The sequence below is a fragment of the Pseudomonas sp. 01L34 genome, assembly GCF_056400265.1.
In genome coordinates this window covers 1-55,483 of record NZ_JBFTSX010000005.1, presented here as the reverse complement: position 1 = coordinate 55,483, position 55,483 = coordinate 1, and the positions used below count along the sequence as shown (strand labels likewise).

Sequence of the window (55,483 nt, the reverse complement as noted above, 5' to 3'; positions counted from 1 at the left end):
CCGCGTCTGGCGCATCGCTCGCCAGGCTTTTATCATCCGCGCCACGATTTGATTGCACAGAGCCCATCATGAACGATCAACAACGCCTGGAACTTGAAGCCGCCGCCTTTCGCCGGCTGGTTGCCCACCTGGACAGCCGCAAGGACGTGCAGAACATCGACCTGATGAACCTCTCGGGTTTCTGCCGCAACTGCCTGTCCAAGTGGTACAAGGCCGCCGCCGACGAACGCCAGATCGACGTCAGCCTCGATGAAGCCCGCGAAGTGGTTTACGGCATGCCGTACGCCGAGTGGAAAGCCCAATACCAGAAAGAAGCCAGCGCCGACCAACAAGCGGCGTTCGCCAAAGGAAAACCCAATGAGTGATTTGAACACCCTGCGCGCCAGCCTCAAGAGTGGCGAACACGTTTTCGCCGACACCCTGGCGTTCATTGCCGCCGGTTATGACTACCAGCCCCAGGCTTTCAACAACGGTGGCGTGGAAAACGCAGCCGGGCAGAACGAAGGCTCGTGCAAGACCCTGGGCCTGGCGCTGCTGGAAAGTCTGAGCGATGAAGAAGCGCTGTTGGCGTTTGGCGAGCATTATCGTTCGGTGGTAGCCACGCCCGAAGGCAGCGACCACGGCAATATCCGGGCGCTGATTGCCCATGGCTTGGCGGGTGTGAAGTTCGCTCAGCAGCCACTGACTCGTCGCTAAACCTGTGGCGAGGGAGCTTGCTCCCTCGCCTCAGATTATGCGTCGCCATCGATCGGTATCAGGGCACATCCCGACTTTTAAGATTGACCCGGCAACTTTATTTCGTTTGCCGGACACCTCTGCTCGCGGCTTAGATAAAAAGAAGCATCCCTTCTTCAGAGTCAGCCATCCATGCGCAGCGAAACCATCAGTCAGTCGATTTCCATTGTTCACCCCATCAGTCTCAGCCACGGCAAAAATGCCGAAGTCTGGGACACCGATGGCAAGCGCTACATCGACTTTGTCGGGGGAATCGGCGTACTGAACCTCGGCCATTGCCATCCGCGCATCGTCGAGGCCATTCGTGAACAAGCCACCCGCCTGACCCACTACGCGTTCAACGCGGCTCCCCATGTGCCTTACATCGAACTCATGGATCGCCTGGCCGCGTTTATTCCAGTGGATTACCCGGTCAGCGGCATGCTCACCAACAGCGGCGCGGAAGCGGCGGAAAACGCCCTGAAGATCGTCCGCGGCGCCACCGGCCGCACCGCGATCATTGCCTTTGACGGCGCCTTCCACGGCCGCACGCTGGCCACTCTCAACCTCAACGGCAAGGTCGCGCCTTACAAGCAGAAAGTCGGCGTGCTGCCGGGGCCGGTGTACCACCTGCCCTTCCCCAGCAAAGACAATGACGTGACCTGCGCCGAGGCCCTGAAGGCGATGGATCGGCTGTTCAGCGTCGAGATCGACGTGAATGACGTGGCCTGTTTTATCGTCGAACCGGTACAGGGCGAAGGCGGGTTTCTGGCGATGGATGTGGAATTCGCCCAGGCGCTGCGGCGTTTCTGTGATGACAAAGGCATTTTGCTGATTGCCGATGAAATCCAGTCCGGCTTCGGCCGCACCGGCCAGCGGTTTGCGTTTTCGCGACTGGGCATTGAGCCGGACCTGATCCTGCTGGGTAAAAGCATTGCCGGTGGCGTGCCGCTGGGTGCGGTTGTCGGGCGCAAGTCGCTAGTCGACAACTTGCCCAAGGGCGGATTGGGCGGCACCTACTCAGGCAATCCCATCGCCTGCGCCGCCGCGCTGGCGACCCTGGACGAAATGAGTGATGCACATCTGCATGCCTGGGGCACGCAGCAGGAAGAAGCGATTGTCAGCCGCTACGAAGCCTGGCGGGCACGCGGACTGTCACCGTATCTGGGCCGTTTGACCGGCGTGGGTGCGATGCGCGGCATCGAACTGATCAATGCCGACGGCACACCGGCTTCGGCGCAATTGACACAACTGCTGGCGCTGGCCCGAGACTCGGGCTTGCTGCTGATGCCCAGCGGCAAGTCGCGCCACATCATTCGGCTGCTCGCGCCATTGACCACTGAGGCCGCCGTGCTGGAAGAAGGGCTGGATATTCTTGAGGCGTGCCTGGCGAAATTGTCCTGAGGCAGAATCGTCTGCCCACAAAAAAACCGGCCAAGGCCGGTTTTTTTGTTTTCTACGGAATCAGAACGAAACGTTCTGCAGGCCGTCGAGGTAACGCTCGGTGTCCAGTGCCGCCATGCAGCCGGCGCCGGCCGAGGTGATGGCTTGACGATAAACGTGGTCGGCCACGTCACCGGCAGCAAAGATACCTTCGACGCTGGTGGCAGTGGCGTTGCCGTCACGGCCGCCCTGTACAACCAGGTAGCCGTCTTTCAACGTCAGCTGACCTTCGAACAACGACGTGTTCGGGGTGTGGCCGATGGCGATGAACACGCCGTCGACTTTGATTTCGTCGAAGCTGCCATCGTTGTTCTTCAGGCGAGCACCGGTCACGCCCATGTTGTCGCCCAACACTTCGTCCAGGGTCGCGTTCAGCTTCAGGATGATCTTGCCTTCGGCAACCCGGGCATTGAGCTTGTCGATCAGGATCTTCTCGGCGCGGAACGTTTCGCGACGGTGAATCAGGGTCACGGTGCTGGCGATGTTGGCCAGGTACAGCGCTTCTTCAACTGCGGTATTACCACCACCGACCACAGCCACTGGCTTGTTGCGATAGAAGAAACCGTCACAGGTCGCGCAGGCCGAAACGCCTTTGCCCATGAACGTTTCTTCCGACGGCAGGCCCAGGTAACGAGCGCTGGCACCGGTAGCAATGATCAGGGCGTCGCAGGTGTAAGTCGCGCTGTCGCCAATCAGGGTGTACGGCTTGGCAGCGAAGTCCACGGCATTGATGTGATCAAACACGATCTCGGTTTCAAAACGCTCGGCGTGCTCTTTCATCCGTTCCATCAGCGCCGGGCCGGTCAGGCCGTGGACGTCGCCCGGCCAGTTGTCGACTTCGGTGGTGGTGGTCAGTTGACCGCCAGCTTGCATGCCGGTGATCAGCAGTGGCTTGAGGTTGGCACGGGCCGCATAGACAGCGGCGCTGTAACCGGCAGGGCCGGAACCGAGAATAATCACTCGCGAATGACGGACTTCAGACATGACCTGCTCCTGTTGACCGGCCCGAAACACTGGGCGCGGAACGCCGGATTGCCGGCGGGAATAAAAAAGGACCGCTGAAAGCACTTGGGGAAGGCTTGGGCTCGACAGTCCTGTAAAAGAATGGGTGCAGCGTATCGAGGGGGCGAAGATTAAGGAAATACGGTTTAACAATCCAGCTCATAGGCGGTCTCTATTCCGTTGCAGTGAATGTATAGACGCCTTTGTTACAGTTAATGTCGATGCCGCTACCGCGCTTTCGCACCTCAGGCAAAGCCGGTAAGGTCGGCGCGTTTCCCTCTTGTTCGGAGCACGTTATGCCCGCCCCCGTTCTGTCCGGCCCGCAATACCTGCGCGAAGGCCTCAATCTGGTCCTGAGCCCAAGTCTGCGTCTGTTCGTGTTGCTGCCGCTGGCGATCAACCTGGTGCTGTTCGTCGGATTGATCTATCTGGCCGGTCATCAGTTCAGCCTATGGGTCGATACGCTGATGCCGTCCCTGCCCGATTGGCTGAGTTTCCTCAGCTATATCCTCTGGCCGCTATTCGTGGTGTTGGTGGTGTTGATGGTGTTCTTCACCTTCACAATGCTCGCCAACGTTATTGCCGCACCGTTCAACGGCTTCCTCGCGGAGAAAGTCGAAGTGGTGGTACGCGGCACCGACGATTTCCCGACCTTCAGCTGGGGCGAACTGATCGCCATGATCCCCCGTACCCTGACCCGGGAAATGCGCAAGCTCGGCTACTTCCTGCCAAGGGCCATCGGGCTGTTCATCCTCTCCTTCATCCCCGTGGTGAACATCATTGCCGCACCGCTGTGGCTGCTGTTCGGGGTGTGGATGATGGCGATCCAATACATCGACTACCCGGCGGACAACCACAAGCTGGGCTGGAACGAGATGCTCGCCTGGCTGCGCAAGAAGCGCTGGCAGAGCATGAGTTTTGGCGGGATCGTTTATCTGGTGCTGCTGATTCCGGTGGTGAACATTTTGATGATGCCGGCGGCCGTGGCTGGTGCGACGCTGTTCTGGGTGCGTGAGCGTGGCGCGGAGAATCTGGTGGCGGAACGCAGTTAATCGCGTCATATATCCATCATCCCACCGTCACAATGACGACATGGCCTCAGCCGACACTGAGGTCATGACGACAGCTCTGCATATCACTCTGATCACCGAAACCTTCCCCCCGGAAATCAACGGCGTGGCCAATACCCTTGGTCGCTTGTTCGACGGTTTGCGCGCGCGCGGGCATCAGGTCGAGTTGGTACGGCCACGTCAGGGCGGCGACCCGCTGATGGGCAGCAATGATGAGTTGCTGCTGTGTCGGGGCTGGCCGCTGCCGGGTTATCCCGGCCTGCAATGGGGCCAGTCGTCGATGCACAAGCTGCTGCGGCGCTGGAAGCGCCATCGCCCGGACGTGTTGTACATCGCCACCGAAGGACCGCTGGGGTTGTCGGCGTTACGCGCGGCACGGCGTTTGGGGATTTCGGTGGTCAGCGGCTTCCATACCAATTTTCAGCAGTATTCCAGCCAGTATGGGCTCGGGTTGCTGACGCGCTTGCTGACCCACTACCTGCGCTGGTTTCACAATCGCTCGACCCTGACCCTGGTGCCCAGCGCCAGCCAGCGACTGGAGCTGGAGCGGCGCAGTTTCGAGCGTCTGGCGTTACTCTCTCGAGGCGTCGACAGCCAGTTGTTTCATCCGGTCAAACGACTGAAACCGCTGCGTGAGCAATGGGGACTGGCCGAGGATGACATCGCCTTCATCCACGTAGGACGCCTGGCCCAGGAGAAGAATCTTGGCCTGCTCAAGCGCAGTTTCGACGCGCTGAAAACCACTTATCCACAGCGCAACATGAAATTGATTGTGGTCGGTGACGGTCCGCAACGATCGGCGCTGGAAAAGGAATTGCCCGAGGCGATTTTTTGCGGCTCACAACGCGGCGAAGCGCTGGCCAGTCACTATGCCTCGGGGGATGTGTTTCTGTTTCCGAGCCTGACCGAAACCTTCGGCAATGTGGTACTTGAGGCATTGGCCTCAGGGCTGGGGGTGGTGGCGTACGATCAGGCTGCGGCGGCTCAGCATATTCGCCATGGCTACAACGGCGTATTGGCCATGCCCGGGGATGAACAGGCGTTCTGCGATGCGGCACGTTGGCTGCTGGAGGAGCGCGAAACCTTGCGCTGCATGCGGCTCAATGCCCGCCAGCATGCAAGCCGTCAGGGCTGGGCGGCGATTATCGAGCAGTTCGAGGGGCAGTTGCGGGGGGCTTGCGCGCAGGAACAAGTTCTATCCGATGCGGCGTTGTTACCTTAAAAGCTTCGCGGGCAAGCCTCGCCCTTGGAGCGAGGCTTGCCCGCGATATAGGCCTTTCCTGACGCCGCTTAAACCAGCGTCATTAACGCATCACGGCTGAACGGCAGGATGTCCTGCTCACGACCGTCACGCACTTTCTGCGCCCAGTCCGGGTCCACCAACAGCGCACGACCCACCGCCACCAGGTCGAACTCATCGTTATTCAACCGCTCCAGCAGTTTTTCCAGGCTGGCCGGCTGTGCGATCTTGTCGGTGTTGACCATGAATTGCAGGAACTCGCCATCCAGGCCGACGCTGCCAACGGTGATGGTCGGCTTGCCGGTGAGCTTGCGGGTCCAGCCGGCCAGGTTCAGTTCGGAACCGTCGAACTCCGGCTCCCAGAAACGGCGTGTCGAGCAGTGGAAAATATCCACGCCGGCATCGGACAACGGCTTGAGAAATTCGCCCAACGCCTCTGGCGTCTGCACCAGACGCGCGGTGTAGTCCTGCTGCTTCCACTGGGAAAAACGGAAGATGATCGGGAATCCCTCGCCGACTGCTGCACGCACCGCCTGAATCAATTCGATGGCGAAGCGCGAACGGTTGGCCAGGCTGCCACCGTATTCGTCGGTGCGCTGGTTGCTGCCTTCCCAGAAGAACTGGTCCACCAGATAACCATGGGCACCGTGGATTTCCACGCCGTCCATGCCGATGCTCTGGGCGTCTTTGGCGGCTTGGGCGAACGCAGCGATCACCTCCTGGATATCCTGCTGGGTCATGCCGTGAACCACGACCTGTCCGTCTTTCAGTTTTTCCGACGGACCATAACCCGGCACGCTGGCATCCGGCTCGGTGCCGATACGGCGCACGCTGCCCACATGCCACAGCTGCGGAACGATCTTGCCGCCTTCGGCATGCACTGCATCGACGACTTTTTTCCAGCCGGCCAGTGCGGCTTCACCGTAGAAGTGCGGCACGTTCGGGTAACCGTTGGAGGCCTTGTGACCGACCGTGGTGCCTTCGGTGATGATCAGGCCAACTCCGGCGGCAGCGCGGCGACGGTAGTATTCAATCACTTTGGAGTTGGGCACGCCGCCCGGCGAAAACGAGCGGGTCATCGGTGCCATGACGACGCGGGTCGGCAGTTCGAGAGCGCCGAGGTGAAAAGGCTTGAACAGGGCTTTGACAGGCATTGGACGCTCCACGGGACATAGGCTTTATGACGGCGATAATATGGAGGGCGCCCTGCCTTGAACAGCACTATTGATTTGAGTGATTAAGGATTAGAAACGAAAAGATCGCAGCCTTCGGCAGCTTCTACAGAGGAATGTGAATACCTGTAGCTGCCGAAGGCTGCGATCTTTTGATCTTGATCTGCGCTTTTAACTCAGAGCTTTTTCAATCGCCTGGATAACAGAAGGATCATCCGGCGCCGTACGCGGCGAGAACCGCGCCAATACGCGACCGTCCTTGCCCAACAGGAATTTTTCGAAGTTCCAGGTGATGTCGCCCGGAAACTCCGCACCCTCGCCCGCCAGCAGGCGGTACAGCTGATGACGTTCGTGACCGTTGACTTCCAGCTTGCTGGACAACGGAAAGGTCACGCCATAGTTGAGGCTGCAGAACGCCTGGATTTCCTGCTCTGTGCCCGGTTCCTGCCCGGCAAACTGGTTGCACGGCAAGCCCAGCACGCTGAAACCCTTGCCCTTGTATTGCTGGTAGAGGTTTTCCAGAGCAGCGTACTGTGGGGTCAAGCCACATTTGGAGGCGACGTTGACCACCAGCACGACGTGCCCTTTGAAGGGCGCCAGAGGTAACTCCTGGCCATCCAAAGCTTTCAATGTAAGGTCGTGAAAAGCACTCATGACGGACTCCAAATTTCCCGTGTTCTTCTCGAAACAGCCACTTGGTCATGTCGCCAAGGACAGCCGCGGACTAAAAAGGCGCCCTCGGGCGCCTCTCCAGTTCTCGAAAGCTTAGCGCAGAAAATCAGTGGTGATGGCCACCTTCGCCATGGACGTGACCATGAGCGATTTCTTCCTGGCTGGCATCACGGATGGCAACGATCTTGACCTGGAAATTCAGGCGCTGACCGGCCAGCGGGTGGTTGCCGTCGACGGTGACATCGTCGCCGTCCAGATCGCGAATGGTGACGATCTGCATCTGGCCGTCCGGAGCGGAAGCGTGGAATTGCATGCCCACTTCCAGTTCGTCGACGCCTTCGAACATGCTGCGACTCAGGGTGCTGACCAGTTCGGCAGCGTATTCGCCGTAGGCATCTTCAGGTTCTACGGAGACTTTCAGTTCATCACCGACTGCTTTGCCTTCCAGCGCCTTTTCCAGGCCCGGGATGATGTTACCTGCGCCTTGCAGGTAGACCAGCGGCGCGCCGCCGGCGGAGCTGTCGATGACCTCACCAGCGTCGTTGGTCAGGGTATAGTCGATGGAGACAGCCTTATTGGCGGCGATCAGCATGGGGCGAGACCTTTTGCATAAGAAAGATGAATGTCCAAGTTTAGCGAAGCAATCGCCCGAAAGCGAACACAACCCAGACAAACGGGGTGCAATGAAAGCCTCGACCATTACAGGTTTTCATCAGGACGAGGACGGGCACTGGGTGGCCGAGCTGTCCTGCGGCCATACCCAACACCTGCGGCACCAGCCGCCGTGGCAATCCCGGGCCTGGGTGCTGGACCCTGCGCTGCGCAATGAAAAAATAGGCCAGCCCTTTGATTGCGGTTGGTGCGCACAAGGCTCGGTTAGCGATAACCTTGACCACTGAATATCGGTAGAACGCCAGCCATAGGCGTTCACCATTGCCATGCACCCTTAGAGAATCCGCATGCAAACTTTTTTTATCGCGCCCACCGATTTTGGTGTGGGTCTGACCTCCATCAGCCTCGGGCTGGTGCGTACCCTTGAGCGGGCCGGCCTCAAAGTCGGCTTTTTCAAACCGATTGCCCAACCGCACCCGGGCGACACCGGCCCTGAACGCTCCACCGAACTGGTGGCCCGCACCCACGGTTTGAAACCGCCTCAGCCGCTGGGCCTGGCCCATGTCGAGCGGATGCTCGGCGACGGTCAGCTGGACGAATTGCTCGAAGAAATCATCACCCTTTACCAGCAAGCCGCTATCGGCAAGGACGTGCTGATTGTCGAAGGCATGGTCCCGACCCGCAGCGCCAGCTACGCCGCGCGGGTCAACTTGCACTTGGCCAAGAGCCTCGACGCCGACGTGATTCTGGTTTCGGCGCCGGAAAACGAAGTGCTGACCGAATTGTCCGGCCGGGTGGAATTGCAGGCGCAATTGTTCGGCGGGCCGAAGGACCCGAAAGTGCTGGGCGTGATCCTCAACAAGGTCAAGACCGACGAAAGCATGGACGTCTTCGCCTCGCGCCTGAGAGAGCACTCGCCGTTGCTGCGCAGTGGCGACTTCCGTCTGCTCGGCTGCATCCCGTTTCAACCGGAGCTGAACGCGCCGCGCACCCGTGACGTGGCCGAGCTGATGGACGCTCAGGTGCTCAATGCCGGTGACTACGAAACCCGGCGCATGACCAAAATCATCATTTGCGCCCGCACCGTGCGCAACACCGTGGAGCTGCTCAAGCCCGGCGTGCTGGTGGTGACCCCCGGCGATCGCGACGACATCATCCTCGCGGTCAGCCTCGCGGCGATGAACGGCGTGCCCCTGGCCGGCCTGCTGCTGACCAGCGACACCCTGCCCGACCCACGCATCATGGAGCTGTGCCGTGGCGCCTTGCAGGCCGGTCTGCCGGTGTTGTCGGTAAGTACCGGTTCCTACGACACCGCCAACCAGTTGAACGGTTTGAACAAGGAAATCCCGATCGACGACCGCGAGCGCGCGGAGATCATCACCGATTTCGTCGCCAGCCACCTCGACGCCAACTGGCTGCACCAACGCTGCGGCACGCCGCGGGAAATGCGCCTGTCGCCCGCGGTGTTCCGCTATCAACTGATCCAGCGCGCCCAGGCCGCCAACAAGCGCATCGTGTTGCCCGAGGGCAGCGAGCCGTTGACCGTGCAGGCCGCCGCGATCTGCCAGGCCCGGGGCATTGCCCGTTGTGTATTGCTGGCCAAACCGGCAGACGTCGAGGCGGTCGCCCGCGCCCAAGGCATCGAGTTGCCACCGGGGCTGGAAATCCTCGACCCGGACCTGATTCGCGAGCGTTATGTCGAGCCGATGGTTGCGCTGCGCAAGACCAAAAGCCTCAACGCGCCGATGGCCGAGCAGCAACTGGAAGACACCGTGGTGATCGGCACCATGATGCTGGCGCTGGATGAAGTCGACGGGCTGGTGTCCGGGGTCATTCACTCCACCGCCAACACCATCCGCCCGGCCCTGCAACTGATCAAGACCGCGCCGGGTTGCACCCTGGTGTCGTCGGTGTTCTTCATGCTGTTCCCCGAAGAAGTGCTGGTCTACGGCGACTGCGTGATGAACCCGCACCCGAGCGCCAGCGAACTGGCCGAGATCGCCTTGCAAAGCGCCGATTCGGCAGCGGCGTTCGGCATCACTCCGCGAGTGGCGATGATCAGCTACTCCAGCGGTGAATCGGCCAGTGGCGAAGAAGTCGAGAAGGTTCGCGAGGCCACCTTGCTCGCCCACGAACAGCAACACTCACTGCTGATCGACGGCCCGTTGCAATACGACGCCGCCGCTAACGAAACCGTGGCCCGGCAACTGGCGCCGAACAGTCAGGTGGCCGGTCGTGCGACGGTGTTTGTGTTCCCCGACCTGAACACCGGCAATACCACCCACAAAGCCGTGCAACGCAGCGCCGACTGTGTCAGCCTCGGGCCAATGCTGCAAGGCCTGCGCAAACCGGTGAACGACCTGCCGCGTGGCGCGCAAGTCGACGACATCGTGTACACCATCGCGTTGACCGCGATTCAAGCGGCCAACCGACCTATGGATATTTAAATGCTGGATTTTCTACCTGCACCCGTGCGCGGCGTGATCGCCTCGCTGCTGTTGGCGCTGAATACGATTCTGCTCTGCTCGTTTCTGTTCTGTGTGGCGCTGTTCAAAGTGTTGCCGTTCGCCCTCACCCAACGTTTCGCGCGCTGGCTGATGAGTCATACCCACGAAGCGTGGATCAGTAACAACAAGGGCTGGATGAATCTGGTTTGCCGCACACGCTGGCACCTCAGCGGTTTGCAAGACCTGGACTATCGGCACTCCTATCTGATCACCAGCAACCACCAGAGCTGGGTCGACATCATGGTGTTGCAGTACGTGCTCAACCGTCGCATCCGCCCGCTGAAGTTCTTCCTCAAACAGGAACTGATCTGGGTGCCGGTGATTGGCCTGGCGTGGTGGGCGTTGGGTTTTCCGTTCATGAAGCGTTACTCCAAGGCCTATCTGGAAAAGCATCCGCAGAAGAAGGGCAAAGACCTGGAGACCACCCGCAAGACTTGCGACAAGTTCCGCAATAACCCGGTGGGGATTTTCAACTTCGTCGAAGGCACACGCTTTACCGAGGGCAAACACGCCCAGCAGAGTTCACCGTTCCGCTACCTGCTGAAGCCGAAAGCGGGCGGCATTGCCTTTGTGCTGGATGCCATGGGCGACCAGCTGGAAGCCATCGTCAACGTGACCATCCACTACCCGGCCGGGCGTCCAGGCTATTGGGATTTGCTCTGCGGTCATGTGAAAGACGTGGTGGTGCACTTTCAGGAGTTGAAGATTCCACCGCAGTTCGTTGGCAAGAACTACGACCAGGACGGGGTGTATCGCCTGGAGTTTCAGGGCTGGATCAATCAGTTGTGGAATGACAAGGATGCGCTGTTGGGACAAATGCACCGGGAGTATCCAGTGAATTCTTGAGGTGCCCGCGAAGGTGTCCTCCCGGACACAAAAAAGCCCGCAGATGATCACTCATCTGCGGGCTTTTTGTTTTCAGCTAATGCTTAGATCGCGCCACGCTTGCGCAGCAGATCCAGCACTTGCTTGACGCTTTCTTCCAGCGACAGCGACTGGGTGTCGATCACCAGATCGGCATCCAGCGGCACGTCGTACGGGAAGGATTCGCCCGGGATGTTGTCGCCACCCGCCGCGTACAGACCTTGCGGATCACGCTCGGCGCAGACCGTCGGCGAGGCCTGGACGTAGACCGTCAGCAGACGCTCCTTGCCGATCAGGTCCTTGGCCTGCTCACGACCTTCGGCACTCGGGGCAACAAACGCCGCCAGTGTCAGCAAGCCCGCTTCGTTGAACTGACGCGCAACGTGCGCCGCACGACGCCAATTCTCGGTACGCCCGGCACGATCATTCGGCAGACCTTTGTTCAGGTCGTGACGCAGGTTCTGGCCATCGAGTACAAAGACTGCGCGGCCCATGTCGAACAGCTTGCGTTCAACCGCATAGGCCAGAGTGCTTTTGCCAGCGCCCGACAGGCCGCTGAACAACACGGTGGCCGGTTGCTGACCGAAGCGCTGGGCGCGTTCTTCGGTGGCTACATGGGCCAGTTTGCCGTGGTGAGAGCTGCTGCCATGCGCCAGCGGCTGAGCGATGATCATGCCGGCCGCGACCGTGCCGTTGGTCAAACGGTCGATGACGATGAACGAACCCGTGGTGCGGTTGCTGTCGTAACCGTCCAGCGCAATGGCCGCGTCGAGGCTGATCTTGACCCGACCGATCTCGTTCAGCTGCAACGAGCTGGCAGGGCCTTCGGCCAAGGTGTTCACGTCCACGCGATTGACGATGCTGGTGATCGAGCCCGGCACGTAAGTCGTGGCGCGCTTGATGTCGTACTTCTTGCCCGGCAGCATCGGCTCTTCGGCCATCCACACCAGCATGGCGTCGAAGGCGTCGGTCACTTGCGGCTGGTTATCGGCGTGCACCAGCAAGTCGCCACGGGAAATGTCGATCTCGTCTTCCATGGTCAGCGTCACCGCTTGACCAGGGCCTGCATGCTCCAGCTCACCTTCGAAGGTGACAATGGATTTCACGCGGCTGCTCTTGCCCGACGGCAACACAACGACTTCGTCGCCCTTGTGCACGATGCCGCTGGCCAGGGTGCCGGCGAAACCACGGAAGTTCAGGTTCGGACGGTTGACGTACTGCACCGGGAAACGCAGGTCGGTGTAGTTGCGGTCGCTGGCGATTTCGACGGTTTCAAGGATTTCCATCAGCGACTGGCCGGTGTACCACGGCGAGCGCTCGGACTTGTTCACCACGTTGTCGCCCTTGAGCGCGGACATCGGCACGAACGCCATGGTGCTCGGCTTGAACGCGATGCCTTCGGCGAACTTCAGGTAATCGGCCTTGATCGACTCAAATACGCTTTCGTCGAAGCCGTTGAGGTCCATCTTGTTGATGGCGACCACGATGTGCTTGATGCCCAGCAACGAGGCGATAAAGCTGTGGCGACGGGTCTGGGTCTGCACGCCGTAACGGGCGTCGACCAGGATGATCGCCAGGTCACAGGTGGATGCACCGGTGGCCATGTTGCGGGTGTACTGCTCATGGCCGGGGGTATCGGCGATGATGAATTTGCGCTTGGCGGTAGAGAAATAGCGGTAGGCGACATCAATGGTGATGCCCTGCTCACGCTCGGCCTGCAAGCCGTCGACCAGCAACGCCAGGTCGATGTCTTCGCCGGTGGTGCCGACTTTTTTCGAGTCGCGGGTAATGGCTTCCAGGTGATCTTCGTAGATCATTTTGGAGTCGTGCAGCAGGCGCCCGATCAGGGTGCTCTTGCCGTCGTCGACGTTGCCACAAGTCAGAAAGCGCAGCATTTCCTTGCGTTCATGCTGGCCCAGGTAGGCGAGGATGTCCTCGCTGATCAAATCAGATGCGTGCGACATGACAACCCCTTAGAAATAACCCTGACGTTTCTTTTCTTCCATGGAACCGGCGCCATCGTGATCGATGACTCGGCCCTGGCGTTCGGAAGTTCGCGTCAGGAGCATTTCCTGAATGATGTCGGTCAGGCTGGTGGCCTCGGACTCGACAGCACCGGTCAACGGGTAGTCGCCCAGTGTACGGAAACGGACCTTCTTCTTGACGATGCGCGCCTTGTCTTCGTCGCTCAGGTGATTGAGCAGGCGTTCGTCGTCGATCATGATCCAGGTGCCGTTCATCTCGATGACATCACGTTCGGCTGCGAAATACAGCGGCACGATCGGGATGCCTTCCAGGTAGATGTACTGCCAGATGTCCAGTTCGGTCCAGTTCGACAACGGGAATACGCGGATCGATTCACCCTTGTTGACCTTGCCGTTGTAGACGTTCCACAGCTCCGGGCGCTGGTTTTTCGGGTCCCAGCGGTGCTTGCTGTCACGGAAGGAATACACGCGCTCTTTGGCACGGGACTTCTCTTCGTCACGACGGGCGCCACCGAATGCGGCGTCGAAGCCGTACTTGTCGAGGGCCTGCTTGAGGCCTTCGGTCTTCATGATGTCGGTGTGCTTGGCACTGCCGTGGGTCAGCGGGTTGATACCCTGCGCAACACCCTCGGGGTTGACGTGTACCAGCAGGTCCAGGCCGAGCTCTTCGACCATGCGGTCGCGGAACGCGTACATTTCCTTGAACTTCCACTGGGTGTCGACGTGCATCACCGGAAACGGAAGTTTGCCCGGGAAGAATGCCTTGCGCGCAAGGTGCAGCATCACGGCGGAGTCTTTACCGACGGAGTACAGCATCACCGGGTTATCGAACTCGGCGGCGACCTCGCGGATGATGTGGATGCTTTCGGCCTCCAGCTGTTTCAGATGCGTCAGTTTGTCGACCATGGCTACTCACGAAAACGATCTTATGGACGGCCTGCGGGCCGTGTTCGAGCGGGGAATCCTAGCACAGCGCCCTCTTCTAATCAGGACGGCGGCTAGATCGAAAGGGTATATGAATATACCCCCTCGTTTGGGCTCCAGCCCTGTAGTCAAATCGGGTTCGGGCAATCGATGAAGATGTGCTCGAGGGCGAAACGTCGCGCCAGGTAATCACCCAAAGCCTGCACACCGTAACGCTCGGTGGCATGGTGGCCGGCGGCGATGAAACTGATGTCGTTTTCCCGGGCGCTGTGGAACGTCTGCTCGGATGCCTCGCCGCTGAGGTACAGATCGACACCGGCCAACACCGCCTGGTCAATGTAACCCTGGCCGCCACCGGTGCACCAGCCGACCCGACGAATCATCTCGCTGCCTTCGATCAGTAACGGCTCGCGCCCCATGACTTCCTGTACCCGACGGGCGAAATCGCGGGGGGTCATCGGTTCGCTCAACGAGCCGACCAGGCCGACGATTTTCAAGTTGTCCGGATCCAGCGGGCCTTCGACGGTAATGTCCAATTGCCGGGCAAGCTGTACGTTGTTGCCGACTTCAGGGTGCAGGTCCAGCGGCAAGTGATAGGACAGCAGGCTGATGTCGTGCTTGAGCAGGGTTTTCAACCGGCGCTGCTTCATGCCGGTGATGCACGGGTTCTCGCCTTTCCAGAAATAGCCGTGATGCACCAGCACCAGATCGGCCTGGGCCTCCACCGCGGCGTCCAGCAACGCCTGGCTGGCGGTGACACCGCTGACGATGCGCATTACTTGCGGCCGGCCTTCGACCTGCAAGCCGTTGGGGCAGTAATCGGCAATCTTCGCACTTGCCAGGTAACGGTCGGCTTCTTCGACCAGGGTGCTCAGGGCGACGGCCATAAAAGACTCCTAAATATCCCGTTCAGAGGCGCGCGCGGCCTCGTATAATGCGCGACATTATGGGCGGTCTCATACCGCCTGCAACCTCTCAGGACGTGCTTAATGCTCAAGGCGCTGCGTTTTTCCGGCTGGCCGCTATTGGCCGGCGTGCTTGTCGCTCTACTGATTATTCAGCGTTACCCGCAGTGGGTCGGGCTGCCAAGCCTCGACGTCAATCTGCAACAAGCCCCGCAAACCCTTGGTGTGCAGCAGGGCCCGGTGTCCTATGCCGATGCGGTGACCACGGCTGCGCCGTCGGTGGTCAACCTTTACACCACCAAAGTGGTCAACAAACCCAGCCATCCGCTGTTTGAAGACCCGCAGTTCCGCCGCTTCTTCGGCGACAACTCGCCCAAGCAGAAGCGCATGGAGTCGAGCCTCGGTTCGGGCGTGATCATGAGCCCGGAAGGTTACCTGCTGACCAACAACCACGTGACCAGCGGTGCCGACCAGATCGTGGTGGCCCTCAAGGATGGTCGTGAAACCCTGGCCCGGGTCATCGGCAGCGACCCGGAAACCGACCTCGCGGTATTGAAGATTGACCTGAAAAACCTGCCGTCGATCACCGTCGGCCGTTCTGACAACCTGCGCATCGGTGACGTGGCCCTGGCCATCGGCAACCCGTTCGGCGTCGGCCAGACCGTGACCATGGGGATCATCAGTGCCACCGGGCGCAATCAGTTGGGCCTGAACAACTACGAAGACTTCATCCAGACCGACGCCGCGATCAACCCCGGCAACTCCGGCGGTGCACTGGTGGACGCCAACGGCAACCTGACCGGCATCAACACGGCAATCTTCTCCAAGTCCGGTGGCTCGCAAGGCATCGGCTTCGCGATCCCGGTCAAACTGGCGATGGAGGTGATGAAGTCGATCATCGAGCACGGCCAGGTGATTCGCGGCTGGCTCGGCATCGAAGTGCAACCGTTGAGTCAGGAACTGGCGGAATCGTTTGGCCTGTCGGGACGCCCGGGAATTGTGGTCGCGGGGATTTTCCGTGACGGCCCGGCGCAAAAGGCCGGCCTGCAATTGGGCGACGTGATCCTCAGCATCGACGGTGAACCGGCTGGCGATGGTCGCAAGTCAATGAACCAGGTGGCGCGCATCAAACCGACCGACAAGGTCACGATTCAGGTGATGCGCAACGGTAAAGAACTCAAGCTCACCGCAGAAATCGGTCTGCGTCCGCCGCCGGCGCCGATCCAGGAAAAAGAAGAAGAGTAAGCGGGACCCTGTGGGAACGAGCCGCACCGCTCGCTCCCACAGGAACAGTTTTGGTCTAGAGGTCGCCGAGGCCGTCGATCAGTGCCAGATTCTGCTCCGGCGTGCCGATGGAAATCCGCAGGAACTGGGCAATCCGCTCTTGCTTGAAGTGCCGAACAATCACGCCCTGTTCGCGCAACTTCGCCGCCAGCCCCGCAGCATCGTGCTTCGGATGACGGGCGAAAATGAAGTTCGCCGCCGACGGCAACACTTCAAACCCTTTCGCTTCCAGTTGCGCGACCACTTGCTCCCGACTCTCGATGACCAACCGGCAAGTCTTGTCGAAATACTCGCGATCTTCGAACGCCGCTGCAGCCCCCACAATCGCCAGACGATCCAGCGGGTAGGAGTTGAAGCTGTTCTTGATCCGCTCCAGTGCCTCGATCAGATCCGGGTGCCCCACGGCCAGACCAACCCGCAGGCCGGCCAGGGAACGGGACTTGGACAGGGTCTGCGTCACCAACAGGTTCGGATAACGGTCCACCAGCGTGATCGCCGTTTCACCGCCGAAGTCGACGTAAGCCTCATCCACCACGACCACCGAATCCGGGCTGGCCTTGAGGATTTGCTCAACAGCGTCCAGCGCCAACAGGCAACCGGTCGGCGCATTCGGGTTCGGGAAGATGATCCCGCCGTTCGGCTTGGCATAGTCCGCCGGATTGATCTGGAACTGCTCGTCCAGCGCAACCGCATCGAACTTGATGCCATACAACCCGCAGTAAACCGGGTAGAAGCTGTAGCTGATGTCCGGGAACAGCAGCGGCTTATCGTGTTGCAACAAACCATGAAAGATGTGCGCCAGGACTTCATCGGAACCGTTACCGAGGAACACCTGATTGCCCTGCACGCCGTAGTACTTGGCAACGGCTTGCTTGAGCAGGTCGCTGTTCGGGTCCGGGTACAGACGCAGGTTGTCGTTCAGTTCGGTTTGCATCGCCGCCAGGGCTTTTGGCGATGGACCGTACGGGTTTTCGTTGGTGTTGAGCTTCACCAGTTTGGCCAGTTTCGGCTGCTCGCCCGGCACATAAGGCACCAGATTCTTGACGAACGGGCTCCAGAATTTACTCATGTTCAGTTCCCCTGCTTGTCATCAAGAATGCGGTATTCAGCACTGCGGGCGTGAGCGCTCAGCGATTCGCCACGGGCCAATACGGAGGCGGTCTTGCCCAGTTCGGAGGCACCCTGCTCGGAGCAGAAGATGATCGACGAACGTTTCTGGAAGTCGTAAACACCCAGCGGCGAGGAGAAGCGCGCAGTGCCGGAGGTCGGCAATACGTGGTTCGGACCTGCGCAGTAGTCGCCCAGGGCTTCGGAAGTGTGGCGGCCCATGAAGATCGCGCCGGCGTGACGGATCTGCGGCAGCCAGGCCTGTGGATCGGCGACCGACAGTTCCAGGTGCTCTGGGGCAATGCGGTTGGCCACTTCGATGGCCTGTTCCATGTCGCGAACCTTGATCAGCGCACCACGGCCATTGATCGAGGTTTCGATGATCTCGGCGCGCTCCATGGTTGGCAGCAGTTTGGCGATGCTTGCCGCGACCTTGTCGAGGAACTCGGCGTCCGGGCTGACCAGAATCGCCTGGGCGTCTTCGTCGTGCTCGGCCTGGGAGAACAGGTCCATGGCGATCCAGTCCGGATCGGTCTGGCCGTCGCACACCACCAGAATCTCCGACGGACCGGCGATCATGTCGATGCCGACCTGGCCGAACACGTGGCGCTTGGCGGTGGCGACATAGATGTTGCCCGGGCCAACCACTTTGTCGACCTTCGGCACGCTTTCGGTGCCGTAAGCCAGCGCCGCAACTGCCTGCGCGCCGCCGATGGTGAACACCCGGTCGACGCCGGCGATGCAGGCTGCGGCCAGCACCAGTTCGTTGACTTCACCGCGCGGGGTCGGCACGACCATGACCACTTCGGTCACGCCCGCCACCTTGGCCGGAATCGCGTTCATCAGCACCGAGGACGGGTAGGACGCCTTGCCGCCCGGCACGTACAGACCGGCGCGATCCAGTGGCGTGACCTTCTGGCCCAGCACCGTGCCATCGGCTTCGGTGTAGCTCCAGGAGTCCTGTTTCTGCTTTTCGTGGTAGCTGCGCACACGGGTCGCGGCTTTTTCCAGGGCTTCGCGCTGAGGCACGGTGATGCGGGTCAATGCCAGTTCCAGGCGTTCGCGCGGCAGGATCAAGTCCGCCATGGACGCCACTTGCAGGCCATCGAACTTCTGGGTGAACTCGACCACCGCCGCATCGCCACGCTCGCGCACGGCCTTGATGATGTCCAGCACCCGCTGATTGACCGAGTCGTCAGACACACTTTCCCAGCTCAGCAGATGATCCAGATGATGTGCGAAATCCGGGTCAGCAGCGTTGAGTCGGCGAATTGCAGTCGGTGCGGTCATAGCGAGAGCCTCATAGGATTGGCAAAAACTCGGGCGCCCTAAGCTAGCCGTTGATCCGCTTGGGCACCCGAGAATTCTGGCTATGAGGCGGATAGACGGGCGCGACTCAAGGTCGCGCAGGTGAATCAGCCGCGGTGTCGAGACTCCACTGCCTTGCGCAGGGTGTCGATCAACGCCTGGATACGGGCATGCTGCATTTTCATCGACGCCTTGTTGACGATCAGACGGGAGCTGATGGCAGCGATGAAATCCTGTGGCTCCAGGCCATTGGCCCGCAGCGTGTTACCGGTGTCGACCACGTCGATGATCTTGTCCGCCAGGCCGATCAGCGGCGCCAGTTCCATCGAGCCGTAGAGCTTGATGATGTCGACCTGACGACCCTGTTCGGCATAGTAGCGCTTGGCGACGTTGACGAACTTGGTGGCAATGCGCAGACGGCCCTTGGGCTCGACTGCGCCGACTTTACCGGCCGTCATCAGTTTGCACTGGGCGATTTGCAGGTCCAGCGGTTCGTACAGACCCTGGCCGCCGTATTCCATCAGCACGTCTTTACCGGCGACGCCCAGATCGGCGGCACCATGCTCGACATAGGTCGGCACATCGGTGGCACGCACGATCAGCAAGCGCACATCGGCCTGGGTCGTGGGGATGATCAGCTTGCGGCTCTTGTCCGGATTCTCGGTCGGCACGATGCCCGCTTCAGCCAGAAGCGGCAGGGTGTCGTCAAGGATGCGGCCCTTGGACAGTGCGATAGTCAACATGGGAAACGTCAGTCCTTATCAAGGTACTCATGCCCGGTCGCAAACGGCGCCGGACACACATCGAGCCGGAAACCGGCTCGACTTCAACAAATCAACGGACGCGTCCCTGCGCCCATGCAGCAGAAACTAGCCCGGTACGCGGCGGATCTTGGCGCCGAGCATCTGCAGCTTCTCTTCGATGCACTCATAACCACGGTCGATGTGGTAGATGCGATCGATCAGGGTATCGCCTTCGGCGATCAGCGCCGAGATCACCAGGCTGGCCGAAGCACGCAGGTCGGTGGCCATGACTGGCGCGCCCTTGAGCTTTTCGATGCCGGTGACGATGGCGGTGTTGCCTTCAACCTGAATGTGCGCGCCCATGCGGTGCAGTTCGTAAACGTGCATGAAACGGTTTTCGAAGATCGTCTCGATCACAGCACCAGTTCCTTCGGCAATGGCGTTGAGGGAGATGAATTGCGCTTGCATGTCGGTCGGGAACGCCGGGTATGGAGCGGTCCGCACGTTGACGGCTTTCGGCCGCTTGCCGTGCATGTTCAGCTCGATCCAGTCTTCACCGGTGGTGATTTCGGCGCCGGATTCACGAAGTTTTTCCAGAACGGCTTCGAGTATGGTCGGATCGGTGTCCTTGACCTTCACACGCCCGCCGGTGACCGCTGCCGCCACCAGATAGGTGCCGGTCTCGATACGGTCAGGCATCACTTTGTAAGTGGTCGTGTGCAGACGCTCGACGCCATCGATGGTGATGGTGTCGGTGCCGGCGCCGGAAACCTTCGCGCCCATGGCGTTCAGGAAGTTCGCCAGGTCGACGACTTCAGGCTCGCGAGCGGCGTTGGCCAGAACGCTGCGGCCCTTGGCCAGAGCGGCCGCCATCATGATGTTCTCGGTACCGGTCACGCTGACGGTGTCGAAGAAGAAGTGCGCACCGCGCAGGCCGCCTTCAGGGGCCTTGGCCTTGATGTAGCCGCCTTCGACGTCGATGACCGCGCCCATGGCTTCAAGACCACGGATGTGCAGGTCAACCGGACGCGAACCGATGGCGCAACCGCCAGGCAGTGCAACTTCGGCTTCACCGAAACGGGCAACCATCGGGCCCAGCACCAGGATCGAGGCGCGCATGGTTTTAACCAGTTCGTACGGCGCGATCAGGGTCTTGATGGTGCGTGGGTCGATTTCGACGCTGAGCTTCTCGTCGATCACCGGCTCAATGCCCATGCGACCGAACAGCTCGATCATGGTGGTGATGTCGTGCAGGTGCGGCAGGTTGGCCACGGTCACCGGGCCATCGCACAGCAAGGTGGCAGCCAGGATCGGCAAGGCCGAGTTCTTTGCCCCGGAGATGCGGATCTCGCCATCAAGACGAGCGCCACCAGTAATAATCAATTTATCCATAAGAATCTCGACGCCCTTGGGCTCAGGTGCGCTCGGCCCAGGCCGCGCTGCTGAAAAATTTCATAGTGACCGCATGGATGCTGCCATCGACAATCCACGGGTTCAAATGGGCATAGACCTGCTGCTGACGCTTCACCGGGCTCAACGCCGCCAGTTCATCGCTAATCACGTTCAGCTGGAAATTGCAGCCTTCGCCTTCAACTTCCACCTTCGTGTTTGGCAGCTTTCCTTCAAGGAAGCTCTTCACTTCTACGGCCTGCATGCTCAACCTCAATCGGCGCCCTGTGCGCGCGGGTCGGACATCATACAAAAAAGCCCCGCGCCTGCGAACCCCGCGAAGCAGGACTCTGACGGGGGGCTTCTTTATAGATGCGGTTCAGGGGTGCGCCAACAGCTCGGTCAATTCGCTGACCTGAGCGATTTTGCGCATGTCTTCGGGCATCGCGCGAATGCTCACGGCCTTGCCGGCCACCTGGGCATCGCGCATGAAGCACAGCAGCAGCGACAAGCCGACACTGCTGGACTTCTCCACTGCGGAGCAATCGACCACCAGCGCAGGCGCCTTGCTGGACTTGATCAGTACCTGCCCCTGCTTGCGCAAGTTCGGGCCGGTCCGGTAATCCAGCACACCGCTGAGCAGCAGCTCGCCGGTTTCGCTCATGCGAATGGCCGACTCACTCATTGGGCTTTCTTCTCGACAGCTTTTTCGGTGTTTTCCTTGGCTTTGGCGACTTCCCCGGCCCAACCATTGATGGTCTTGTCCAGGTCGTTGCCATTGCGCTGCATCGCATCAGCGAACTGATCGCGGAATAGCTTGCCGATATTGATGCCGTTGATGATGACGTTACGCAGCTTCCATTCGCCGTTGATCTTTTCGAGTGTGTAAGACACGGGATAGATCGCGCCGCTGCTGCCTTTGACCGTCATGCCAACGCTGGTACGGTCTCCCGATTCATCCTTGGCAGGCTCAACAGTAATGCCCTGGTTGTTGTATTCGAGCAATGCGTTGCCATAAAACTGGAACAGACCTTTTTTGAAGTTTTCTTCAAACGTCTTCATTTGCTCGGGCGTTGCTTTGCGCGAGTATTTGACGGTCATGATGCTTTTGGAAATGCCCTCGGCATCCACCACAGGACCGACGATGGTGTTCAACGCCGTATAAAAGTCTTGTGGATCCTGTTTGTACTTCTCTTTATTGGCCGACAGGTCGGCGAGCATCCGGGTCGTGGTGTCCTGAACCAGATCGTGCGCCGACTGCGCCGCCATGGCGTTAGCCATCAACGGCAAGGCCGCGAGCAATATCAACAGGCCACGTCGCAAGATAGAGATCATTGAAAAGCTCCTCATTTGGCGTCTTTGCTAACGGTATTGAGCAGAAATTTACCGATCAGGTCCTCGAGCACCAGCGACGACTGCGTGTCGTGGATGGTTCCACCATCCTTGAGCAGGGCTTGTTCCCCACCCACACTGATACCGATGTATTTCTCACCCAACAGGCCAGCGGTCAGGATAGATGCAGTGGAGTCAGTCGGCAGGTTATCTACGCGCTTTTCCAGTTGCATGGTCACCCGACCGGTGAAGCTGTCGCGATCCAGATCGATCGCAGTGACCTTGCCAATGGTCACACCGGCCATGGTCACTTTAGCTCTGACAGTCAAACCGGCGATATTATCGAAATATGCATAAAGTTTATAAGTATCGGTGCTCGGGCTCGGGGACAGGCCACTGACCCGCAACGCAAGCAACAGCAAAGCCAGGATGCCAGCCAGCAAGAAAAGGCCGACACCGATTTCCAGGGTGCGGTTTTGCATCAGAAATCTCCAAACATCAAGGCGGTCAGAATAAAGTCCAGGCCGAGTACCGCCAAAGAGGCGTACACCACGGTCTTGGTAGTGGCACGACTGATCCCCTCGGAAGTGGGCTCGCAGTCATAGCCTTGGAATACGGCGATCCAGGTCACGACGAAGGCAAAAACGATGCTTTTGATAATGCCGTTGAGCACATCGTCGACAAACGTCACGCTGTTTTGCATGTTCGACCAGTAGGAGCCTTCATAGACACCCAGCCAGTCGACGGCCACCCACGAACCGCCCCAGATACCCACCACGCTGAAAATCATTGCCAGCACCGGCAGGGAAATGAAGCCGGCCCACAGGCGCGGAGCAATAATGTACTTGAGCGGGTCAACCCCGATCATTTCCAGACTGGACAGTTGCTCGGTGGATTTCATGTTGCCGATTTCGGCGGTCAGCGCCGAACCCGCACGCCCGGCGAACAGCAAGGCCGTGACGACCGGCCCCAGTTCACGCAGCAGTGTCAGCGCAACCATCTGCCCGACAGCCTGCTCCGAGCCATAGCTGGACAGGATATTGAAGCCCTGCAGCGCCAGCACCATACCGATGAACACCCCGGAGACCACGATGATCACCAGGGACATCACGCCAACCGAATGCAGTTGCTTGACCAGCAGGCCAAAACTGCCGCCGATGCCACCGCGACCGAGCAAGGCATGAAACAGGAACAGCGCCGAACGCCCGAATACCGCCAGCACATCGATGCCGGCGTGGCCGAAACGGCGCACTCTTTCTATTAATGAAATCTTGCGCATCAGCGCTTCCCCAGAAGATCTGCGCGGTAATCCGTCGCTGGAAAGTGGTATGCGACCGGGCCGTCGGGTTCGCCAGTCATGAACTGGCGAATCCGTGGTTCCTGCGAAGTCATCAATTCCTTGGGTGTGCCCTGCCCCAACACTTGCCCGTCACCCACCACAATGATGTAGTCGGCGATGCTCGCGGTCTCGGCCAGATCGTGGGAGACCACGATGCTGGTGATGCCCAGCGCATCGTTGAGCAGGCGGATCAGGCGCACCAGCACGCCCATGGCGATCGGGTCCTGGCCGACAAAAGGCTCGTCGTACATGAGAATTTGCGGATCGAGGGCAATCGCCCGGGCCAGCGCGACTCGACGTTTCATGCCGCCGGACAATTCGTCAGGCATCAGGTCAATGGCGCCACGCAAGCCCACGGCTTGCAATTTGAGCAGGACAATATCGCGAATCATCTCTTCCGGCAGTGTGGTATGAACACGCAGCGGAAAGGCGACGTTCTCGAATACATCGAGATCGGTAAACAGCGCGCCGCTCTGAAACAGCACGCCCATGTGCTTGCGCGCATCGAACAAATCGCTGCGCGACAATGTTGGCAGGTTCTGGCCATTGACCCAGACTTCGCCGCTGGTGGGGCGCAATTGGGCCCCCATCAACCGCAACAGCGTGGTCTTGCCACACCCGGAAGGCCCCATGATGCCGGTGACCTTGCCGCGTGGTATGCGGATATCGATGTTATTGAAAATGCTGCGCGCACCGCGCTTGAAGGTCAGTCCCTTCAGCTCGACCGCGTAGGCGTTATCGGCACTCATCTAAACTCCTTGCGATGCAGCCTCTCACTCGGACGCCTGGCTTTCTGACGAAAGCACATACCTTCCCGGGCAGGCCGAACTGGCGGCGAACTATATCACTGCAAATGCCAAGCGCCCAAGGCCCAAGCCGGGCACGTTCAGCAACATGACCACCTGAAATCATCTATTTAGAGGGTCTCGGTAACAAGGAATGACAAACCGCGACGAACTTGCGTGAGGGTTTTGATCATTACCGTTATAATCGCCGCCTTTTCATCAGGCTATACGATTTCTGACATGAGCCAATCCAGCGACCTGATTCAATCTGCACAACGCACCATCCGTCTCGAACTGGAAGCCGTGCAAGGCTTGTTACCCCATATCGACGCGGATTTCGTACGCGCTTGCGAGATGATTCTGGCCAGCAAAGGCCGCGTAGTCGTGGTCGGCATGGGCAAATCGGGGCACATCGGCAACAAGATTGCCGCCACCCTGGCCAGCACCGGCACCACGGCGTTCTTCGTGCATCCAGCCGAAGCCAGCCACGGCGACATGGGTATGATCACGCGTGACGACATCATCCTGGCACTGTCGAACTCCGGTTCCACCAATGAAATCGTTACCCTGCTGCCACTGATCAAGCGCCTGGGCATCAAATTGATCAGCGTCACCGGCAATCCCGACTCGGCACTGGCCAAGGCTGCCGAGGTCAACCTCAACGTTCACGTCGAGCACGAAGCCTGCCCGCTGAACCTGGCGCCAACCTCATCGACCACCGCCGCTCTGGTGATGGGCGATGCCCTGGCGGTGGCGCTGCTGGAAGCCCGCGGTTTTACCGCTGAAGATTTCGCTTTTTCCCACCCAGGCGGCGCACTTGGCCGACGCTTGCTTCTGAAAGTGGAAAACGTCATGCACGCCGGGCAAGAGCTGCCGCAGGTTCAGCGCGGCACCCTGCTCAAGGACGCATTGATGGAAATGACCCGCAAGGGCCTGGGCATGACCGTGATTCTGGAAGCCAACGGTAAACTTGCCGGGATCTTCACCGACGGCGATCTGCGTCGCACCCTGGACCGCAGCATCGACATCCACAGCGCCACCATCGAGCAGGTGATGACCGCCCACGGCAAGACCGCACGTGCCGAGATGCTTGCCGCCGAGGCGCTGAAAATCATGGAAGACCACAAGATCAACGCATTGGTCGTGGTCGACAGCGAAGACCGCCCGGTCGGCGCCTTGAACATGCACGATTTGCTGCGCGCTGGAGTAATGTAATGAGCACGGACCTGCTGCAACGCGGCAAACAGATCAAACTGGCGGTATTCGACGTCGACGGCGTGCTGACCGACGGGCGCCTGTACTTCCTCGAAGACGGCAGCGAATTCAAGACCTTCAACACGCTCGACGGCCAAGGCATCAAGATGTTGATGGCAGCCGGCGTGCAGACCGCTATCATCAGCGGACGCAAGACCCCGGTGGTCGAACGACGGGCCAAGAACCTCGGCATTCCACACCTGTACCAGGGTCGCGAAGACAAACTGGTGGTGCTCGACGAGCTCCTTGCCCAACTCAACCTGAACTATGAACAAGTGGCCTACCTCGGCGACGACCTGCCGGACCTGCCGGTGATTCGCCGCGTCGGTCTGGGCATGGCCGTGGCCAACGCCGCCAGCTTCGTGCGCGAACACGCCCACGGTATCACCCAGGCCCGTGGCGGCGAGGGTGCCGCGCGCGAATTCTGCGAATTGATCCTGCGCGCCCAGGGCCGCCTCGATGCGGCCAACGCCGCGTACCTGTGAGCCCATCATGCTGAGCAAAAAGATTCGCAACATCCTGATATTCGGTTGCATCGCGGCGCTATTCGCTGCGGTCGGCTATTGGAACATCAGCCCGGAACGCTTCCTCGACAAGCCAGTGGCGCATGTCGATGAAGCCATGATCGACTATTACGCAACCAACGCCCACAGCGTGCAGTACCTGCCGGACGGCAAACTGCAGTATGAAATGACGTCCGACAAGGTCGAACACCTGAAGGCGACGGAAGTGACGTTGCTGTCCAACCCTGACCTGAACATGTTTCGTGGCACCGAATTCCCTTGGCACGTCCAGAGCGAACGCGGCGAAGTCAACCCGGACGGCACCCAGGTCGAGCTGATCGACTCGGTACGTATCACGCGTTTCGACGAAAAAAACCGTAAAACCCTGATTACCACCACCCGTATGACAGTGTTCCCGCAGCAGCAATATGCGCAGACCGATCAACCCGTTAGAATCGACGGCGCCGGCGGTGTATCGACAGGCAACGGAATGAAAGCGTACTTGAAAGAAAGCAGGATACACCTGCTATCGAACGTAAGAGGACAGTATGAGGCTCGTTAAAACCCTCCCTATTTTGCTCAGTCTGAGCGCAGCACTGGGAAGCGTGAGCGCCTGGGCTCTGCCGACCGATCAAGCGCAGCCTATCCGCATCCAGGCCGACGACGCCCAACTGGACGACAAGAACGGTGTTGCCACCTATAAAGGTGATGTGATCATCACTCAGGGCTCGATGATCGTTAAGGGCAACACCGTGACCATCACCCGCACGCCAACAGGCGAGATCGATGTGGTGACCTCGGTGGGCAACCTCGCCTACTTCGAGCAACTGCAGACCGCTGGCGACACCAAGCCTGTTCAGGGTTGGGGCGTGACCATCCAATATCACGCCGCGCAAAACCGCGTCGTACTGATCGACAAGGCCAAAGTTGTCGACAAGGACAACAACGTCACCCAGGGCGAAAAAATCGTCTATGACACGATCAAGAAACTCGCCAGCGCCGGTCGCGCCACGGGCAGCAAGGTCACCGAGACACGTCCGCGTATCGACATGGTGATCCAGCCGAAGAAGAAAACCGACGAGAAAACCCAGTAATGGCAACTCTGAAAGCTCAGCATCTGGCCAAGAGCTACAAGAGCCGCCAGGTCGTGCGTGACGTCAGCCTGTCCATCGACAGCGGCCAGATCGTCGGCCTGCTTGGCCCCAACGGCGCCGGCAAAACCACCTGTTTTTACATGATCGTGGGTCTGGTACAGGCCGATCAGGGTCGCGTACTGATCGATGACCTGGACGTCAGCCACCAGCCGATGCACGGTCGCGCGAAGGCCGGTATCGGCTATCTTCCGCAAGAAGCGTCGATCTTCCGCAAGCTGTCGGTGACCGACAATATCATGGCCATCCTCGAGACCCGCAAGGAGCTCGACAAGGCCGGTCGCCGCAAAGAGCTGGAAAGCCTGCTGCAGGAATTTCACATCCACCACATTCGTGACAGCCTTGGCATGAGCCTGTCCGGTGGTGAACGCCGTCGGGTGGAAATCGCCCGGGCACTGGCCACCAACCCGAAATTCATCCTCCTCGACGAACCCTTCGCCGGCGTGGACCCGATCTCGGTGGGCGACATCAAGCAGATCATCCACCACCTCAAGGCCAAAGGCATTGGCGTGCTGATCACTGACCACAACGTCCGTGAAACCCTGGACATCTGCGAAACCGCCTACATCGTCAACGATGGCCAGCTGATCGCTGAAGGCGACTCCGCCACCATCCTGGCCAACGAACTGGTCAAGGAAGTGTATCTGGGCCATGAGTTCCGCCTGTAAGCGCTGAGGTGCCTGGCCAGTCGCCTTGGTGCTCATATCAATAAAAAATCAATAGTTTTTTATTGTTACAGCGCTCTAGGCAAACACTTCAGTTTCAGGCATATAATTTGCTTATGTTTGGCGCTTCGGCGCCCTGTAGTGGATGGCGCATGTGCGCCGGCGAATAAGGTGTTAAGCCCCTGCCATGAAACCATCGCTAGTCTTGAGAATGGGCCAGCAGCTGACGATGACACCGCAGCTGCAACAGGCCATCCGCCTGCTCCAATTGTCGACCCTGGACCTGCAACAGGAAATCCAGGAGGCCCTGGAGTCCAATCCGATGCTCGAACGCCAGGAAGAAGGCGACGACTTCGATAACGCAGACCCCTTGGCCGACAAAGCCGAACAGCAACCCAACACCGACATTCAGGAACCCTCCTACCAGGAAACCGCCCCGACGGTGGATAACCTTGAGGAAGGCGACTGGAACGAGCGCATTCCCAACGAATTGCCTGTCGATACCGCCTGGGAAGACGTCTACCAGACCAGCGCCAGCAGCCTGCCGAGCAACGATGACGACGAGTGGGATTTCACCACCCGTACTTCGGCCGGTGAAAGCCTGCAAAGCCATTTGCTCTGGCAACTGAACCTGGCACCGATGTCCGACACCGATCGCCTGATCGCCGTGACCCTGATCGACTGCATCAACAATCAGGGCTATCTGGACGAAACCCTCGAGGAAATCCTCGAGGCCTTCGATCCGGAACTGGACATCGAACTGGACGAAATCGAAGCCGTCCTGCACCGCATCCAGCAATTCGAGCCCGCCGGTATCGGCGCCCGCAACCTCGGTGAATGCCTGCTGCTGCAACTGCGCCAACTGCCCGCCAAGACCCCTTGGCTGACCGAGGCCAAGCGCCTGGTCACCGATTACATCGACCTGCTCGGCAGCCGCGACTACAGCCAGCTGATGCGCCGCATGAAGCTCAAGGAAGATGAACTGCGCCAGGTGATCGAACTGGTCCAGAGCCTCAACCCGCGCCCGGGGTCGCAAATCGAGTCCACCGAAGCCGAATACGTCGTTCCCGACGTGATCGTGCGCAAGGACAACGAGCGCTGGCTGGTGGAACTGAACCAGGAGTCGGTGCCGCGCCTGCGGGTCAACGCCCAATATGCCGGCTTCGTACGCCGCGCCGATACCAGCGCTGACAACACCTTCATGCGTAATCAGTTGCAGGAGGCTCGCTGGTTCATCAAGAGCCTGCAAAGCCGCAACGAAACCCTGATGAAAGTGGCCACCCAGATCGTCGAGCATCAACGCGGCTTCCTGGAGTACGGCGACGAGGCCATGAAACCGCTGGTGCTGCATGACATCGCTGAAGCGGTGGGCATGCACGAATCGACGATTTCACGGGTGACCACGCAAAAATTCATGCATACCCCACGGGGCATCTATGAACTGAAATACTTTTTTTCCAGCCACGTCAGCACCTCCGAAGGCGGTGAATGCTCGTCTACGGCGATCCGCGCGATCATCAAAAAACTGGTTGCCGCGGAAAATCAGAAAAAGCCGTTGAGTGACAGCAAGATCGCTGGTTTACTGGAGGCACAAGGCATTCAGGTGGCTCGCCGCACCGTCGCCAAGTACCGCGAATCCCTGGGAATCGCGCCTTCGAGCGAACGCAAGCGGTTGATGTAGAGCCACGCCACAGCGTTCCAGTGGTAGATCATCGGATCTACCGCTTTATGCACTGGCAACGAAGGAGAAGCTGTATGCAAGTCAACATCAGTGGACACCAACTGGAAGTGACCGAACCTCTTCGCACCTACATCGGCGAAAAACTCGAACGATTAGAGAGGCATTTCGACAAGATCACCAACGTGCAGGTCACGATGACGGTCGAGAAGCTCAAGCAGAAAATCGAAGCCACGCTGCATATTCCCGGCAATGAGGTGGTCGCTAACGCGGAACATACCGATATGTACGCAGCGATCGACGCACTGACCGACAAGCTGGATAAACAACTCAAAAAGCATAAGGAAAAGACCCAGAGCCTCCTCCAGGGCGCGACCGGTCGTTAACACTCCCAACCCATGATCCGACTTGAAAGCATCCTGACCCCCGGCCGTTCCCTGGTGAACGTGCCGGGCGGCAGTAAAAAGAAAGCCCTCGAGCAAATTGCCAACCTCATCCATCGCGAAGTGCCGGATCTGGCCATGCAGGATGTCTTCGAGAGTCTGGTCGCCCGTGAAAAACTCGGTTCCACCGGCTTTGGCAACGGTATCGCCATCCCCCACTGCCGTCTCAAGGGCTGCGGATCGCCCATCAGTGCCTTGATGCACCTGGATGCACCCATCGATTTCGACGCCATCGACGGCGCTCCGGTTGACCTGCTGTTTGTACTGCTGGTCCCCGAAGCCGCCACCGATGCGCACCTGGAGTTGCTGCGCCAGATCGCCAGCATGCTTGATCGCAAGGAAGTGCGTGAAAAACTGCGCAGCGCCCCGAGCAACGAAGCCTTGTATCAGGTTGTCCTGGACGAGCAAAACGGTCACTAATCATGCGCCTGATCATCGTCAGCGGCCGCTCCGGCTCAGGTAAAAGCACTGCCCTTGATGTTCTCGAGGACAACGGCTACTACTGCATCGACAACCTGCCGGCCGGTCTGTTGCCGGAACTGGCCGAACGCGCACTGATTCACACCGAACTGGCACAACCGCTGGTGGCCGTGTCCATCGATGCACGCAACTTGCCGAGCCACCTGTCACGGTTTCCCGAATTGCTGGAAGAAGTCCGCAGCCGGCATATCCAGTGCGATGTGCTGTATCTGGACGCCGATGAAGAGACCCTGCTCAAACGATTTTCGGAAACCCGCCGCCGTCACCCGCTGAGCAGTGCCAATCGCTCGCTGGCGGAGGCGATAGAGGATGAAACCAATCTGCTGGGGCCGATCGCCGACCTGGCCGACCTCAAGGTCAACACCACCAATCTGAACCTGTATCAGCTGCGCGATACCATCAAGCTGCGCCTGCTGAATCAGCCGGAGCCCGGTACTGCGTTTCTGGTGGAGTCTTTCGGGTTCAAGCGTGGCATGCCGGTGGACGCCGATCTGGTGTTCGACGTGCGCTGCCTGCCCAACCCCTACTGGAAGCCGGAGCTACGAGCTCAATCCGGGCTCGATCAACCGGTGGCCGACTACCTGGCGGCGCAGCCGGATGTCGAGGAAATGTTCCAGGACATTTCCTCCTACCTGCTCAAGTGGCTGCCCCGCTTTGCCGCCAGCAACCGCGCCTATGTCACCATTGCCATTGGCTGCACCGGCGGGCATCACCGCTCTGTCTACCTGACCGAACGTCTGGGCCAGGTCCTGCAACAATCCCTGAAGAACGTCCAGGTTCGCCACCGCGACCTCAGCTAAAGGATTCACATCGCGATGCCTGCTCTGGAAATCGAAATCATCAACAAGCTGGGCCTGCATGCCCGCGCGTCTGCAAAATTCGTTGGCGTCGCCGGGCAGTTCCCTTGCCAGATCAGAGCTGGCCGTACACCGGAAACGATGGTCGATGGCAAAAGCATCATGGCCATGATGATGCTCGCAGCCGGCAAGGGCACCAAAATCCACCTGAAAACCGAAGGTGAACAAGAGCAGGAAGCTATGGATGCACTGGTGGCGCTGATCAACAACTTCTTCGACGAAGGCGAATAAAGATCAATGGATTTCGGCTTTCGGTTGCGCCCACAGATGCGTAGGCGCTGACGAAGCTGCGATATTTTGATCCAAAAAAAAAGCGCCACCCAATCGGGTGGCGCATTTTTTTTGTGCAGCAACCGCAGCTTAACTACCTGCCACCGTCATCCGCTCGATCAACACCGAACCTGTGCGAATGTTGCTGCGCAATTCCAGGTCATTACCGACCGCAATGATCTGCTTGAACATGTCGCGCATGTTGCCGGCAATAGTCACTTCCTGGACCGCGAACTGGATTTCGCCGTTCTCGACCCAGAAACCCGCTGCGCCACGGGAGTAATCGCCAGTGACCATGTTCAGGCCCTGCCCCATCAATTCAGTGACCAGCAGGCCACGACCCATGCGGCGCAACAAGGCCGCCTGATCTTCGTCGCCATGGGTGACGAACAGGTTGTGCACGCCGCCCGCATTCGCGGTGCTCGGCATGCCCAGCTTACGGCCGGAATAGGTGCCAAGCACATAGGACACCAGCTCGCCGTTTTCCACGAACGGCTTGGCGTAGGTCGCCAGGCCATCGCCGTCGAAGGCAGAGCTGCCCAAAGCGCGCATCAAGTGCGGACGTTCATCGATGGTCAGCCATTCCGGGAACAGTTTCTGCCCCAGCGTGCCTTCGAGGAACGAAGACTTGCGATACAGACTGCCGCCGGAAATCGCCGAGAGGAAACTGCCGAACAAACCGCCGGCCAGTTCCGCAGAAAACAGCACCGGCACTTCGCAGGTCGGTACCGGGCGTGCGCCCAAGCGGCTCGCCGCCCGTTGCGCGGCACGCTGGCCGATGCTCTCCGGGCTGGCCAACAAATTGCCCTGCCGGTTCACGTCGTACCAGTAATCACGCTGCATCTGGCCATCGGCTTCGGCGATCATCACGCAGCTGAGGCTGTGACGGGTCGAGGCGTAACCGCCGATAAAACCGTGGCTGTTGCCGTACACACGGCAACCCTGATGAGTGCTGAGGGTGGTGCCGTCGGCGTTCTTGATCCGACTGTCGGCGGCAAACGCCGCCGCTTCACAGGCCAGGGCCTGCTCGATGGCTCGCTCCGGTGTGATACTCCATTGGTGGAACAGGTCGAAATCCTGCAGCTCCTTGGCCATCAGCGCGGCATCCGCCAAGCCTGCGGCTTCGTCTTCGGACGTGTGCTTGGCAATCGCCAGCGCAGCAGCGACGGTTTCGCGAATCGCTTCCGAACCGCTGGCCGAGGTGCTGGCCGAGCCTTTGCGCTGCCCTACGTACAAGGTGATGCCAAAGCCCTGGTCGCGGTTGAACTCAACGGTTTCGACTTCCCGCTGACGCACCGTGGTCGACAGACCCTGCTCCAGCGACACCGCCACTTCACAGGCACTGGCGCCTTGGCGCTTGGCTTCAGCAATGATCTGCTCGACTTGCTCTTGCAGTGCCGGCAACGCTTGTGGGCCGACGCTTTCAACTGCACTCATGCTGTTCTCCACTCAAATTCTGCTTTCGGTAACGGTCATCGAGCGACCGGGCCGGACAAGCGGCCCCCGACTGGTTATCATGGCGGCGTTTCTTTGCGGACGGCCACCATGGTTGATTCTTACGACGACTCCCTCGATACGGGAGAAAAAAGCAAATCCCAGGTCAAACGCGAGCTGCATGCTCTGGTTGACCTCGGCGAGCGCCTTACAACACTCAAGCCTGACCTGCTGGCAAAACTGCCGTTGACCGACGCTTTGCGCCGGGCTCTGGCCGATGCGCCCAAGCACACCGCGAACATCGCGCGTAAACGGCACCTTCAGTTTATCGGCAAGCTGATGCGCGATCAGGACACTGGCGCCATTCTCACCCTGCTCGATCAACTCGATGCCTCCACCCGGCAGTACAACGAACGTTTCCACGGCTTGGAACGCTGGCGCGATCGCTTGATCGCAGGCGACGACTCCGTCCTGGAGAAGTTCGTCGTCGATTACCCGGAGGCCGATCGTCAACAATTGCGCTCCCTGATCCGTCAGGCCCAGCACGAACTGGCGACCAACAAGCCACCGGCTTCGAGCCGTAAAATCTTCAAGTACATCCGTGAGCTGGACGAGACTCAACGCGGTTTGCGTTAAGTCCCGAATCGGGTGAGTTGCCTCGCAACTCACCCGAAGCTTCACGTTTTCAAGAGCCCCTTACGATCCTGTGCCACCCACGGTGATCGCATCGATTTTCAGCGTTGGCTGGCCGACACCCACCGGCACCGACTGCCCATCCTTGCCACACGTTCCCACACCGCTGTCCAGCGCCAGATCATTACCAACCATCGACACCCGGCTCATGGCTTCCGGCCCGTTGCCGATCAACGTCGCGCCTTTGACCGGGGCGGTAATCTTGCCGTCTTCGATCAGGTACGCCTCGCTGGTGGAGAACACGAACTTGCCACTGGTGATGTCCACCTGACCGCCGCCGAGGTTGGCGCAGTAGATGCCTTTTTTCACCGAGGCGATGATTTCCGCCGGGTCGCTTTCGCCACCGAGCATGTAAGTGTTGGTCATGCGCGGCATCGGCAGGTGCGCGTAGGATTCGCGACGACCGTTGCCGGTGCGGGCCACGCCCATCAGGCGCGCGTTGAGCTTGTCCTGCATATAACCCTTGAGCACGCCGTTTTCGATCAGCGTTGTGCACTCGGTCGGCGTGCCTTCGTCGTCGACACTCAACGAACCTCGGCGGCCGGCGAGGGTGCCGTCATCGACGATGGTGCAAAGCTTCGATGCAACCATCTCGCCCATGCGCCCGCTGTAGGCCGAACTGCCCTTGCGGTTGAAATCGCCTTCCAGACCGTGACCGACGGCTTCGTGCAGCAACACGCCGGACCAACCCGAACCCAACACCACCGGCAACGTACCGGCCGGCGCCGGGATGGCTTCCAGATTCACCAGTGCCTGACGCAACGCTTCACGGGCATAACCCATGGCGCGGTCTTCGCTGAGGAAATAGCGGTAGTCGGTACGACCGCCACCGCCATGGCCGCCGCGCTCACGACGACCGTTCTGCTCGACGATCACGCTGACGTTGAAACGCACCAACGGCCGCACATCTGCCGCCAGGCCGCCATCGGTGGAGGCGATCAGAATCCGTTCCCAGACCCCGGCCATGCTCACGGTGACTTGCTGGATACGCGGGTCGAGGGCCCGGGTCGCCACGTCGATGCGCTTGAGCAGCTCGACTTTCTCGGCGCGGGTCATCACTTCCAGCGGGTTGTCCGGTCCGTACAACTGAGCGACATCCTGGGTAGTGAACGCCTGCACGGTGCCATTCTGCCCGGCCCGGGAGATCGAACGGGCCGCACGGGCCGCTGCGCCCAGCGCTTCGAGGGTGATCGCATTGCTGTAGGCGAAACCGGTTTTTTCACCCGATTGCGCACGCACGCCTACACCCTGGTCGAGGTTGAAGCTGCCTTCCTTGACGATCCCGTCTTCCAGCGCCCAGGACTCGGAAATCTGCCCCTGGAAATACAGGTCGGCGGCATCGATGCCCGGGCCGGCCAGATCGCCGAGCACACCCTGCAGGCTCTCGATCGTTACGCCGCCGGGCGCCAGGAGGTGTTCACTGACAGAGGACAACAACTCGCTCATATGCTTTACGCCTTAAATTCGTCGTTCTGATGCAGGTCGCTGAGCGCCCTGCGAGAAAAAGCGCCGGTGAGTGGACACCGGCATCCGCGCCCTGATGGCCGCCTGTTCGCTGCTGTCGCGTTCGGCCAGCAGCACGGCCTCGCCCTGATCCTGTTGTGCCAGCACGCGCCCCCATGGATCGATTATCGCGGCATGACCAAAGGTTTCTCGCGGTCCCGGATGAGTGCCACCCTGGGCGGCCGCGAGCACGTAACATTGAGTCTCGATGGCCCGCGCGCGAATCAGCACGTCCCAATGGGCCGCGCCGGTCACCGCGGTAAAGGCCGACGGGGCGGTAATCAATTCCGCGCCGGCAGCACGCAATTCGCTGTACAGCTCCGGGAAGCGCAAGTCGTAACACACCGTCAGGCCGACTCGACCGACTGGCGTATCGGCAACCACCACGCCACTGCCATAAGCATAGTCATCGGATTCGCGATAACGCCCGCGATTGTCCGCCACGTCCACGTCGAACAGGTGCAGCTTGTCGTACCGCGCCACGGTCTCGCCCTGGTCATCCACCAGCAACGAGCACGCATGCGCTTTGGCCATCGGTTCATCCGCCGGCGGCAACGGCAACGTGCCGGCCACTATCCATAACTTGAGGTCGCGGGCGGTCTGTTTCAACCACGGCAGGATCGGGCCTTCGCCCAGCGCTTCGGCGCGGCCAATGTCGGCAATGTCGCGACGGCCCATGGCAGCGAAGTTTTCCGGCAGCACGGCAAGCCGCGCGCCACCGGACGCCGCCTGCTCAAGCAGACGACGGGCCTGGGACAGGTTGGCCAGCACGTCGCTCTGGCTGACCATTTGAATGACTGCTACAGACATGGCCATTTCCTTATCTGGAATCAACACATACCTGTAGGAGCCGCCTGCGGCAGCTCCTGCAGGGGACTTACGGCCATGCTACTCCATGGGCTTGGAAAGTGGCTTTTCAAAAAGGCTTGTCGAAGGTGATTTTCGGCTCTTTCCACGGACCTTTGACCGTGTATCTGACGCTGGCAAAGCGCGCCACGCGGTCACCGATCAGCTTATCGATCAGGAACAGCGCCCCACCGACGGCTGGCGCACCGACGATCAGCGCGGCAATCGGCAGATTGTTGGTCACCGGCAAGGTCACCAGCAACTTGGCATCGACCTGATCAGCCACCAGGTCCAGGGTGCCGTTGAGTTCCAGGTTGCTCGACGGGCCGGTCAGCCGGATCGGCTCACGGGTCACGTAGACCCCGTTGCTCGCGACCAACAGCCCTTTGACCCGGTCATAGCTCAAGCCTTTGCCGAACAGGTCGGAAAAGTCCAGGCGCAAGCGGCGGCCAATGGAGTTGAAGTTGAGCAGGCCAAATACCCGTAGAGCCTGGGCGCTGCCCTCGACTTCAACAAACTGACCTTTATTGAGCGACGCATCGAGGCTGCCAGAGAAGCGCTTGGTGGCCAGCCACGCCGGTGAGCCAGGCCAGCGACCGTCGACATCCATGTGAAACTCTTCACTGGTGACGCTCGGCGCAAAGCCCCAGCCCTTGAGCACGTCGGCGAGGTTCTTGCCACTGACCCGGCCCTTGTACCAACTGCTGGAATTGCCGGGCGCGCCTTCCCAACCGCCGCTGCCCTGCAGGTAGATGCCCTTGAGGCCCATATCCAGGGAGTTGAGGGCGATGCCCTTGCCGGTCGGGCGAACTTTCAATAGCCAGGCGCCCACCAGGTCCTGGCCCTGGAACAGTTGATTGATGGTGATATCCAGCGCCGGGATTTTCGTCGGGTCCACGGTGGCCAGCGGATCCGGCGAATTCTCGTCGGCCAGCACCGTCGGGTCTGGGGCCGGCAAACGTACGTACTGCAGATTGACCGCAATCGGTGTGGCTTTGGCATCGGGAATAGCGACGGTACCCTTGGCCTGCTGACTGTCGAGTTGCAGCGCCCAGGCGGCCGGCTTGCGCGTCAACTGCACCGACGCCTCATCAAGGGTGGTGCCGAAACCGCTGAGCTTGCCAACCTTGAAATCCGCGCCGCTGAGCAATTGCTTGGCGCTGCCGCCTGGATCCTGGCCAGCATACTTGCTGACAAGATCCTGCCAGGGAGACACATCCAGCTCGGACAGTACACCGCGTATGCGCAGGCCTTTGTTGCCGGGCAGCACAGCATCACCACCGCCGAGAAACAACTCACCGCGACCGTCGACGAAGTTGCCAGCCGGGGCCGCAAACGTGAAGTTCGCCAGCTCACCGTAGTTGACCCAGTAACGCCGCTCCGGTCCTTGCAGGGTCATGCGGAACACGGTGTCGCGGCCGACATCCGCCGCCACGCCGAACGGCGCCGGCAAATCCACCGCCACGCCTTTGAGATCGGAGCTGACTATCAATTGGCTGTCGGCGCCATCAAGGTTCAGTTGCAGCTGATAAGGGACCACACCAGACACCGGTAGCGGCTGAGTGACGTTTAGCCACTCGGTGAGTTTCTTGACCTCGACCTGACCCGCTGCGGTGACCCGAGTGTTGAGCTTGCCCGCACTGCCATCGGCAAAAATCTGCGCGGTCACGGGCTTGTCGAACGCTCGCGCGGTGATCTTCTGTCCGCTCAACCCCTTGGCGCTGTCGAAGCGGAAGTCGCCCTTGAGTTGTGTCAGTTCCAGGATGGGCTCGCGAAGTTTCAAGCGGGCCTTGTCGGTCTTGAAGTCGACGAGGATTTTCGGTTGCTCACCTTTGACCAGCGGTACATCCAGGTTGAGTTTGCCTTGCAGATCGCCCTCGCCCTCCCAGCCGGCGAACGTATCGGCGGTGCCGATCGGTGCTTCCTGCAGAATCTTCAGGCCATCGCCCAACCCGCCGGCGAACGCGCCATCGAGGAACAGGTGAGGATTCTGTCCGGCAGGCACATGGGGAATATTGACGTAGACGTCGTTGACCTGGGTGTCGAGCAATCGCCCCTTGTTCGCGAGAATCCGCACACCGCTGTCTTCAATGAATACATCGCCGCTGACCTTGCTGACATGCGGCCAACCCGGCTGAAACGCCAGCTCGGCATCGTGAACCTTGAAAAACAAGCTGATGCTGCGAGCCGTTTCCGGGGCGCCATGGTTCAGCGATCCCTGGTACTGGAAGAAACCTTCATCCACCGCACCTTTGAGAATCGCCGTACGCAGCCACTCGTCCAGCGCCGGGCTCAACACGGCCGGCAGGTACTTGGCGGTGTAGCGACCGTCGCCGTCGACCAGGCCGACCCGCAGGTCCATGTAGTCTTCCTGGGTGTGATCGAAATGCAGGCGAATCAGGAAGTCGCCGGCAATCTTGCCCTCTTCGCCCAGCACCTTCAGGTACGGCGCGATCAGGGTGAAACCTTCTTTATCGAGCTTCCAGTTCAACCGCGCATTGGCCTGAATGTACTGCCATGGCTTGGCGAAAATCGGGTCCAGGTGCAGGGAGAAATCCTTGCTGTCCATGCGCAACTCACCCTGCCCGAGATCGCCGCTGATGCTGCCACTGACGTTTCGCGCCGCCGGTGCGCCGTGATAGGCGTCGAAGCCGACCCGCTCCAGATTGGCGGCAAAGCTGAACTTGCTGTCATCGGTAGCCGCGGGGCGCAAGTCGATCAGCACGTTGCGCAATACCCCGGTGACCTTGAGCCGCTCGACGGCCGTAGCGACACCTTCCGGAAGCGGCCCCAAAGCGTTCAGTAACGGGGTGAGCGGCGTGAGGTCGATGCGGTCGGCTTGCAGATGCAAAAGCTCTGGCGTCTCGTCGGTCGCCGCGGTTTGTTGAAATTGCAGTTTCGATTCCCAGCGAGTTTCACCCAGGCTCATCGCCAGGGAATCCAGGGTCACCAGCACACCCGTGGAGCTGCGCTGGAAATAGCCGTTAAGCGCCAGATTGTTGATCTGGATTGGCTTGCGCTCGGCGTAGGCGCCCTTGAGTTGCGGTGCGTTCAAACGGATCGCGGCGCTTTGCAGGGCGCCCTCGCTCCAGTTCACCCAGAGCTCGCCACCGGCCTTGATCTCGGAGAAATTCCATTGTTGGGTCAGGCGCTCGGGCAACCATTTCGACCAATCGCTTTGCGGCAGGCTCAAGTAAGCCTCAACCTCGCCGTCCTGCCACTGGCTGGCGCGGATACGGGTACGCAGGCTCATCGCAACCGGCTGGCCATCGGGCAGGGTCAAACGGGCGTCGAGGCGCTGACGCGACACACCGGTTCTCAGATTGAGGCCAACGTAGGTCAGAGTCAGTGGCGGCTGATCCAGTGGCTGCAAGGTCACCTGGCTGTCGAGCACCGACAATTGCTGGACCATCTGCATACTATTGAACAACTGCTCCGGGTCCAGCGGCTGATCCTGCCGCACCGGCAATCCTTCCAGCGCCCAATGACCGTCCTCGCCTTCCTTGAGGCTGATCTTCAAGCCGTTGAGCTCCAGATGTGCGATGCGTATTTCGCGCGCCAGCAGGCTGGCCCACAGATCCGGCACCGCGCGCACCTGGTCCAGGCGCAAGGCATTGGAGCCTTCGCCAACCATCACGTCATGAGCCAGCAGAACCGGGGCGAAGCCGCTCCAGTTGCCCTCCAGTTCGCCGATGTGCAGCGGCATGCCCAAGGCGGCGCTGGCTTTGGTTTCGACATCGGCACGGTATTCGGCCACCAGCGGTGTCAGCTCCCGGCCGAGACTGACAAACAGCGCCATCAACACCAAAACCAACGCACACAGGCCCAGACCCCAGCGGGTCAGTGCGGCCAAAATGCGTGTCAGACGGTCCATGTCAGTTGGCTCCCATGGCAAAAATACTGCAAAAAGCTGAGGCCAGCCGTTCTAGTGGAATTGAAATACAACGCTTCAGAGCAGCACCACGTCGTATTGTTCCTGGGAATACATGGTTTCTACCTGAAACCGAATGGTGCGCCCGATAAACCCTTCGAGCTCAGCGACATTGCCCGACTCTTCATCGAGCAAGCGGTCGACCACTTTCTGGTTCGCCAGCACGCGATAGCCTTCGGCCTGATAGGCACGGGCCTCACGCAGGATTTCGCGGAAGATCTCGTAGCAGACGGTTTCCGGGGTCTTGAGCTTGCCGCGCCCCTGGCAGCTGCTGCACGGTTCGCACAGCACTTGCTCGAGACTTTCGCGGGTGCGCTTGCGGGTCATCTGCACCAGGCCCAGCTCGGTGATGCCGATGATGTTGGTCTTGGCGTGATCGCGCTCCAGTTGCTTCTCGAGGGTGCGCAGTACCTGACGCTGATGCTCTTCATCTTCCATGTCGATGAAGTCGATGATGATGATCCCGCCCAGGTTGCGCAGACGCAGTTGACGGGCAATGGCGGTGGCGGCTTCGAGGTTGGTCTTGAAGATGGTTTCTTCGAGATTGCGATGACCGACGAAGGCTCCGGTGTTGACGTCGATGGTGCTCATGGCTTCCGCCGGGTCGACCACCAGATAGCCGCCGGACTTGAGCGGCACTTTGCGCTCCAGGGCTTTCTGGATTTCGTCTTCGACGCCATACAGGTCGAAAATCGGCCGCTCGCCCGGATAATGCTCCAGACGGTCAGCGATTTCCGGCATCAGTTCGGCGACGAACTGTGTGGTTTTCTGGAAGGTTTCCCGGGAGTCGATGCGGATTTTTTCGATCTTCGGGCTCACCAGGTCGCGCAAGGTGCGCAACGCCAGGCCGAGGTCTTCGTAGATCACACTCGGTGCGCTGATGGTTTTGATCTGGGCGTTGATCTGGTCCCAAAGCCTGCGCAGGTAGCGGATATCCATGAGGATTTCATCGGCTCCGGCCCCTTCGGCAGCGGTACGCAGAATGAAACCGCCGGCTTCCTTGATACCTTCTTTCTCCACGCAGTCGGTGACCACTTGCTTGAGGCGTTCGCGCTCGGCTTCGTCTTCGATCTTCAGGGAAATACCGACGTGGGCAGTGCGCGGCATGTACACCAGATAGCGCGACGGGATCGACAGTTGCGTGGTCAGGCGTGCGCCTTTGGAGCCGATCGGGTCCTTGGTGACTTGCACCACCAGGCTTTGGCCTTCGTGAACCAGCGAGCTGATGCTCTCCACCGCCGGGCCTTCGCGCAGGGAAATTTCCGAGGCGTGAATGAATGCGGCGCGGTCTAGCCCGATATCGACGAAGGCGGCCTGCATGCCCGGCAATACCCGAACGACCTTGCCTTTGTAGATGTTGCCGACGATCCCGCGTTTTTGCGTGCGTTCGACATGGACCTCTTGCAGAACACCGTTTTCGACCACCGCCACGCGTGATTCCATCGGCGTGATGTTGATCAGGATCTCTTCACTCATGGCAGGGTCTCGTTCAGGCATGTTCACGATAATGGCCGCATCTTGTCAGTACGACGCTCAGTGCGCGTTAAGGGTTTGCCAACAGGGTATGCCGAAATGGCCGAGCAGTTCTGCGGTTTCGCACAGCGGCAAACCGACCACCGCCGAGTAGCTGCCATTGAGCCCGGTAACGAACACCGCGCCCAGCCCTTGAATCCCGTAGCCGCCCGCCTTGTCCCGGGGTTCGCCGCTGGCCCAATAGGCCGCCGCTTCATCGCGGCCGATGGTGCGAAAACGCACCAGACTGCGCACCACCAGAGACTCGCAACGTTCACCATCGTGCACCGCAATCGCCGTCAGCACTTCATGCTCACACCCGGACAACAGCATAAGCATGGCGCACGCTTCGGCTTCATCCACCGGTTTGCCGAGAATTTTCCCGTCCAGCACCACGGCAGTGTCGGCGCCCAGCACGCAGAAATCCGCGTCGGACACGATCGCCCCGCGCCCGACCTCGGCCTTGCCGCGCGCCAGACGCTCGACATAGGCCGATGGGGATTCTTCAGGGAAAGGGGTTTCGTCGATGTCCGCGCTGATGGTGGTGAACGGCACGCCGATCTGAGCGAGCAGTTCACGCCGACGCGGCGAGCCTGAGGCGAGGTACAGCTGTTTCATCAAGACATCTCCCTGTCTAGTGCCCTGTCTCACGAATACTGTTCCTTTTTGGCGAGACAGGGCACCGGGTGCGAGCACATGCCTGACCGAATTAATTGATTTTGTAGCGTCGACGCAAACCGCGCAAACCGAAGCTGATCCAAGGCCAGAGCAACGCACTGACCAGCGCTGGCAACACCAGCGCCAGGGTCGGCTGACGATTACCGGTCAGGGCGCTCAGCCACAACTGAACCAGTTGGGCGAGGCCGAAGATCACCAGGATCACCAGGCTCTGCTGCCACATCGGGAACATGCGCAGGCGCTGTTGCAGCGACAGCACCAGGAATGTAATGAGCGTGAGGATCAATGCGTTCTGGCCCAGCAACGTGCCATACAGCACGTCTTCGGCCAACCCCAGGCACCAGGCCGTCACCATGCCGACTTTCTGCGGCATGGCCAACGCCCAGAAGGCCAACAGCAAAGCCAGCCACAAAGGACGCAGGATTTCCATGAATTGCGGCAGCGGCGAAACGCTGAGCAACATGCCGATGGCGAACGTCAGCCAGACCATCCAGCCGTTTCGGGAGGAAGTTGCACCGCCCATTATTCTGTTCCCCCAGTAGTGGCCGGCGCGGCGACAGGCGGTTTGGCAGCAGGCTTCACGGCCGCGGGTTTGGGTTTGGCGGCCGTCGCCGTCGCGGGTGGCTTGGCGGCAGCAGGATGGGACGCGGCAGGTTTGACTGGGGTCGCGGCGGCAGGTGCGGCAGCCGGAGTTGCAGCGGCAGCCGGTACCACCGACGCGGCCGGTTTCGGCACGGTTGCAGGAATGATCGGCCCGCCACCTTGCCGGTCCAGAGCCTCTTGAGCCTGGGCGGCTTCGTTGGCGCGCTCCTCGGCTGTGCGACCATCACTGAACACCAACAGCAAATAACGACTGCGGTTCAGCGCGGCAGTCGGCACCGCACGCACAATGGCAAACGGTTGACCGGAATCGTGGATCACTTCCTTGACCGTCGCTACCGGGTAACCCGCCGGGAAACGCTGACCGAGGCCGGAGCTGACCAGCAGATCGCCTTCCTTAATATCGGCGGTATCGGCCACATGACGCAGCTCAAGGCGTTCCGGGTTGCCGGTGCCGCTGGCAATCGCACGCAGACCGTTACGGTTCACCTGCACCGGAATGCTGTGGGTGGTGTCGGTCAGCAACAGTACCCGAGAGGTGTACGGCATCAACTCGACCACCTGCCCCATCAGGCCACGGGCATCGAGCACCGGCTGACCGAGGATCACACCGTCGCGCTCACCTTTATTGATGATGATGCGATGGGTAAAGGGGTTGGGGTCCATGCCGATCAACTCGGCCACTTCGACCTTCTCGTTGACCAGCGCGGAAGAGTTGAGCAACTCGCGCAGCCGAACGTTCTGCTCGGTGAGGGCGGCAAGCTTTTGCATGCGGCCCTGCAACAGCAGGTTTTCGGTTTTGAGTTTTTCGTTTTCGGCGACCAGCTCGGTCCGGCTGCCGAATTGGCTGGCCACACCTTGCCATAGCCGCTGTGGCAGGTCGGTGATCCAGTAAGACTGCATCAGCACCAGCGACATTTGGCTACGCACTGGCTTGAGCAGTGTGAAGCGGGCATCGACCACCATCAGCGCGACCGATAGCACGACCAGCACCAACAAGCGCACGCCCAGTGAGGGGCCTTTGGTGAAAAGCGGTTTAATAAGCCGCTCCTCCCAGGCAAATGTTCTCTTTATTCATACGGCATCAAACCGGCCTGGATGCAGACTGACAGAAGATAAACGCCAACAGGCAGCACTGCAAAGTGCTGCCTGCGGGCTCACCAGCATAGATGCATCGGGCGAGATCACTCGCTCGACAGCAGGTCCATGGTGTGTTTATCCATCATTTCCAATGCACGGCCACCGCCGCGAGCAACGCAGGTCAGCGGGTCTTCGGCGACGATCACCGGCAGACCGGTTTCCTGGGCCAGCAACTTGTCGAGGTCGCGCAGCAAAGCGCCACCACCGGTCAGTACCAGACCACGCTCGGCGATATCGGAAGCCAGTTCCGGAGGCGATTGCTCCAGCGCACTTTTCACTGCCTGAACGATAGTGGCCAGCGACTCTTGCAGAGCTTCCAGCACTTCGTTGGAGTTCAGGGTGAATGCGCGTGGAACGCCTTCGGCCAGGTTACGGCCACGAACGTCGACTTCACGAACTTCGCCGCCCGGGTAGGCCGTACCGATTTCCTGCTTGATGCGCTCGGCGGTGGATTCGCCGATCAGGCTGCCGTAGTTGCGACGCACGTAGGTGATGATCGCTTCGTCGAAGCGGTCGCCGCCAACCCGTACGGATTCGGCATAGACCACACCGTTGAGGGAGATCAGCGCGATTTCAGTGGTACCGCCACCGATATCGACAACCATCGAACCGCGAGCTTCTTCAACCGGCAGGCCGGCACCGATCGCAGCAGCCATTGGCTCTTCAATCAGGAACACTTCACGGGCGCCAGCACCGAGGGCCGACTCACGGATGGCACGACGCTCAACCTGGGTGGATTTGCATGGAACGCAGATCAGCACACGAGGGCTAGGCTGCAAAAAGCTGTTTTCGTGAACCTTGTTGATAAAGTACTGCAGCATTTTTTCGCAAACGCTGAAGTCGGCGATCACGCCGTCCTTCATCGGACGAATGGCTGCAATATTGCCCGGCGTACGACCGAGCATGCGCTTGGCCTCGGTGCCGACAGCAACGACACTTTTCTGGTTACCGTGTGTCCGAATAGCCACAACCGATGGCTCATTCAGGACGATACCGCGCTCGCGCACGTAAATAAGGGTGTTGGCAGTGCCCAGGTCAATGGAAAGATCGCTGGAAAACATGCCACGCAGTTTCTTGAACATGGGAAAGGGACCCTAGGCAACGCGTGGGTAAAAAAGTGCGGCAAACTCTAACAACGACAGGGATTTTGGGCAAGGCGCCAATATGTTAAATTGGCTGCTTTTCTGTGCACCAAGCACCACAATCGCGGCCTTGAGACCGTAGATATGCGGTAGTGTTCCGACAATCTAACACACGGACGCGGTCCGTTTTGTTTTCCACTGGAGATTCCCATGGCGCTTGAACGCTCCGACGTGGAAAAAATCGCTCATCTGGCCTGCCTTGGCCTCAATGATGCCGATCTTCCACACATCACTTCGGCCCTGAACAGCATTCTCGGGCTGGTCGACGAAATGCAAGCGGTCAATACCGACGGTATCGAGCCGCTGGCCCACCCACTGGAAGCCAGCCAGCGCCTGCGTGCAGACGTCGTGACCGAGACCAATCATCGCGAGGCCTATCAGTCCATCGCACCAGCGGTCGAAAACGGCCTGTACCTGGTTCCGAAAGTCATCGACTAAAGGGAAAGAGCCTGCAATGCATCAATTGACTCTGGCCGAGATCGCCCGCGGACTCGCCGATAAAAAGTTTTCCTCCGAAGAGCTGACCAAAGTCCTGCTGGCGCGCATCGCCCAGCTCGACCCACAGCTCAACAGTTTCATCAGCCTCACCGAAGACCTGGCACTGCAGCAGGCGAAAGCCGCTGACGCACGTCGGGCCAACGGTGAGAGCGGCGCCCTGCTCGGCGCGCCGATCGCCCACAAAGACCTGTTCTGCACCCAGGGCATCCGCACCAGCTGCGGCTCGAAGATGCTCGACAACTTCAAGGCGCCGTACGACGCCACCGTGGTCGCCAAACTGGCCGCTGCCGGGGCCGTGACTCTGGGCAAGACCAACATGGACGAATTCGCCATGGGGTCGGCCAACGAGTCGAGCTACTACGGCGCGGTGAAAAACCCGTGGAACCTGGAATATGTTCCGGGCGGTTCGTCCGGCGGTTCCGCGGCGGCGGTGGCCGCTCGTCTGTTGCCGGCGGCAACGGGCACCGACACCGGCGGCTCCATTCGTCAGCCCGCTGCGCTGACCAACCTAACCGGCCTGAAACCGACGTACGGTCGTGTTTCGCGCTGGGGCATGATCGCCTACGCATCCAGCCTCGATCAGGGCGGCCCGCTGGCCCGTACCGCCGAAGACTGCGCGATCCTGCTGCAAGGCATGGCCGGTTTCGACCCGCAGGACTCCACCAGCATCGACGAGCCCGTGCCTGATTACAGCGCCGGCCTCAACGGTTCGCTGCAAGGCCTGCGCATCGGCGTGCCGAAGGAATACTTCAGCGCCGGCCTGGACCCACGCATCGCCGACCTGGTCATGGCCAGCGTCGAAGAGCTGAAAAAGCTCGGCGCCGTGATCAAGGAAATCAGCCTGCCGAACATGCAGCACGCGATTCCCGCGTACTACGTGATCGCCCCGGCGGAAGCGTCCTCCAACCTGTCGCGCTTCGATGGCGTACGTTTCGGCTATCGCTGCGAAGACCCGAAAAACCTGGAAGACCTGTACAAGCGTTCCCGTGGCGAAGGTTTCGGCCCGGAAGTACAGCGCCGGATCATGGTCGGTGCCTATGCACTGTCGGCCGGTTACTACGACGCCTACTACCTGAAGGCGCAGAAGATCCGTCGCTTGATCAAGAACGACTTCATGGCCGCCTTCAATGAGGTCGACATCATCCTCGGCCCAACCACGCCGAACCCGGCCTGGAAGCTCGGCGCCAAGAACAACGACCCGGTCGCCGCGTATCTGGAAGACGTCTACACCATCACCGCCAACCTCGCCGGTCTGCCGGGCTTGTCCATGCCTGCAGGTCTTGTCGATGGCCTGCCGGTCGGCGTGCAACTGCTCGCCCCGTATTTCCAGGAAGGTCGCCTGTTGAACGTTGCCCATCAGTATCAGCAAAACACTGACTGGCACACCCGCACCCCAACCGGCTTCTGAGGAGAAACACATGCAATGGGAAGTCGTGATCGGGCTGGAGATTCATACCCAGCTCACCACCCGGTCGAAAATCTTTTCCGGTAGTTCCACCACCTTCGGTTCCGAGCCGAACACCCAGGCCAGCCTGGTTGACCTCGGCATGCCCGGCGTATTGCCGGTGCTGAACCAGGAAGCAGTGCGCATGGCGGTGATGTTCGGCCTGGCCATCGATGCCGAGATCGGTCAGCACAACGTGTTCGCCCGCAAAAACTACTTCTACCCGGACCTGCCCAAGGGCTATCAGATCAGCCAGATGGAATTGCCGATCGTCGGCAAGGGCCACCTGGACATCGCCCTCGACGACGGCACGGTCAAACGCGTCGGCATCACTCGCGCGCACCTGGAAGAAGACGCCGGTAAAAGCCTGCACGAAGAATTCAGCGGCGCCACCGGCATCGACCTGAACCGTGCCGGCACGCCGTTGCTGGAAATCGTTTCCGAGCCGGACATGCGCAGCGCCAAGGAAGCCGTGGCTTACGTCAAGGCTATCCACGCGCTGGTACGCTACCTGGGCATCTGCGACGGCAACATGGCCGAAGGCTCGCTGCGTTGCGACTGCAACGTGTCGATCCGTCCGAAAGGCCAGGCCGAGTTCGGTACTCGCTGCGAGATCAAGAACGTTAACTCGTTCCGCTTCATCGAGAAGGCGATCAATAGCGAAGTGCAACGCCAAATCGAACTGATCGAAGACGGCGGCAAAGTGATCCAGCAAACCCGCCTGTACGATCCGAACAAGGACGAAACCCGTCCGATGCGCAGCAAAGAGGAAGCCAACGACTACCGTTACTTCCCCGACCCGGACCTGCTGCCGGTGGTCATCGAGGACTCGTTCCTCAACGAGGTGCGCGCCACCCTGCCGGAACTGCCGCCGCAGAAACGCGAGCGTTTCCAGCAGCAGTTCGGTTTGTCGGTGTATGACGCCAGCGTACTGGCCACCAGCCGCGAACAAGCCGATTACTTCGAGAAAGTCGTGAGCATCAGTGGCGACGCCAAACTGGCGGCCAACTGGGTCATGGTTGAACTGGGCAGCCTGCTGAACAAGCAAGGCCTGGACATCGACCAGTCGCCGGTTTCGGCCGAGCAACTGGGCGGCATGCTGTTGCGCATCAAGGACAACACTATCTCCGGCAAGATCGCCAAAGTGGTGTTTGAAGCCATGGCCAACGGCGAAGGCAGCGCGGACGAAATCATCGACAAACGCGGCCTCAAGCAAGTGACCGACACCGGCGCGATCTCGGCGGTACTGGACGAAATGCTCGCGGCCAACGCTGAACAGGTCGAACAATACCGCGCGGCAGACGAAGCCAAACGCGGCAAGATGTTCGGCTTCTTCGTCGGCCAGGCCATGAAAGCCTCCAAAGGCAAGGCCAACCCGCAACAGGTCAACGAACTGCTTAAAAGCAAGCTCGAAGGCTGATGAGAATGGAGCCAACTCTCAATATTGGCTCCATTCCTTGTGGCGAGGGAGCTTGCTCCCGCTGGTCTGCGAAGCAGGCCCAAATCGGCAACCGCACTCTTTCAGCGAGAATGCATCAGCCGATTTTGCGACCGCTTCTCGGTCGAGCGAGAGCAAGCTCCCTCGCCACATTTATTTTGGGAGCCGTCCAAATGAAACGTCTGCTCAGCGCTTGCGCCTTACTCTCTCTGCTGGCCGGTTGTGCCAGTACCGACACCATCGATCCACACGGCTACGACAAGACCGGCACGGCTTCGTATTACGGTGCCAAGCACCATGGCAAAAACACCGCCAGCGGTGAGCGTTTCAACCAGCATGGCCTGACCGCTGCCCATCGCCAGTTGCCATTCGGCACCCGGGTGAAGATTACCAACCTGAATAACGACAGATCCTGCGTGGTACGCATCAACGACCGTGGACCGTATTCTCGCGGGCGCCTGATCGACGTGTCCCGTGAAGCGGCCGAACAGTTGGGCATGCTGCGCAGTGGCACCGCGAAGGTTCGCGTGCAAGCCCTCGACGACTGATAGATGGAGCGCTGACTATTTTCGGACTGGCCGATTTACCCCTGATCAGCGTGATTGAATTGCTCTGCGGTCTGTTTTTATTGATCGCCGGCGCCGAACTGATGGTGCGCGCCGCGGTACGCCTGGCCGCGCGCCTGCATGTGCGGCCGCTGATCATCGGCCTGACCATCGTGGCCCTCGGCAGCAGCGCACCGCAGATGGCGGTCAGCTTGCAAGCCACCCTGGCGCAAAACGCCGACATCGCCGTCGGTAGCGTGATCGGCAGCAGCATCTTCAACATCCTCGTCACCCTCGGGCTTTCGGCGCTGATTACTCCATTGCGGGTTTCGCGACAATTGGTGCGTCTGGATATTCCACTGATGATCGGCGCCAGCCTGCTGGTGTTCGTACTGGCGTGGAACAAAGAATTGAATCGGGTCGACGGCATGATGCTGCTGGGCGCGCTAGTGCTGTACCTGGGCTTGCTGCTGCGCCAGTCGCGGCACTCGGCCCGTCCGCCATCAGGGGCTCATGAAGCGTCGCAGGCACCGTGGTTCAGCAGCCTGCTGATGATTGTCGCCGGGCTGGCGATGCTGGTGTTCGCCGGGCACTTGTTGCTCGGCGCCGCGGTGGCGGTCGCGACCGACCTGGGGTTGTCGGAGCGGATCATCGGCCTGACCATCGTCGCCGTCAGCACCTCCCTGCCGGAACTGGCCACTTCGTTGATCGCCGCGCTGCGCGGTCAGCGGGACATCGCGGTGGGCAACGTGATCGGCAGCAACCTGTTCAACCTCTTGGGCGTGCTCGGGCTGACCGCATTGATCGCGCCATCACCACTATCGGTCTCGCCCAACGCGCTGGATTTCGATTTGCCGGTGATGCTTGGAGTCGCGGTGCTGTGCCTGCCGGTGTTCTATTCCGGCTACCGGGTGACCCGCGCCGAAGGCCTGCTGTTTTTGGGCTTGTACCTGGCCTATGGGCTGCACGTGGTGTCGTTCACCACGGGCATGCCGCTGGCTGGCAAGCTTGAACACCTGATGCTGTTTTTCGTCCTGCCAGCGCTGGTGGCGTTTTTGCTGTTCACCTCGCTTCGCGCCTGGCGTCGCCAACACCACAAGAGGGAATTGCCATGAGCACTGATAAGAAGCCTGGGGTTGAAATCCGCCGCCAAGTGATGGGCGACATGTTCGTCGACCGCGCCATGGGCAACGCCACCGAATTCACCCAGCCGCTGCAGGACTTCGTCAATGAGCACGCCTGGGGCGGCGTGTGGAACCGTGAAGGTTTGCCGCTGAAAACCCGCAGCCTGATCACTCTCGCTGCGCTGACCGCGTTGAAGTGCCCGCAAGAACTGAAAGGCCATGTGCGCGGTGCGTTGAACAACGGTTGCACGGTGGAAGAGATTCGCGAAGCGCTGCTGCATTGCGCGGTGTATGCCGGTGTGCCGGCGGCGATCGATGCATTTCGGGCGGCGCAGGAAGTGATCGACACCTATCAGAAGCCGGAGTAGGCGACCATCCCGAGGTTAGATCCACCCACCCCACTGCAACAGAAAGATCCCGATGTTGGTGGTGACCGCCGCCATCAGTGTAGTAATCACGATGATCGCCGCCGCCAGTTCATGATTGCCATTGGCCTGCCGGGCCATGACGAAACTGGCCGCGGCGGTCGGGCTGCCGAAGTACAGAAACAGAATCCCCAACTCCGCCCCACGAAAGCCCCAGAGCCAGGCGCCGAGTGTCGCCAGCACCGGCAGGCCGATCATCTTCACCAGACTTGAACTCAGCGCCATCGTGCCGCTTTTGCGCATTGCCGCCAGCGACAACGTGCCACCGATGCAGATCAATGCCAATGGCAAGGTGGTTTGCGCCAAATATTGACCGGACCTCTCCAGCCACCCCGGCAAGCCGATCTGGAACCAGGCAAATGGTGCGGCCGCAATCACACTGATGACCAGCGGATTGGCCATCACACTTTTGCAGATACTCCACGGATCAGACTTGATCACCGGGCTATAGACCGCCAGCACAATGGTTGAGAGCGTGTTGTAAAACAGGATCACCAGCGCCGCGAGAATCGCCCCAAGGGAAATGCCATAGTCGCCGTACATGCTCGCCGCCAGGGCCAGGCCGATTACCCCGTTATTGCCGCGAAACGCGCCTTGGGTGTAAATGCCCCGATCTTCCCGCGGGCACTTCCAGATCGCCCAACCCCAGGCAATTGCAAAGCACATCAGGGTCGCGACCGAGAAGTAGATCAGCAGCGCCGGTTGCAACGCAGCGTGCAGGTCGGCATGCAAGATGCCCAGAAACAGCAACGCCGGCATGGTGACATTGAACACCAGGGCCGACGCAGTATGAATGAAGTTGTCGTTGATCCAGTCGATGCGCTTGAGCAGCACACCCAGAAACAGCATGGCAAACACCGGCGCAGTGATGTTCAGGGTTTCGAGGAAAATAGCCAGCATGCCGGGGGAACCTTGGGTGGGCGTCGTTAGGGGGCTAATGATAAGCCACCGGAGACGTCGGCGTCTGGTGGACGTCTTCGCGGGCTTGCCCGCGAAGACGTCCTGATAAACGCCAAATTAACCTCGGGTTACTTACCGATAGAAATCTTCGGCGCCCAAGTCAGCCATTCATCTTCAAACTTGTCGAACAGCGGAAACGTTTGCTCGGGCCGCGCCGGGACACCCATGCGGTCGCCATCCGGTGTGGCAAAGGCGATACCCCCCTGGATCAGCGTCTCCAGCGATTCGGTGCGTATGGTCGCGCCTTTGAACAAGCCGTAGTCAAAACCAAAACCACTGGTGTTCCAGAACCGCGTGCCACTGCGCACCAATGGCGCGTACTTCGGCTCGATCAGGATGTGTACCAACACTCGATCCGCCGTCTGGCCCAGCTCATAGCCAGTCACCTTGCCCACCGTGATTTCGCGATAGGTGACGGGCACACCGGTCTTCAGCGAGCCTCGACGAGCAGCACTCAATACCAGGCTCAAACCGGCCTCTTCCTTGGCGGTTTCCGGAGGATTGGTCAGCGCTACGAAGTCCTTTTGCGGACCGAGATTCTTCGGCGCCGGTTGCACTTCGATGTACTGCCCGGTCACCAGCGTCTCAAGGTTGGACGTCTTGATCAGACCTAATTCAGGTTTGACCACCCAGAACTGACTGCCCACTCGAGCGATACGCTCCGGCACTTCCGTGATTCGCGCAGTCAGCAGCACCGATTGCAGGTCGTCGCTGAGGTCGACGTCTTCGACCTTGCCGACGTCGAGGCCTTTGAACCGGATCGGCGTGCCCGTGCGCAGACCATCGGCGCGATCGACCTTGATGGTCACCACGGCGCCTTTCTGGTTTGCCTCTTCATGACTGGCGAACAGACGGAAACGTGGAATGCGCTTCTGCAACGGCGCTTTGGCTTCCGGGGTTTCGAAAGCAATGCCGCCGGCCATCAGGCTTTGCAAAGACTCACTTTTGACCTGGATGCCGCCGGTCAGTCCACCCGTCAGCGTAATACCGCTGGCATTCCAGAAGCGCGTCGAGGCGTTGACCAGCCCCTCGTATTCCTTCTCGATGTGCACACCGATCATCAGCTGTTTTTTAGTGCGAGAGAACTGGTAGCTCTGCACCGACCCCACCTTGACCTGCTTGTAGAGAATCGGACTGCCGACTTCCAGTGAGCCGAGGTTTTCGGTGAACAGCACCAGATGCAGGCCCGGCGAACGCAGATCCAGCGGCGGAGCCTTGGCCCGTGCTTCGAACTCGCGCTGCGGTGCGCCACCCTTGTCGCCAGGGCGCACGGCGATGTAGTTACCTTTGACCAATGCTTCCAGACCGGTGATACCGGCAAGCGAAATTGATGGTTTGACCACCCAGAACTGTGTGCCGGTGACCAGGTAATCCTCAGCCAATGGGTCGAGCGTCAGCTCGGCGGTTGCACTGGAGAGGTCCGGGTCAATCTTGAGCGCTTTCAGATTGCCGACCTGAATGCCTTTGTACATCACCGGTGTACGACCGGCCTGCAGGCCTTCGAAATCGCTGAGTTTGACCTTGACCCGAATACCGGCGGCGGCTGCATCGAAGTCTTCGTAGAGACGGAACGGCAGGCTTGGATCGGTGGGCGGGCTGTCCTTGCGGTTTTCCGGTGTAGCAAACGCAATACCACCAGCGACGATGCTGGCGAGGGACTCGCTACGCACTTTCACACCGGACAGGTTGGCATCGATGCTGATACCGCTGGCATTCCAGAAACGCGTGTGTTTGCGTACCAGGCTGGCGTAGGTCGGTTCGATGAAGACTTTGAGTTCAACGGTGTTCTGGTCCGCGGACAGCAAATAGCTTTTGATCTGACCGACCTGGATCTGCTTGTAGAACACCGGGCTGCCGCGATTCAGCGAACCGAGACGATCAGCCTTGATGGTCAGGTGCAGACCAGGCTTGGCGTCCGACAGCGGCGGTTCTTCGGCCAGGGCCTTGAACTTGCGGGTCGGTTCGCCCTCTCCCGGGCTGACAGCCACATAGTTACCCGAGACCAGCGTCTCCAGGCCCGTGATACCGGCCAGGGTTACGCTCGGCTTGACCAGCCAGAAACGCGTGCTGGTTCTGAGGTATTGCTCCACGTCCTTATTCATCTCGATGGTGGCGATCACGCCTTTGGAGCTGCCTTCGTCATCGAGTGTGAGGGCTTTCACCTTACCGACCGACATACCTTTGTAAACGACTTCGGTCTTGTTGGCCTGAATACCTTCGCCGCTTTCGAAGCGCACATGGATCTCAATGCCTGTCTCGCTATAGGCACGCCAGGCGAGCCAACCGCCAATGAGCAAGGCGATCAGGGGCAATACCCAAATGGCAGACCAGTTAGAGGCCGGTCGGGTTTTCGCTGTAGGCAAATCAGTCATGGTCGTCGTCCGACTCCGTGTTATCCCAAATCAGTCGGGGATCGAAAGTTACTGCGGCAAGCATCGTCAGAATCACCACACTGGCGAAGGCGATGGCGCCAAGATTGGCTTCGACGCTGGCTAGCCGTCCGAAATTCACAACCGCCACTAGGATAGCGATCACAAAAATATCGAGCATCGACCAGCGGCCGATGAACTCGATAAAGCGGTACATCCATATACGTTGGCGTGCGGAGAGTGGCTGGCGGCGCTGCACCGAAAACAGCAGCAACCCGATGCCCACCAGTTTGAACGTAGGAACCAGAATACTGGCGATAAAAACCACAGCCGCGATTGGAATCATGCCGTGCTGAACCAGTTGGATCACGCCGGACATGATGGTGCTCGGATCACCCTGCCCCAGGGAACTGACGGTCATGATCGGCAGCACATTGGCCGGGATGTAAATAATCGCAGCGGTGACCAGCAGCGCCCAGGTACGCATCAGGCTGTTCGGTCGGCGCGCATGAACCAACGCACCACAGCGGGTGCAGACCTGCTCGTCGGTGCCAGCTTCCTGCTTGTTCAACTCGTGGCATTCGGCACAAATCAGAATGCCCGCATCAATCGCCCGCATGGGCATCTTCTCCTGATAATGCCTGCCAGATCTGGTGCGGCGACATCACCACTTCCAGCCAGACCTGGACCAACAACAAACTGATGAAGCACGCCAAACCAAGACCTACGGTAATCGCCGCCATATCGGCCAATTTGACGATCGCGACCAGCACGCCCATGAGGTAAACCTCAAGCATCCCCCAATCCCGAAGATGGTGATAAATGCGGTAGAGCAGCAAACCGTAGCTGCGTCCGATATTGAATCGGATACTCAGCAGCACCACCAATTGGCAGAGCAGCTTGAGCAGCGGAATCCCCATGCTGCAGAGAAATACGACTGCTGCTACGCCCTGCATACCGGTATCGAACAAACCGAGAACACCGCTCCAGACAGTGTCATTCGATGACTGCCCGAGTAGATGGAGCTGCATGATGGGTAAAAAGTTCGCGGGGATATACAACAACAGTGCGGCAATGACCAAGGCGAGACTGCGCTGCACGACATTGTGCCGATGGGCATACAGCTCATAACCGCAGCGTGGACAAATGGCCTTCTCACCATGGGCGAGTTCAGGCTTGCGCATCAGCAAGTCGCACTCATGACACGCCACCAAACCGTCCAGTGGTAAATCTGACAGCCCAGGGGCGTCAACCGGATCTGGCATAAAGGCTCTGGCTCCAAAAATGTTGGACCTATTCTAGTGTCCTGACTCGAAAATAACTGTGCATTTTTGTGTTGCCAGAGAAGTAGACTTTTTCTGCGGGCAAAACAAAACCCCTACCTGCATACGCAGATAGGGGTTTCGGAATTTAATCTTGACGATGACCTACTCTCACATGGGGAAACCCCACACTACCATCGGCGATGCATCGTTTCACTTCTGAGTTCGGGATGGGATCAGG

Annotated in this window: 56 protein-coding genes and 1 rRNA gene; 26 read left to right on the top strand and 31 right to left on the bottom strand. The window is 59.9% G+C overall.

Annotated elements, in window-relative coordinates; all coding sequences use genetic code 11:
• Positions 1-68 precede the first annotated feature (68 nt).
• The 3 genes from AC1DQM_RS15750 to AC1DQM_RS15740 all read left to right on the top strand — a co-directional run bounded on the left by AC1DQM_RS15750 (position 69) and on the right by AC1DQM_RS15740 (position 2,118).
• Positions 69-365: a DUF1244 domain-containing protein gene (locus AC1DQM_RS15750; protein WP_018927179.1), complete on the top strand. Its 297-nt coding sequence runs from the start codon at positions 69-71 to the stop codon at positions 363-365.
• Positions 358-696 carry a HopJ type III effector protein gene (locus AC1DQM_RS15745; protein WP_064620271.1) on the top strand — a complete coding sequence of 113 codons (339 nt, stop codon included), beginning with the start codon at positions 358-360 and terminating at the stop codon, positions 694-696. The genes AC1DQM_RS15750 and AC1DQM_RS15745 overlap by 8 nt, the downstream gene beginning before the upstream one ends.
• Positions 697-867: 171 nt before the next feature.
• Complete coding sequence (locus tag AC1DQM_RS15740; protein WP_018927181.1) at positions 868-2,118, top strand: 2-aminoadipate transaminase; 1,251 nt, start codon at positions 868-870, stop codon at positions 2,116-2,118.
• Between the two features lie 60 nt (positions 2,119-2,178).
• Here AC1DQM_RS15740 and trxB read toward each other — a convergent pair whose 3' ends face one another.
• On the bottom strand, positions 2,179-3,141 hold the full coding sequence (gene trxB / locus AC1DQM_RS15735; protein ID WP_018927182.1) for a thioredoxin-disulfide reductase: 963 nt from the start codon (positions 3,139-3,141) through the stop codon (positions 2,179-2,181).
• Between the two features lie 314 nt (positions 3,142-3,455).
• Here trxB and cysZ point away from each other — a divergent pair, with 314 nt between their 5' ends.
• Positions 3,456-4,211: a sulfate transporter CysZ gene (gene cysZ / locus AC1DQM_RS15730; RefSeq protein ID WP_086944709.1), complete on the top strand. Its 756-nt coding sequence runs from the start codon at positions 3,456-3,458 to the stop codon at positions 4,209-4,211.
• A 40-nt stretch (positions 4,212-4,251) separates the two neighbouring features.
• Complete coding sequence (locus AC1DQM_RS15725; protein WP_305410137.1) at positions 4,252-5,451, top strand: glycosyltransferase family 4 protein; 1,200 nt, start codon at positions 4,252-4,254, stop codon at positions 5,449-5,451.
• Between the two features lie 68 nt (positions 5,452-5,519).
• On the opposite strand, the gene AC1DQM_RS15720 is transcribed toward AC1DQM_RS15725, so the two are convergent.
• The 3 genes from AC1DQM_RS15720 to AC1DQM_RS15710 form a co-directional block, all read right to left on the bottom strand.
• Positions 5,520-6,623, bottom strand: a complete 1,104-nt coding sequence (locus tag AC1DQM_RS15720; protein WP_111454339.1) for an NADH:flavin oxidoreductase — start codon at positions 6,621-6,623, stop codon at positions 5,520-5,522.
• 189 nt (positions 6,624-6,812) lie between these two features.
• Positions 6,813-7,295, bottom strand: coding sequence for a glutathione peroxidase (locus AC1DQM_RS15715; protein WP_064620279.1), 483 nt, complete (start codon positions 7,293-7,295; stop codon positions 6,813-6,815).
• A gap of 124 nt (positions 7,296-7,419) precedes the next feature.
• A complete protein-coding gene (locus AC1DQM_RS15710) occupies positions 7,420-7,905 on the bottom strand; it encodes an FKBP-type peptidyl-prolyl cis-trans isomerase (protein WP_064620281.1) in 486 nt (161 codons plus the stop codon).
• On the opposite strand from AC1DQM_RS15710, the gene AC1DQM_RS15705 reads away from it, so the two are divergent.
• The 3 genes from AC1DQM_RS15705 to AC1DQM_RS15695 are packed head-to-tail and all read left to right on the top strand — an operon-like array spanning position 7,874 to position 11,278.
• Complete coding sequence (locus tag AC1DQM_RS15705) at positions 7,874-8,212, top strand: DUF3565 domain-containing protein (RefSeq protein WP_064621356.1); 339 nt, start codon at positions 7,874-7,876, stop codon at positions 8,210-8,212. The genes AC1DQM_RS15710 and AC1DQM_RS15705 overlap by 32 nt on opposite strands.
• Positions 8,213-8,272: 60 nt before the next feature.
• On the top strand, positions 8,273-10,372 hold the full coding sequence (pta, locus tag AC1DQM_RS15700; RefSeq protein WP_477746471.1) for a phosphate acetyltransferase: 2,100 nt from the start codon (positions 8,273-8,275) through the stop codon (positions 10,370-10,372).
• On the top strand, positions 10,373-11,278 hold the full coding sequence (locus tag AC1DQM_RS15695; protein WP_477746470.1) for an acyltransferase: 906 nt from the start codon (positions 10,373-10,375) through the stop codon (positions 11,276-11,278).
• Positions 11,279-11,361: 83 nt separating this feature from the next.
• On the opposite strand, the gene cysN is transcribed toward AC1DQM_RS15695, so the two are convergent.
• The 3 genes from cysN to AC1DQM_RS15680 all read right to left on the bottom strand — a co-directional run bounded on the left by cysN (position 11,362) and on the right by AC1DQM_RS15680 (position 15,092).
• A complete protein-coding gene (gene cysN, locus AC1DQM_RS15690) occupies positions 11,362-13,260 on the bottom strand; it encodes a sulfate adenylyltransferase subunit CysN (protein WP_477746469.1) in 1,899 nt (632 codons plus the stop codon).
• Positions 13,261-13,269: 9 nt separating this feature from the next.
• Positions 13,270-14,187 carry a sulfate adenylyltransferase subunit CysD gene (gene cysD / locus AC1DQM_RS15685; RefSeq protein WP_007941268.1) on the bottom strand — a complete coding sequence of 306 codons (918 nt, stop codon included), beginning with the start codon at positions 14,185-14,187 and terminating at the stop codon, positions 13,270-13,272.
• A gap of 146 nt (positions 14,188-14,333) precedes the next feature.
• On the bottom strand, positions 14,334-15,092 hold the full coding sequence (locus AC1DQM_RS15680) for a Nif3-like dinuclear metal center hexameric protein (protein WP_018927191.1): 759 nt from the start codon (positions 15,090-15,092) through the stop codon (positions 14,334-14,336).
• Between the two features lie 102 nt (positions 15,093-15,194).
• Between AC1DQM_RS15680 and algW the strand changes: the two genes are divergently transcribed.
• Positions 15,195-16,355: a Do family serine endopeptidase AlgW gene (algW, locus tag AC1DQM_RS15675; protein ID WP_018927192.1), complete on the top strand. Its 1,161-nt coding sequence runs from the start codon at positions 15,195-15,197 to the stop codon at positions 16,353-16,355.
• Positions 16,356-16,410: 55 nt separating this feature from the next.
• Here algW and hisC read toward each other — a convergent pair whose 3' ends face one another.
• From hisC to AC1DQM_RS15625, 10 genes are all read right to left on the bottom strand, one after another.
• Complete coding sequence (gene hisC, locus AC1DQM_RS15670) at positions 16,411-17,463, bottom strand: histidinol-phosphate transaminase (protein WP_064620289.1); 1,053 nt, start codon at positions 17,461-17,463, stop codon at positions 16,411-16,413.
• 2 nt (positions 17,464-17,465) lie between these two features.
• Positions 17,466-18,791 carry a histidinol dehydrogenase gene (hisD, locus tag AC1DQM_RS15665; protein ID WP_018927194.1) on the bottom strand — a complete coding sequence of 442 codons (1,326 nt, stop codon included), beginning with the start codon at positions 18,789-18,791 and terminating at the stop codon, positions 17,466-17,468.
• 125 nt (positions 18,792-18,916) lie between these two features.
• The gene (gene hisG / locus AC1DQM_RS15660; protein ID WP_007941260.1) at positions 18,917-19,552 is read right to left on the bottom strand and encodes an ATP phosphoribosyltransferase; all 636 of its coding nucleotides are present in this window, start codon (positions 19,550-19,552) and stop codon (positions 18,917-18,919) included.
• A gap of 126 nt (positions 19,553-19,678) precedes the next feature.
• Positions 19,679-20,944: a UDP-N-acetylglucosamine 1-carboxyvinyltransferase gene (murA, locus tag AC1DQM_RS15655; RefSeq protein ID WP_018927195.1), complete on the bottom strand. Its 1,266-nt coding sequence runs from the start codon at positions 20,942-20,944 to the stop codon at positions 19,679-19,681.
• Between the two features lie 22 nt (positions 20,945-20,966).
• On the bottom strand, positions 20,967-21,206 hold the full coding sequence (locus AC1DQM_RS15650) for a BolA family protein (RefSeq protein WP_018927196.1): 240 nt from the start codon (positions 21,204-21,206) through the stop codon (positions 20,967-20,969).
• A 114-nt stretch (positions 21,207-21,320) separates the two neighbouring features.
• Positions 21,321-21,626, bottom strand: a complete 306-nt coding sequence (locus AC1DQM_RS15645) for an STAS domain-containing protein (protein ID WP_018927197.1) — start codon at positions 21,624-21,626, stop codon at positions 21,321-21,323.
• Positions 21,623-22,276, bottom strand: a complete 654-nt coding sequence (locus AC1DQM_RS15640) for an MlaC/ttg2D family ABC transporter substrate-binding protein (RefSeq protein ID WP_018927198.1) — start codon at positions 22,274-22,276, stop codon at positions 21,623-21,625. Before AC1DQM_RS15640 ends, AC1DQM_RS15645 begins: the two co-directional genes overlap by 4 nt.
• Positions 22,277-22,287: 11 nt before the next feature.
• The gene (gene mlaD, locus AC1DQM_RS15635; RefSeq protein ID WP_007941252.1) at positions 22,288-22,755 is read right to left on the bottom strand and encodes an outer membrane lipid asymmetry maintenance protein MlaD; all 468 of its coding nucleotides are present in this window, start codon (positions 22,753-22,755) and stop codon (positions 22,288-22,290) included.
• Positions 22,755-23,552, bottom strand: coding sequence for a lipid asymmetry maintenance ABC transporter permease subunit MlaE (gene mlaE / locus AC1DQM_RS15630; RefSeq protein ID WP_026286502.1), 798 nt, complete (start codon positions 23,550-23,552; stop codon positions 22,755-22,757). The genes mlaD and mlaE overlap by 1 nt, the downstream gene beginning before the upstream one ends.
• Positions 23,552-24,361, bottom strand: a complete 810-nt coding sequence (locus AC1DQM_RS15625; RefSeq protein ID WP_018927201.1) for an ATP-binding cassette domain-containing protein — start codon at positions 24,359-24,361, stop codon at positions 23,552-23,554. The genes mlaE and AC1DQM_RS15625 overlap by 1 nt, the downstream gene beginning before the upstream one ends.
• Before the next feature lie 276 nt (positions 24,362-24,637).
• On the opposite strand from AC1DQM_RS15625, the gene AC1DQM_RS15620 reads away from it, so the two are divergent.
• The 10 genes from AC1DQM_RS15620 (at position 24,638) to AC1DQM_RS15575 (ending at position 31,659) form a co-directional block, all read left to right on the top strand.
• Positions 24,638-25,612, top strand: coding sequence for a KpsF/GutQ family sugar-phosphate isomerase (locus AC1DQM_RS15620; protein WP_064620295.1), 975 nt, complete (start codon positions 24,638-24,640; stop codon positions 25,610-25,612).
• Positions 25,612-26,136, top strand: a complete 525-nt coding sequence (locus AC1DQM_RS15615; RefSeq protein WP_019647657.1) for a KdsC family phosphatase — start codon at positions 25,612-25,614, stop codon at positions 26,134-26,136. Before AC1DQM_RS15620 ends, AC1DQM_RS15615 begins: the two co-directional genes overlap by 1 nt.
• 7 nt (positions 26,137-26,143) lie before the next feature.
• Positions 26,144-26,716, top strand: coding sequence for an LPS export ABC transporter periplasmic protein LptC (lptC, locus tag AC1DQM_RS15610; protein WP_019581167.1), 573 nt, complete (start codon positions 26,144-26,146; stop codon positions 26,714-26,716).
• Positions 26,703-27,248, top strand: coding sequence for a lipopolysaccharide transport periplasmic protein LptA (gene lptA, locus AC1DQM_RS15605; protein WP_064620302.1), 546 nt, complete (start codon positions 26,703-26,705; stop codon positions 27,246-27,248). Before lptC ends, lptA begins: the two co-directional genes overlap by 14 nt.
• Positions 27,248-27,973, top strand: coding sequence for an LPS export ABC transporter ATP-binding protein (gene lptB, locus AC1DQM_RS15600; protein ID WP_018927206.1), 726 nt, complete (start codon positions 27,248-27,250; stop codon positions 27,971-27,973). Before lptA ends, lptB begins: the two co-directional genes overlap by 1 nt.
• A gap of 184 nt (positions 27,974-28,157) precedes the next feature.
• Positions 28,158-29,651 (top strand): RNA polymerase factor sigma-54, encoded by a 1,494-nt coding sequence (locus AC1DQM_RS15595; RefSeq protein WP_064620307.1) that lies wholly within the window; start codon positions 28,158-28,160, stop codon positions 29,649-29,651.
• A 74-nt stretch (positions 29,652-29,725) separates the two neighbouring features.
• Complete coding sequence (gene hpf, locus AC1DQM_RS15590; protein WP_007941242.1) at positions 29,726-30,034, top strand: ribosome hibernation-promoting factor, HPF/YfiA family; 309 nt, start codon at positions 29,726-29,728, stop codon at positions 30,032-30,034.
• Positions 30,035-30,046: 12 nt separating this feature from the next.
• Positions 30,047-30,511: a PTS IIA-like nitrogen regulatory protein PtsN gene (gene ptsN, locus AC1DQM_RS15585; protein ID WP_018927208.1), complete on the top strand. Its 465-nt coding sequence runs from the start codon at positions 30,047-30,049 to the stop codon at positions 30,509-30,511.
• Between the two features lie 2 nt (positions 30,512-30,513).
• Entirely contained in the window at positions 30,514-31,371 is an 858-nt protein-coding gene (gene rapZ, locus AC1DQM_RS15580) for an RNase adapter RapZ (protein ID WP_018927209.1), read from the top strand.
• Positions 31,372-31,386: 15 nt separating this feature from the next.
• Entirely contained in the window at positions 31,387-31,659 is a 273-nt protein-coding gene (locus tag AC1DQM_RS15575) for an HPr family phosphocarrier protein (RefSeq protein WP_018927210.1), read from the top strand.
• 129 nt (positions 31,660-31,788) lie between these two features.
• Here AC1DQM_RS15575 and pmbA read toward each other — a convergent pair whose 3' ends face one another.
• Complete coding sequence (gene pmbA, locus AC1DQM_RS15570) at positions 31,789-33,135, bottom strand: metalloprotease PmbA (RefSeq protein ID WP_019581170.1); 1,347 nt, start codon at positions 33,133-33,135, stop codon at positions 31,789-31,791.
• A gap of 108 nt (positions 33,136-33,243) precedes the next feature.
• Here pmbA and yjgA point away from each other — a divergent pair, with 108 nt between their 5' ends.
• Complete coding sequence (yjgA, locus tag AC1DQM_RS15565; RefSeq protein WP_477746468.1) at positions 33,244-33,768, top strand: ribosome biogenesis factor YjgA; 525 nt, start codon at positions 33,244-33,246, stop codon at positions 33,766-33,768.
• A gap of 60 nt (positions 33,769-33,828) precedes the next feature.
• On the opposite strand, the gene tldD is transcribed toward yjgA, so the two are convergent.
• The 8 genes from tldD to mreB form a co-directional block, all read right to left on the bottom strand.
• Positions 33,829-35,271, bottom strand: coding sequence for a metalloprotease TldD (gene tldD, locus AC1DQM_RS15560; protein WP_018927212.1), 1,443 nt, complete (start codon positions 35,269-35,271; stop codon positions 33,829-33,831).
• Between the two features lie 12 nt (positions 35,272-35,283).
• Positions 35,284-36,138 (bottom strand): carbon-nitrogen hydrolase family protein, encoded by an 855-nt coding sequence (locus AC1DQM_RS15555; RefSeq protein ID WP_086944703.1) that lies wholly within the window; start codon positions 36,136-36,138, stop codon positions 35,284-35,286.
• 106 nt (positions 36,139-36,244) lie between these two features.
• Positions 36,245-40,048, bottom strand: coding sequence for a YhdP family protein (locus AC1DQM_RS15550; RefSeq protein ID WP_477746467.1), 3,804 nt, complete (start codon positions 40,046-40,048; stop codon positions 36,245-36,247).
• Positions 40,049-40,123: 75 nt separating this feature from the next.
• The gene (gene rng, locus AC1DQM_RS15545) at positions 40,124-41,581 is read right to left on the bottom strand and encodes a ribonuclease G (RefSeq protein WP_007941226.1); all 1,458 of its coding nucleotides are present in this window, start codon (positions 41,579-41,581) and stop codon (positions 40,124-40,126) included.
• Positions 41,582-41,638: 57 nt separating this feature from the next.
• Entirely contained in the window at positions 41,639-42,235 is a 597-nt protein-coding gene (locus AC1DQM_RS15540) for a Maf family protein (RefSeq protein ID WP_064620318.1), read from the bottom strand.
• A 91-nt stretch (positions 42,236-42,326) separates the two neighbouring features.
• On the bottom strand, positions 42,327-42,818 hold the full coding sequence (mreD, locus tag AC1DQM_RS15535; RefSeq protein WP_086944700.1) for a rod shape-determining protein MreD: 492 nt from the start codon (positions 42,816-42,818) through the stop codon (positions 42,327-42,329).
• A complete protein-coding gene (mreC, locus tag AC1DQM_RS15530; RefSeq protein WP_477746674.1) occupies positions 42,818-43,936 on the bottom strand; it encodes a rod shape-determining protein MreC in 1,119 nt (372 codons plus the stop codon). The genes mreD and mreC overlap by 1 nt, the downstream gene beginning before the upstream one ends.
• Positions 43,937-44,079: 143 nt before the next feature.
• The gene (gene mreB, locus AC1DQM_RS15525) at positions 44,080-45,117 is read right to left on the bottom strand and encodes a rod shape-determining protein MreB (RefSeq protein WP_002555108.1); all 1,038 of its coding nucleotides are present in this window, start codon (positions 45,115-45,117) and stop codon (positions 44,080-44,082) included.
• A 210-nt stretch (positions 45,118-45,327) separates the two neighbouring features.
• Between mreB and gatC the strand changes: the two genes are divergently transcribed.
• The 6 genes from gatC (at position 45,328) to AC1DQM_RS15495 (ending at position 50,594) form a co-directional block, all read left to right on the top strand.
• Positions 45,328-45,615, top strand: a complete 288-nt coding sequence (gatC, locus tag AC1DQM_RS15520; RefSeq protein ID WP_007901429.1) for an Asp-tRNA(Asn)/Glu-tRNA(Gln) amidotransferase subunit GatC — start codon at positions 45,328-45,330, stop codon at positions 45,613-45,615.
• A gap of 16 nt (positions 45,616-45,631) precedes the next feature.
• Positions 45,632-47,083 (top strand): Asp-tRNA(Asn)/Glu-tRNA(Gln) amidotransferase subunit GatA, encoded by a 1,452-nt coding sequence (gene gatA, locus AC1DQM_RS15515; RefSeq protein WP_477746466.1) that lies wholly within the window; start codon positions 45,632-45,634, stop codon positions 47,081-47,083.
• 10 nt (positions 47,084-47,093) lie between these two features.
• On the top strand, positions 47,094-48,539 hold the full coding sequence (gene gatB, locus AC1DQM_RS15510; protein ID WP_064620323.1) for an Asp-tRNA(Asn)/Glu-tRNA(Gln) amidotransferase subunit GatB: 1,446 nt from the start codon (positions 47,094-47,096) through the stop codon (positions 48,537-48,539).
• A 191-nt stretch (positions 48,540-48,730) separates the two neighbouring features.
• Complete coding sequence (locus tag AC1DQM_RS15505; RefSeq protein WP_064620325.1) at positions 48,731-49,105, top strand: septal ring lytic transglycosylase RlpA family protein; 375 nt, start codon at positions 48,731-48,733, stop codon at positions 49,103-49,105.
• A 50-nt stretch (positions 49,106-49,155) separates the two neighbouring features.
• Positions 49,156-50,217 (top strand): calcium/sodium antiporter, encoded by a 1,062-nt coding sequence (locus tag AC1DQM_RS15500; RefSeq protein ID WP_477746465.1) that lies wholly within the window; start codon positions 49,156-49,158, stop codon positions 50,215-50,217.
• Positions 50,214-50,594, top strand: a complete 381-nt coding sequence (locus AC1DQM_RS15495; RefSeq protein WP_477746464.1) for a carboxymuconolactone decarboxylase family protein — start codon at positions 50,214-50,216, stop codon at positions 50,592-50,594. Before AC1DQM_RS15500 ends, AC1DQM_RS15495 begins: the two co-directional genes overlap by 4 nt.
• Positions 50,595-50,609: 15 nt before the next feature.
• On the opposite strand, the gene AC1DQM_RS15490 is transcribed toward AC1DQM_RS15495, so the two are convergent.
• From AC1DQM_RS15490 to rrf, 5 genes are all read right to left on the bottom strand, one after another.
• Positions 50,610-51,551, bottom strand: a complete 942-nt coding sequence (locus tag AC1DQM_RS15490) for an AEC family transporter (protein ID WP_018927222.1) — start codon at positions 51,549-51,551, stop codon at positions 50,610-50,612.
• 128 nt (positions 51,552-51,679) lie between these two features.
• Positions 51,680-53,983, bottom strand: a complete 2,304-nt coding sequence (locus tag AC1DQM_RS15485; protein WP_064620337.1) for a PqiB family protein — start codon at positions 53,981-53,983, stop codon at positions 51,680-51,682.
• The gene (locus AC1DQM_RS15480; protein ID WP_007941211.1) at positions 53,976-54,599 is read right to left on the bottom strand and encodes a paraquat-inducible protein A; all 624 of its coding nucleotides are present in this window, start codon (positions 54,597-54,599) and stop codon (positions 53,976-53,978) included. Before AC1DQM_RS15480 ends, AC1DQM_RS15485 begins: the two co-directional genes overlap by 8 nt.
• Positions 54,586-55,245 (bottom strand): paraquat-inducible protein A, encoded by a 660-nt coding sequence (locus tag AC1DQM_RS15475; protein WP_019581179.1) that lies wholly within the window; start codon positions 55,243-55,245, stop codon positions 54,586-54,588. Before AC1DQM_RS15475 ends, AC1DQM_RS15480 begins: the two co-directional genes overlap by 14 nt.
• A gap of 149 nt (positions 55,246-55,394) precedes the next feature.
• Positions 55,395-55,483: ribosomal RNA gene (rrf, locus tag AC1DQM_RS15470) — 5S ribosomal RNA — on the bottom strand; the annotation flags it as partial.

What these genes read in the sequence shown, in the direction of transcription:
- AC1DQM_RS15495 (WP_477746464.1), top strand. Translation starts at nt 50,214, where the DNA reads ATGAGCACTGATAAGAAGCCTGGGGTTGAAATCCGCCGCCAAGTGATG.
- ptsN (WP_018927208.1), top strand. Translation starts at nt 30,047, where the DNA reads ATGATCCGACTTGAAAGCATCCTGACCCCCGGCCGTTCCCTGGTGAAC.
- AC1DQM_RS15615 (WP_019647657.1), top strand. Translation starts at nt 25,612, where the DNA reads ATGAGCACGGACCTGCTGCAACGCGGCAAACAGATCAAACTGGCGGTA.
- AC1DQM_RS15485 (WP_064620337.1), bottom strand. Translation starts at nt 53,983, where the DNA reads ATGACTGATTTGCCTACAGCGAAAACCCGACCGGCCTCTAACTGGTCT.
- mlaD (WP_007941252.1), bottom strand. Translation starts at nt 22,755, where the DNA reads ATGCAAAACCGCACCCTGGAAATCGGTGTCGGCCTTTTCTTGCTGGCT.
- gatC (WP_007901429.1), top strand. Translation starts at nt 45,328, where the DNA reads ATGGCGCTTGAACGCTCCGACGTGGAAAAAATCGCTCATCTGGCCTGC.
- AC1DQM_RS15555 (WP_086944703.1), bottom strand. Translation starts at nt 36,138, where the DNA reads ATGTCTGTAGCAGTCATTCAAATGGTCAGCCAGAGCGACGTGCTGGCC.
- AC1DQM_RS15650 (WP_018927196.1), bottom strand. Translation starts at nt 21,206, where the DNA reads ATGCAGGCCGTAGAAGTGAAGAGCTTCCTTGAAGGAAAGCTGCCAAAC.
- AC1DQM_RS15550 (WP_477746467.1), bottom strand. Translation starts at nt 40,048, where the DNA reads ATGGACCGTCTGACACGCATTTTGGCCGCACTGACCCGCTGGGGTCTG.
- AC1DQM_RS15715 (WP_064620279.1), bottom strand. Translation starts at nt 7,295, where the DNA reads ATGAGTGCTTTTCACGACCTTACATTGAAAGCTTTGGATGGCCAGGAG.
- AC1DQM_RS15740 (WP_018927181.1), top strand. Translation starts at nt 868, where the DNA reads ATGCGCAGCGAAACCATCAGTCAGTCGATTTCCATTGTTCACCCCATC.
- AC1DQM_RS15490 (WP_018927222.1), bottom strand. Translation starts at nt 51,551, where the DNA reads ATGCTGGCTATTTTCCTCGAAACCCTGAACATCACTGCGCCGGTGTTT.
- lptA (WP_064620302.1), top strand. Translation starts at nt 26,703, where the DNA reads ATGAGGCTCGTTAAAACCCTCCCTATTTTGCTCAGTCTGAGCGCAGCA.
- AC1DQM_RS15475 (WP_019581179.1), bottom strand. Translation starts at nt 55,245, where the DNA reads ATGCCAGATCCGGTTGACGCCCCTGGGCTGTCAGATTTACCACTGGAC.
- cysZ (WP_086944709.1), top strand. Translation starts at nt 3,456, where the DNA reads ATGCCCGCCCCCGTTCTGTCCGGCCCGCAATACCTGCGCGAAGGCCTC.
- AC1DQM_RS15625 (WP_018927201.1), bottom strand. Translation starts at nt 24,361, where the DNA reads ATGAGTGCCGATAACGCCTACGCGGTCGAGCTGAAGGGACTGACCTTC.
- lptB (WP_018927206.1), top strand. Translation starts at nt 27,248, where the DNA reads ATGGCAACTCTGAAAGCTCAGCATCTGGCCAAGAGCTACAAGAGCCGC.
- AC1DQM_RS15725 (WP_305410137.1), top strand. Translation starts at nt 4,252, where the DNA reads ATGGCCTCAGCCGACACTGAGGTCATGACGACAGCTCTGCATATCACT.
- AC1DQM_RS15540 (WP_064620318.1), bottom strand. Translation starts at nt 42,235, where the DNA reads ATGAAACAGCTGTACCTCGCCTCAGGCTCGCCGCGTCGGCGTGAACTG.
- rng (WP_007941226.1), bottom strand. Translation starts at nt 41,581, where the DNA reads ATGAGTGAAGAGATCCTGATCAACATCACGCCGATGGAATCACGCGTG.
- AC1DQM_RS15710 (WP_064620281.1), bottom strand. Translation starts at nt 7,905, where the DNA reads ATGCTGATCGCCGCCAATAAGGCTGTCTCCATCGACTATACCCTGACC.
- AC1DQM_RS15720 (WP_111454339.1), bottom strand. Translation starts at nt 6,623, where the DNA reads ATGCCTGTCAAAGCCCTGTTCAAGCCTTTTCACCTCGGCGCTCTCGAA.
- hpf (WP_007941242.1), top strand. Translation starts at nt 29,726, where the DNA reads ATGCAAGTCAACATCAGTGGACACCAACTGGAAGTGACCGAACCTCTT.
- hisG (WP_007941260.1), bottom strand. Translation starts at nt 19,552, where the DNA reads ATGTTGACTATCGCACTGTCCAAGGGCCGCATCCTTGACGACACCCTG.
- lptC (WP_019581167.1), top strand. Translation starts at nt 26,144, where the DNA reads ATGCTGAGCAAAAAGATTCGCAACATCCTGATATTCGGTTGCATCGCG.
- AC1DQM_RS15640 (WP_018927198.1), bottom strand. Translation starts at nt 22,276, where the DNA reads ATGATCTCTATCTTGCGACGTGGCCTGTTGATATTGCTCGCGGCCTTG.
- AC1DQM_RS15705 (WP_064621356.1), top strand. Translation starts at nt 7,874, where the DNA reads ATGGAGACAGCCTTATTGGCGGCGATCAGCATGGGGCGAGACCTTTTG.
- AC1DQM_RS15750 (WP_018927179.1), top strand. Translation starts at nt 69, where the DNA reads ATGAACGATCAACAACGCCTGGAACTTGAAGCCGCCGCCTTTCGCCGG.
- AC1DQM_RS15620 (WP_064620295.1), top strand. Translation starts at nt 24,638, where the DNA reads ATGAGCCAATCCAGCGACCTGATTCAATCTGCACAACGCACCATCCGT.
- cysD (WP_007941268.1), bottom strand. Translation starts at nt 14,187, where the DNA reads ATGGTCGACAAACTGACGCATCTGAAACAGCTGGAGGCCGAAAGCATC.
- AC1DQM_RS15505 (WP_064620325.1), top strand. Translation starts at nt 48,731, where the DNA reads ATGAAACGTCTGCTCAGCGCTTGCGCCTTACTCTCTCTGCTGGCCGGT.
- gatB (WP_064620323.1), top strand. Translation starts at nt 47,094, where the DNA reads ATGCAATGGGAAGTCGTGATCGGGCTGGAGATTCATACCCAGCTCACC.
- mreD (WP_086944700.1), bottom strand. Translation starts at nt 42,818, where the DNA reads ATGGGCGGTGCAACTTCCTCCCGAAACGGCTGGATGGTCTGGCTGACG.
- pta (WP_477746471.1), top strand. Translation starts at nt 8,273, where the DNA reads ATGCAAACTTTTTTTATCGCGCCCACCGATTTTGGTGTGGGTCTGACC.
- mlaE (WP_026286502.1), bottom strand. Translation starts at nt 23,552, where the DNA reads ATGCGCAAGATTTCATTAATAGAAAGAGTGCGCCGTTTCGGCCACGCC.
- yjgA (WP_477746468.1), top strand. Translation starts at nt 33,244, where the DNA reads ATGGTTGATTCTTACGACGACTCCCTCGATACGGGAGAAAAAAGCAAA.
- AC1DQM_RS15595 (WP_064620307.1), top strand. Translation starts at nt 28,158, where the DNA reads ATGAAACCATCGCTAGTCTTGAGAATGGGCCAGCAGCTGACGATGACA.
- trxB (WP_018927182.1), bottom strand. Translation starts at nt 3,141, where the DNA reads ATGTCTGAAGTCCGTCATTCGCGAGTGATTATTCTCGGTTCCGGCCCT.
- rapZ (WP_018927209.1), top strand. Translation starts at nt 30,514, where the DNA reads ATGCGCCTGATCATCGTCAGCGGCCGCTCCGGCTCAGGTAAAAGCACT.
- tldD (WP_018927212.1), bottom strand. Translation starts at nt 35,271, where the DNA reads ATGAGCGAGTTGTTGTCCTCTGTCAGTGAACACCTCCTGGCGCCCGGC.
- algW (WP_018927192.1), top strand. Translation starts at nt 15,195, where the DNA reads ATGCTCAAGGCGCTGCGTTTTTCCGGCTGGCCGCTATTGGCCGGCGTG.
- AC1DQM_RS15695 (WP_477746470.1), top strand. Translation starts at nt 10,373, where the DNA reads ATGCTGGATTTTCTACCTGCACCCGTGCGCGGCGTGATCGCCTCGCTG.
- AC1DQM_RS15480 (WP_007941211.1), bottom strand. Translation starts at nt 54,599, where the DNA reads ATGCGGGCGATTGATGCGGGCATTCTGATTTGTGCCGAATGCCACGAG.
- gatA (WP_477746466.1), top strand. Translation starts at nt 45,632, where the DNA reads ATGCATCAATTGACTCTGGCCGAGATCGCCCGCGGACTCGCCGATAAA.
- cysN (WP_477746469.1), bottom strand. Translation starts at nt 13,260, where the DNA reads ATGTCGCACGCATCTGATTTGATCAGCGAGGACATCCTCGCCTACCTG.
- murA (WP_018927195.1), bottom strand. Translation starts at nt 20,944, where the DNA reads ATGGATAAATTGATTATTACTGGTGGCGCTCGTCTTGATGGCGAGATC.
- AC1DQM_RS15745 (WP_064620271.1), top strand. Translation starts at nt 358, where the DNA reads ATGAGTGATTTGAACACCCTGCGCGCCAGCCTCAAGAGTGGCGAACAC.
- AC1DQM_RS15680 (WP_018927191.1), bottom strand. Translation starts at nt 15,092, where the DNA reads ATGGCCGTCGCCCTGAGCACCCTGGTCGAAGAAGCCGACCGTTACCTG.
- pmbA (WP_019581170.1), bottom strand. Translation starts at nt 33,135, where the DNA reads ATGAGTGCAGTTGAAAGCGTCGGCCCACAAGCGTTGCCGGCACTGCAA.
- AC1DQM_RS15645 (WP_018927197.1), bottom strand. Translation starts at nt 21,626, where the DNA reads ATGAGTGAGTCGGCCATTCGCATGAGCGAAACCGGCGAGCTGCTGCTC.
- hisD (WP_018927194.1), bottom strand. Translation starts at nt 18,791, where the DNA reads ATGACCGCACCGACTGCAATTCGCCGACTCAACGCTGCTGACCCGGAT.
- AC1DQM_RS15575 (WP_018927210.1), top strand. Translation starts at nt 31,387, where the DNA reads ATGCCTGCTCTGGAAATCGAAATCATCAACAAGCTGGGCCTGCATGCC.
- mreB (WP_002555108.1), bottom strand. Translation starts at nt 45,117, where the DNA reads ATGTTCAAGAAACTGCGTGGCATGTTTTCCAGCGATCTTTCCATTGAC.
- hisC (WP_064620289.1), bottom strand. Translation starts at nt 17,463, where the DNA reads ATGAGTAAATTCTGGAGCCCGTTCGTCAAGAATCTGGTGCCTTATGTG.